This is a genomic window from Chromobacterium sp. Rain0013 (genome assembly GCF_015291765.1).
GTDB classification, from domain to species: domain Bacteria; phylum Pseudomonadota; class Gammaproteobacteria; order Burkholderiales; family Chromobacteriaceae; genus Chromobacterium; species Chromobacterium haemolyticum.
Map to the genome: position 1 here is coordinate 3,057,389 of NZ_CP031514.1, position 55,848 is coordinate 3,113,236.

Consider the following 55,848-nt stretch of genomic DNA (forward strand, 5'->3'; position numbering starts at 1 on the left):
TCGGCGCCGATGGGCGTGCTGGGCCTGGCTTTTGGTTCCACGCCCACCGATGGCCTGGTCAGCGCTTGCTCGGCGCGGCTGGGGCAGGTGATCCGCGACAATTACCGGATGAACCATATGAATGAGATCAACCAGAGTTTCGGCCTGGTCAGCTTGTTCGAGGTCAGTCCGGTGAGTTTGTATCGGCAACAGGCCAACCGCTTGAAGAATACGGGGCTATGATGCGGCGCGCCTGGGTGGGCTGGGCTTGCGCGCTGCTGTTGGGCGGGCTGGTCTGGCTGGGGCGGCCTGGCGCTGATGAGGCGGCGGCCCAGGCCGGAGGCTCCGCGCCGCAGGCGGCGCCGTCGTTGCGCGGCACTCAGGTCGACGGCCGGGCGAGCGCGGAGGCGAGCGGGGCGCTGAGGGTGGACGCGGAACTGAGACGCTTGTTCGATTACCAATTGGCGGCGTTGGGGGAGCGAGATCTGCCCGCGGTCCGCAAGGCGGTGCAACAGGTCTTGCAGTCGCAATTGAACGGAGCGGCCCTTAAGCAGGCGCTGGAGTTGTTCGACCGCTATGTCGCCTATCGTCGTGCTTTGAGCGATGGCAAGGCGGCGGCGGGCGGCGTGGCCGAGCGTTTGCAGCAGATGAGGGCGCTGCGTTTGCAGTTCCTGTCGGAGAGCGAAGTGGCCGGCTTGTTTGGAGAGGAAGACGTTTACGACGACTTCACCGTCAAGCGGTTGCGCATTGCCGCCGACGTCAGCCTGAGCGCCGAGCAGAAAGCCGCGCGGCTCAAGGCCTTGGAGGCGGGCTTGCCGGCTGATCTGCGCGCGGCGCGCTTGGAACCGGTCAAGCACTTGACCTTGGCGGAGGCGGAGGAGGCTTTGCGGAAGAAGGGCGGAGGCGAACAGGAGCTGTACGCCTTGCGCGCCGGCATGGTGGGCCAGGCCGCCGCCGATCGTTTGTCGCAGTTGGATCGCGAGCAAGCGCAGTGGAAGACCAGGGTGGAGGCTTACCGCTTAGAGGCGCAGCGCTTGCAAACGGTTGCCGGTTTGGACGCCGCGCAGAGGCGGCAGGCCTTGGCCGGCTGGCGCGCCCAGCGTTTCAATCCGCAGGAGCAATTGCGGCTGGACGCTATCGTCCCGCCGCAATAGTCGGCCGCTTAGCGGTTTTCTTCGTTCTGAAACAGCCGGGAGAGACCTTCTCCCGGCTCTTTTTCCCGCATGAAGGCTTCGCCCACCAGGAAGGTGTGGACCTGGTGGCTGCGCATCAGCCGCACGTCGTCGATGGTGGCGATGCCGCTTTCCGTGATGGCGATACGGCCGTTCTCAATTTGAGGCAGCAGTTTCAGCGTGGTGGCCAGGCTGACTTCGAAGCTGCGCAGATTGCGGTTGTTGACGCCGATCAGTTCTGTTCTCAATTGCAGAGCCTGTTCCAGTTCGTCTGCGTCGTGTACTTCGGCCAGAACCGCCATGCCCAGTTCCATCGCCAGGACTTCCAACTCGCGCATCAGCGGCAACTCCAGCGCGGCGGCAATCAGCAAAATGCAGTCGGCGCCCATCGCGCGGGCTTCGTACACCTGATAGGGGTCGACGATGAAGTCCTTGCGCAGCACCGGCAGGCGGCAGGCGGCGCGGGCTGCCTGCAAATAGGCGGCGTCGCCTTGGAAATACTGGCGGTCGGTCAGCACCGACAGGCAGGCAGCGCCGTGTTCGGCGTAGCTGGCGGCGATGTCGGCCGGACGGAAGTCTTCGCGGATCACGCCTTTGCTCGGGCTGGCTTTCTTGATCTCGGCGATGACCGCGGCTTGGCCCAGCGCGTGTTTGGCGCGCAGCGCGGCGACAAAATCGCGACGATCGCCGCTGAGCGCTTCCGCGGCGGCGCGCACCGCGCTCAGAGGCCGCTGCGGCAAGGCTGCGGCGATTTCTTCGCGTTTGGTGGCAATGATGGTGTTGAGTATGTCTGACATGCTTGAGTCTGCAATCCGGGCAAGTCGAAAGAAACGACCATCATGCAGGAACAGCCGTGGCGTTGACAAGCCGTGTCGTTCAGTCCTGCTCTGCTGGGTTTTGTCTGCGGGGCACGTCGACGATGCGCGGCGGGTGGCCGGTCAGGTCCAGAAAGCGCATCAGTTCGTCCATGGGCAGCGCCAGCGTGCTGGTATTGACCAGCGGATGGCAAAGGATGGCGTCCCGGCGGCTCAGCGCCTGATCGATGACGACGGAGACCTGACGGTCGCGGTCATTGAAGGCGGCCAAAAGCGTCACCGAGCCCGGCGTCAGGCCCAAGCAACGTTGCAGGCGGTCAGGCGAGGCGAAGCGCAGGCCCTTGAGTTCCAGCAATTCGCCCAGGGCCTTGATGTCGACCCCAGCGTCGGCAGGCACCGCCAACAGCACATGTTGGCGGCCCTTGGCGTCGCATAGAAACAGGTTTTTGCATTCCGCGCCGGGCAGGCCGGGCGCTAGGCGCGCGGCCTCTTCGCAGGTGTAGACCGGGGGGTGGTCGAAGCGCTGGCGGCGGATCTGGTGTTGGTCGAGAAAATCGTACAGAGCATGTTCCATGCTCCGCAGGCTAGCATGACGGCGGCGCGTGCTTCAATGGTCGCGCCGCCAGCTTTGGCTCAGTCGCGCCAGCGGTCTTCAAACACCAATTGCTCCAGAGGCTGGCGGCTGGCCCACTTTTCTTGTTCCAGCATGGGTTGGGCGTAGAACTCGGCGACATGGCCAAGACACAGCACGGCAATGGGTTTTGCGCCCTCCGGCATGCCCAGCAGCGCGGAGAGCGCGGCCGGGTCGAACAAGGACACCCAGCCCATGCCCAGGCCTTCGGCGCGGGCCGCCAGCCACAGGTTCTGGATGGCGCAGGCCACCGAGGCCAAGTCCATTTCCGGCAGAGTGCGGCGGCCGAACACATGGCGTTCGCGGCCGTCCATCAGCGCGGCTACCAGCACTTCGCCGCAGTCGCGGATGCCTTCCACTTTCAGGCGCAGGAATTCTGCTTGGCGCTCGCCCAATTGATCCGCGGTGCGCAGGCGCTCGGCGTCCACCAGTTTGCCTATTTCCTCGCGCAGGCTGCGGTTAGCGATACGGATGAAGCGCCACGGCTGCATATAGCCGACGCTGGGCGCGTGGTGGGCGGCTTCGAGCAGCCGTCGCAGCAGGGCCGGGTCTACCGGGTCCGGCAGAAAATGGCGCATGTCGCGCCGTTGTTCTATCACCCGGTAGATGGCGGCGATGTCTTGATCGGGATAGCGGTGCATGGGGAGGCCTTTCTAAAGAACCTGTTCGAGATCTGCTGCGCTTCAGCAATACGGCGTGGAACACAAGCTCAAATGTTCATGCATCGCATGGCCATTTCTTTTTATTAAGAGTGGCTAACAAACTCCTGATGCTGCGTTGCGCCGACTTGCCGTACTCAAGTACGGCCTGCGTCGGCGCGCCTTGCCTCAGCCGTAATACTGAGTTTTGTTAGCTGCTCTAAGCGGTTTCACCCTGTCTTGCTCCAGATTGCGAGACTTTGAACAGGCTTTGGCAAACGGACGAGAGGGATTTTCAGTGTCGGAGGATAGCGGCTTTGTCACAGCTGGCAAATAGCATGGCCTTGCTTGCAGGAGGACTCATGACTTCGGTCAAGCGATTCAGCGGATTAGACGCTTTTGGCATGAGTTTCCCACATGACGCCGCGCATGCGGGCGTGATAAAGTGGACAGTCTGAATTCCAACGTTGCCGCGCCGGGCGCGGCGCGTTCGGCCATAGCCCGAACCGCTATCGCATCTTGATGATTTAGAGGACTTTCCGTGACCCGAATTGCAGAACTAGAACCCAAAGTCGTCTGGGAGCATTTCCAGACCTTGTGTGAAATCCCGCGTCCGTCCAAGCATGAGCAGCAATTGCGCGATTACCTGAAGGGGTGGGCGGAACTGCGCGGCCTGGACACCGTGGTAGACGAGGTCGGCAACCTGATCATTCGCAAACCGGCGACCCCAGGCTACGAAAACCGCATCGGCGTGGTGTTGCAAGGCCATCTGGACATGGTGTGCCAGGCCAACACCGGCACCGAGCACGACTTCTTCAAGGATCCGATTCGTCCGGTGCTGCAAGACGGCTGGCTGGTGGCGGAAAACACCACGCTGGGCGCCGACAACGGCATCGGCGTGGCGCTGGGCATGGCGGTGCTGAATAGCGAGGACGTGCCGCACGGGCCGATCGAGGTGTTGCTGACACTGGATGAGGAAGCCGGCATGGGCGGCGCGCTGGGCTTGGGTACCGGCCTTTTGCAAGGCCAGTACCTGATCAATATCGATACCGAAGAGTGGGGCGAGTTCTACATGGGCTGCGCCGGCGGCGTCGATGTCAACGTCAGCCGCGGCTATGCGAGCGAGGCCGTGCCCGCTGGCTATCAAGCCGCCAGCCTGGTGATCAAAGGCCTGCGCGGCGGCCATTCCGGCGCCGATATTCATCTGGGCCGCGGCAACGCCAACAAGATTCTGATTCGTCTGATCCGCGAGCTGGAAGCGGAAACCGATCTGCGCGTGTCTTCGTTCAAGGGCGGTACCGCGCGCAACGCCTTGTCGCGCGAGGCTTTCGCCGCAGTGGCTTTCCCGGCCGCGGATGCGGACAAGGTGGCGGCCAAGCTGGATGCGTTCCAGAGCCTGCTGCGTTTTGAACTGGCTGGCGTCGACGAGGGCGTCACCGTGGTGCAGGAGCGGATCGAGCTGGACAAGGTGATGTCGCGCGCGGATCAAGGCGCGATCTTCGCTGCCTTGCACGCGGCGCCGCATGGCGTCAAGCGCATGAGCCAGCGCGTCCAGGGCGTGGTGGAAACCTCCAACAACCTGGGCGTGGTGGTGGTGGAAGAGGGCAAGTTGTTCGCCAACCTGATGGTGCGCTCCTTGCTGGATTCCGGTACCTGGATGCTGGCGCGCGAGGTGGAAAGCCTGTTCCTGTTGGCTGGTTGCAACGTCGAGATGGAAGGCGGCTACCCGGGCTGGGCGCCTAACCCGCAATCCAAGCTGCTGGCCTTGTTCCAGCAAGTCTATGCGCGCGAGTTCGGCGACGAGGCTCAGGTGCAAGTGATCCATGCCGGCCTAGAGTGCGGCATCTTGGGTTCCAAGTATCCGGATATGGACATGGTGTCCTTCGGGCCCAACATCCGCGGCGCGCATGCGCCGGGCGAGCGGGTGGAGGTGGAGTCGGTGGGCAAGGCCTGGCATTTGCTGAAGGCAGTGTTGGCTGCGGTGCCGGCGCGCTGAATCTCTGTTAGCTAAGTTTTGAAGCGAATACCGGCCAGCGTCAGCTGGCCGGTTTTGTATTGGTCGAGCCGGTTTTGCCCTATGATCACAACAGCCGCGCCGCTGTTATTTCGCATGGAGACTAGCGATGAACGATTCCATAAAGCGATTGCTGCTGACCGGCGGCCTGATTGTGTCGCTGGCCATGGGCATACGCCATGGCTTTGGTTTCTTCATGCCGCCGATGACCCAGGCCTTCGGCTGGAGCCGGGAAGCCTTCGCCTTCGCGCTGGGCCTGCAAAACCTGGTATGGGGCCTGGCTCAACCCTTCGCCGGCGCGCTGGCGGACAGGCATGGTTCCGGCAAGGTGCTGCTGGGCGGCGCCTTGCTTTATGTCGCCGGCCTGGCTTTGATGACGGTGTCCGGCACACCCTTGCTGTTTTCCCTGTCGGCCGGCGTCTTGCTCGGTCTGGCCTTGTCCTGTGTCACTTATAGCGTGATTTTTGGCGTGGTGGCGCGCAGCGTGTCGCCGGCCTACCGTTCGCGCGCGATGGGCATCGTCGCGGCGGCGGGGTCTTTCGGCCAGTTTGCGATGATCCCGGTGGAGCAAGGCTTGATCGACGGCCTGGGCTGGCTGCCGGCGTTGCTGATCCTGGCCGGCTGCGCCGCACTGATGCTGCCCTTGTCCGGCTGGCTGGCGCGCGAGGACCGGCCGGCGCAAACCGCCGCGGCCCAGCATTTGTTGCGCGGGATGGCGGACACCTTCGCCGCCGCCTGGGCGGAACGCGGCTTCCGTCTGCTGATGGCCGGCTATTTCGTCTGCGGCTTTCAGGTAGTGTTCATCGGCGTGCATCTGCCGGCCTATCTGCGCGACCACGGCTTGGGCGGCGGCACCGCCAGTCTGGCGCTGGCCTTGATCGGCCTGTTCAATATATTCGGCACCATGGCCTTTGGCGAGCTGGGCAGCCGTTGGTCAAAGCCCAGCCTGCTCAGTTTCATTTACCTGATGCGCAGCGTGGTGATCGCGGTTTTTCTATTGCTGCCGCTCAGCGGCGTTTCTGTGGCGGTGTTCGCCGCCACGATGGGTTTTTTGTGGCTGTCCACGGTGCCGTTGACCAATGGGGTGATCGCCGGCATGTTCGGCGTACGTCACCTGGGTCTGCTGTCCGGCGCGGTGTTTTTCTCGCACCAGGTGGGCAGTTTCCTGGGGGTGTGGCTGGGCGGGGCGCTCTATGACTTGCTCGGCAATTACGATCTGGTATGGATGCTGGCGATAGCCCTGGGCCTGCTGGCCGCCGCGGCCAATCTGCCGGTGCGCGAAACGCCGTCGGCCGGTTTTTCCAAGGAGGACGCATGAGGGCTGTGCTGTTGTCCGTCGGCGCGGCGCTGCTGCTGGCCTGGCTGACCGGGATGTATTTGCGCGCCGATTTCGTGGTGGACCTGGCCAACCGGGTATGGACTTGTTTTGGTTAAGAACCTGTTCACGAGTTGCTGCGCGTCGGCCGGGGAGTTAGACAGAGGCGTTGAAACCCGCTTCGAAATACCCATGGGTCGCGTATGCATTCCACTTGCCCAGCTCTTTTCGTTTTGCTTCGACGTAAGTCGCGCGGCTTTGAAGAGATTCTAAGAGTTGGTTGGTCTCTTGCGTTTTATCGCGACAAAGGCTTGCGAGCGTGGCTCATCTCGCGGAAACTGGGTGTTTCGGGAGCCGCGTGTTCAAACCCGGACGCGCGCGTCTCTACAGGATGCATGCAATAGAGAAAGACTGGAAGCCGTGTCGGAACATTTACTTAAACAGCACCGCGATGCCATCGACAACATCGATGTGGAAATCCTCAATCTGCTGAACCAGCGCGCCACTCACGCGCGTGAGATCGGCGAGATCAAGGGCGGCGGCATCATCTATCGGCCCGAGCGCGAGGCGCAGGTGTTGCGCCGCGTCAAAGAACTCAATCCCGGACCTTTGCCGGGCGAGTCGGTGGCGCGCTTGTTCCGCGAGGTGATGTCCGAATGCCTGGCGCTGGAAAAGCCGCTGTCCATCGCCTATCTGGGGCCGGAAGGTACTTTCAGCCAGTTGGCCACGCTCAAGCATTTCGGCCACGCCGCGCGCACGGTGGCCTGTAGTTCGATCGACGAGGCTTTTCGTCTGGTGGAGTCGCGTGGTCTGGATTACGTGGTGGCGCCGGTGGAGAATTCCACTGAAGGCGCGGTGGGCCGCACGCTGGACCTGATGGTCACCAGTCCGTTGAAGATTTGCGGCGAAGTGGTGCTGCGCATCCACCACCATTTGCTGCGGAAGGTGGAGGGCCTGGACGGCATCCGTCGCGTCTACGCGCATGCTCAGGCGCTGGCGCAGTGTCATGAGTGGCTGAACAAGAACCTGCCGGAAGCGGTGGAGCGGGTGTCGGTGGCCAGCAACGCCGAAGCGGCGCGGCTGGCGGCCGAAGACGAGGGCGCTGCGGCGATCGCCGGTCAGGCCGCGGCCGAGCGCTACGCGCTGTTGAAGCTGGCGTCCAATATCGAGGACGAGCCCAACAACACCACCCGTTTCCTGGTATTGGGGCTGCAAGACGTGGGCGTGACAGGCCAGGACAAGACCTCGGTGGTGGTGTCCGCGCCCAACCGCCCTGGGGCGGTGCACCAGTTGCTGGCGCCCATAGCCGGCAATGGGGTGTCGATGAGCAAATTCGAGTCCAGGCCGTCGCGCGCGGGCCTGTGGGACTATGTGTTTTTCATTGATATGGAAGGGCATCGAGACGACGCCAATGTGCAGCAGGCGCTGGCGGGGCTCGCCGAGTGCACTTCCTTTGTCAAAGTGCTGGGCTCTTATCCGCTCGCGGTGCTTTGAATTTTAGGATGAGGATGCAAGCGGGCCGCGCAGCGGCCCGTTGTGTTTTTGACGTTAATGTTTGATAGGGGAAAAATAAGAATGAAAGCTATCTGCCTGTTTTGCGGCTCCAACAAGGGCGTCAAGCCCGAATACGAAGCGGCCGCCCGGGACTTTGGCCGCACCTTGGCCGAACAGGGCATCACTCTGGTCTACGGCGCCGGTAAAGTGGGTTTGATGGGCGTGGCCGCGGATGCCGCGCTGGCGGCCGGCGGCAAAGTCATCGGCGTGATTCCGGAGTTTCTCAAGGCCAAAGAAGTGGCGCATACCGGCTTGACGGAAATTCATGTCACCGAAACCATGCACCAGCGCAAGGCGCTGATGGCGGAGTTATCCGACGGCTTCATCGCGCTGCCGGGCGGCTTCGGCACCTTCGACGAATTGTTCGAGATCTTGACCTGGGGTCAGTTGTCCTTGCACGGCAAGCCGGTGGGGCTGCTGGACGCCGCCGGCTATTATCAGCCCTTGCATCGGATGATGGAGCACGCGGTGGCGGAGGGCTTCGCCCGTCCCGGCAATATGGACTTGTTCCGCATCAACGAAGACTTGTCTGCGCTGTTGTCGGATATGCGCGCTTACCAGCCGCGGGAGGTCGTCAAGTGGCTGGACCTGGCCAAGGCTTGAGTCGGCGCTGAAGCCAAGATGCGGGCGAGAGAAACGGCGGCGCAGGGCTGGCGCCGGCTGAAACGGGTGTTGACCTGGCCGCTGGCCTTGCTGGCGGCCTTGATCATCCTGTTCGAAGAGTACGCCTGGGACGAGCTGTCCGCCGCGCTGGGGCGCTTGGCGGCCTGGCCGCCGCTGGCTGCGCTGGAGCGGCGCATCGCCGTCTTGCCGCCGTGGGCTGCCCTGGCGATATTCGCGCTGCCGGCGGCCTTGTTGCTGCCGGTGAAACTGGCGGCGCTGTTCCTGATCGGGCGGGGGCACGCGCTGCTGGGCGTGCTGATTATTCTGCTGGCCAAGGTGGGAGGCACCGCCCTGGCGGCGCGGTTGTTTACGCTGACCCGGCCGACGCTGATGCGAGTGTCCTGGTTTGTGCGGCTGTATAATGGCTTCGTTTACTGGCGCGAGCGAATCTTCGAGCGCTTGCGGGCCTCGGCTCCGTGGCGGCTGGCGCATGCGCTGGCCGGGTTTGTCCGGCGCGGCGCGCAGCGGCCGTCGTTCTGGTCGCGGCTGGGGCGTCGTTTGGCTGGGCGTTGGCGCAGGCGGCCATGAAGGGTTTTGAACGGGATAGCGGATGATCATCATCATGAACCGGCTGGCGCCGGAAAGCGAAGTGGCGGCCGTGGTGGCCAAGATACGAGGCGCGGGGCTCAGCGAGCATGTGTCGCGCGGCGCGGAGCGCACCATCATCGGCGCGGTGGGGGACGAACGCAGCTTGTCGCCGGAAATGTTCGAGTCGATGCCGGGGGTGGAGCGGGCGATGCGGGTGGTGCGCGAGTACCGCATCGTCTCCCGGGAGACTCACCCGCAGAACAGCGTGGTGCAGGCGCGAGGTCTGGCCTTCGGCGGCGAAGCCTTGCAGGTGATTGCCGGACCGTCCGCGGTGGAGTCGGCACAGCAGATCGCACAGGCCGCGACAGCGACGCGGGCCGCCGGTTGCCGGTTGCTGCACGGCGGCGTGTTCAAGCAGCATCCCAGCCCTTACGGCTTCCAAGGCCTGGGGGTTGAGGGCATTGAGCAGTTGATCGCCGCCGGCCGCGCCGAGGGGCTGCCGGTGGTGTCCGAGTTGGCCGATGTGCGCATGCTGGACGTGTTTTTGGAGCAGGGCGTGGACATCATCCAGATTGGTTCGCGCAGCATGCAAAACGTCGAGCTGTTGAAGGAGGTGGGGCGCTTGAACAAGCCGGTTATCCTCAAGCGCGGCGTTGCCGCGACCTTGGGCGACTGGTTGATGGCCGCCGAATACATCGCAGCCGGCGGCAACCACAACATCGTGTTCTGCGAGCGCGGGATTCGGAGTTTCGAGCCAGCCTATCGCGCCACGCTGGATGTCAGCGCGATTCCCTTGCTCAAGCGCGAAACTCATTTGCCGGTGATTGTCGACCCCAGTCACGCCGCCGGCAAAGCCTGGCTGGTGCCGGCGCTGGCCAAGGCGGCTTTGGCCGCCGGTGCGGACGGCCTGCTGCTGGACATGCACCCGCAGCCGGAGGCCGCCTTGTGCGAAGCCGATCAGGCCTTGACGCCTGAGGGGCTGGCCGCGCTGATGGCGGAGCTGCGGCCCTTGGCGGCGGCCTTGGGGCGCAGTCTGTAATCGGATTCCAAGCGTCGATGCATGAAAAAAGCCGCGTTTACGCGGCTTTGCTTTTTCCGGCGCCGGCGATCAAACCTTGTGGCGTTCGCACAGCGCGCGGAAGGCGCCCATATACTGATCCTGCACATAGGGTTTGAGCAGGGCCAGTACCTGCAGCACGCCTCGGTGACCGGATTCCTCGGTGATCGGCGCTTTGGGGCGCGCGGTTTGTTCGAAAGCGAACCAGAACTTCACCACCAGCCAGATATTGATGCTGACCGGTTCGATGTCTTCCTCGTCCATTTCCAGCAAGCCCAAGCGGATGAATTCGCGGAAGTGTTCGGCCAGGATGTTTTTCAGTTCGGTGTTGACGAACTGATGGTACTCCGACTGCATTTGCGGGTTGCGCGCCAGCATGCCCGGCAGGTCGTAGAACATGAAGCGGAACTGCCACATCGCCAGGAAGGCGGTATCCAGGTAGTTAACCAGATCGTCCACCGTCATTTCTCGGTTTTCCGGCACCGCCAGGCGCTGGTTGATGAACTCGCGGTACATCAGGAAAATTTGATAGACGATCTCTTCCTTGTTGCGGAAGTGGTAGTACAGGTTGCCCGGGCTGATGCCCAGATGCGCGGCAATGTGATTGGTGGTGATGCTGCGCTCGCCCTGCTCGTTGAACAGCTTGAGGCTCTCCTGGATGATGCGGTCGTAGGTTTTGATTCTGTTTTTGCTCATGATGCGCTTGGGCTGTTCAATGACATTCGGGATGCGCCATTCTAACGCAAATTTGGAGTTCTTGCTCTAATTATTTGCGCGCGCGCTTCCCGCTGTCTTAGGCCGGGGCTGTATCGCCCTGTTCGGGAAAACATTGCGCCAGAAAGTGGTGCAAGATGGTCTGTTCGATACGATGCCGGTCGCGGGCCGGTATCGCGATGCGCAAGATCAACTGATAGCGTTTTTCGTCGATGGGCTGTAGCGCGATGCGCGGTTCCACTGACGGAATGTCCACCAGATTGCGCTTGGCCATGTCCTCCATGTGCTGGCGCGCCACTTCCAGATGAGGCTGGCAGGATTCTTCCGCCGCCGCCATCAGCAGGCGCTCTGCGCGAATGGGCGGCACGGAGTAGGCCATGGGGACGTTGACGATGTGCATCACATAGTCGCCCATGTAGTTTTCGCGAATCACCGGCGTGGATAGCAGCAGGCTGTTGGGAAAGGTCAGCGCCCGCCCGGTCATCTGGTGCGAGCTGTGATTGGGTCCGATCTCCATCACCGTGGTGGACAGCAGGCCGATGTCCACCACCCGCCCGCGCACCGTGCCCACTTCGATATGATCGCCCAGGCTGTAGCTGTTGGAGGTCTGGCGCACCAGGCCGCCGGACAGGCACATGATCAGTTCCTTGGTGGCCAGGATCAGCGCGGCGGCGAAGGCCAGCATGGATACCGCGATGGTTTGCAGCTCGCTGGCCCAGATCAGGCCGATGCCGGCCAGTCCGGAGACGAAGAGGATGTTGCGAGTGTTCACCGACCAACGCCGCTTCGACTCGATCGCTATGCTGTTGTTGGCCGCCAGCAGCCGGTCCACCACCAGGCGGATGATAAGCAGGGCGGCGATCAGGATCAGCGAACGCGCTATTTCGTGCGAGTAGTTGTCGCGCAGATAGCCTATCAAGTCGAACAAGGTGGCCTTGGGCTCCATGGGGTCGTCGGTTTCAGCTTCAGTCGTTGAGTTTGACCGCGTGTTCGCGGGTTTCGTGGAATACGATGTCCGGCCAGCGTTCCTGAGTCAGTTGCAGGTTGACGCGGTTGGGGGCCAGGTAGGCGAGGTTGCCGCCTGCGTCGGTGGCGATGTTGATCTGCAGCGCTTTGACGAATTCGTCCAGCTTCTTGCGATCGTCGCAGCTGAACCAGCGCGCGGACCAGATGCTGGCGGATTCGAACATCGCGTCCACGCCGTATTCGGCCGCCAGGCGCGAGGCCACCACTTCAAACTGCAGCACGCCCACCGCGCCCAGAATCAGGTCGCCGCCGCTGTGCGGCTTGAATACTTGCACCGCGCCTTCTTCGCCCAGTTGCTGCAGGCCCTTTTGCAGTTGTTTCAGCTTCAAAGGGTTTTTGATGCGAACGCTGCGGAACAGTTCCGGCGCAAAGAAGGGAATGCCGGTAAAGGTCAGGTCTTCGCCTTCGGAGAAACTGTCGCCGATCTGGATATTGCCGTGGTTGGGAATGCCGATAATGTCGCCGGCAAACGCCTCTTCCACGATTTCGCGGTCGTGGGACATGAAGGTCACTACGCTGGAGGCCGCGATGTCGCGGTTCAGGCGCAGGTGTTTCATCTTCATGCCGCGCTCGAACTTGCCGGAGCACACGCGCAGGAAGGCGATGCGGTCACGGTGCTTGGGGTCCATATTGGCCTGGATCTTGAACACGAAACCGGAGAACTTGCCTTCGGTGGGGGCGACTTCGCGCACGGTGGCGTCGCGCAGCTGCGGCGCGGGCGCCCAGTTGATCAGCGCGTCCAGGATTTCGCGCACGCCGAAGTTGTTGATGGCGGAGCCGAAGAATACCGGGGTCAGTTCGCCTGCCAGGAATTCATCCAGATTCCACTCGTTGGATGCGCCCTTGACCAGTTCGATCTCCATGCGCAGTTGTTCCATTTCCAGCGGGAACAGCTGGTCCAGACGCGGGTTGTCTATGCCCTTGATTACTTCCACGTCGGTGATCAGCTTTTCCGCGCCCGGTTCAAACAGGATGACCTCGTCGTTCAGCAGGCTGTAGACGCCGCGGAAGGCCTTGCCCATGCCGATGGGCCAGGTGATGGGCGCGCAGCGGATCTTCAGCACGTTCTCCACTTCGTCCAGCAGCTCCAGGCTGTCGCGCACCTCGCGGTCGTACTTGTTCATGAAGGTGACGATGGGCGTGCTGCGCAGGCGGCAGACGTTCAGCAGCTTGATGGTCTGCTCCTCCACGCCCTTGGCGGCGTCGATCACCATCAGGGCGCTGTCCACCGCGGTCAGCACGCGGTAGGTGTCTTCGGAGAAATCCTGGTGGCCGGGGGTGTCCAGCAGGTTGACGGTGTGGTCGCGGTATTCGAACTGCATCACCGAGGACGCCACCGAGATGCCGCGCTGCTTCTCGATTTCCATCCAGTCGGAGGTGGCGAACTTGCCGCCTTTCTTGCCCTTGACGGTGCCGGCCATCTGAATGGCGCCGGAGAACAGCAACAGCTTTTCGGTGAGCGTGGTCTTACCGGCGTCAGGGTGGGAGATGATGGCGAAGGTGCGGCGGTGGGACACTTCTTCGGCGATGCGGGCGAGTTCGGCGGACATGGGATTGCTTGTATTGGAATTCGATAAAGCCGGGTATTTTACCGGACTTGCCTTACGGTGGAAGTTTTATGTTAGTATTGATAATGATTATCATTAACAAAATAAAACCGTGATGCCTTGCTCTCGTCTTTCTCCGCCTTGCCCCGATTCTATTTTCCGTGCCCCCAATCCGCCGCGCTTCCGTCCCAAAGCTCTGGTTCTGAGCCTGGCTTGCCTGGCTGCGCCAAGCGTCTGGGCCGCCGAAGCGCCGGCGCGCCTGGATACCGTTCACGTCACCGCCGACGGCCCGCAGGCGCGGGTGGGCAGCAATAAGCTGGACCGCGAGGAAATCGAGCGGCCGCAAGCCCGTTCCCTGGCAGAAGTGCTGGACGCGTTGCCCGGTGTCAATGCCGGCGGCTCGCCGCGTCCTGGCGGTCAGACCATCAATGTTTGGGGTTTTGAGTCGGTCGAGCATGTGCAGGTGTCCCTGGACGGCGCGCCGCAGGGCTTCGACAAGTATCAGCAGGGGACGTCTTTTATCGATCCGGAGTTGCTGGGTTCGGTGGAGGTCCTCAAGGGCGGACATTCTCCGTTCTACGGCAACGGCGCGTTCGGCGCTGTGGTCAAGGCGGAAACCAAGACCGTGGCCGAGCTGCTGCGGCCGGGCAAGTCAGTGGGCGGCTTCGCCAAGCTGATGTATCAGGACAACGGCAATCAGTTCGGCCAGTCTCTGGCCGCCTATGCGGGCGGCCCTGGCAGCAAGGCCGACATCCTGGCCTATATGACCCGATCGCGCGCCGGCGACGGCAAGAAGGGCGATGGCACTGGCATGATGTTTTCCGGCAATGATCTGGAGGGCGGCATGCTGAAGCTGGCCTGGCGTCCAGCGCCCGGCCATCGACTGCGCTTGGGTTGGGTGAGCCAGGAGGAGGAGCGGCGCACGCCGTGGGCGGCCAAGCGCGGGGATATCCCGGCGCCAAACGCCGCCGACATCAAGAAGTACGGCTGGGAAGGCGCTTGGCTCCGCCAAAGTGTGTGGCGCGAGCAGCAAAATGAGACGGTGAGCGCGGATTGGACCTTCGTCAGCGATTCGCCCTGGCTGGATTTGCAGCTTAGCTATGCGCAGTCGCGGCGTTATCAGCACGATACCCGGCCGCCAACGGCAAGTATCTACGCCTTCTCATCCTTGTTCGGGAACGAGAGTTGGGTGACTCAGCGCGACCGGCGCCTTGAACTGCGCAATATCGCCCGCTTCGGTTCCGGCTGGGCGCGTCAGGAAGTCACTATGGGCGTGAGCTGGGCGCACAAGACGCTGGATGCGTTGTTTTACCGCCCGGATAAGCGTAAGGATCCGGCTTACAACTATGGTTATCTGAATCCGCGCTACCAGCCTCCGGGCGAGGAAACTGTGCGATCCGCCTATTGGGTGCATCAGTGGCAGCCCTTGGAAAGCCTGACGCTGACGCCTTCTCTGCGCTACGACCATGTATGGATACAGGGGCGGGAAAACCTGGCTTCCGCGTATAACGATCCAGCCAAGGGACACGATTACAGCGGGTTGGCGTATTCCGGCTGGTCGCCGCGCTTGGCCGCGCGTTGGAACTTCCGTCCGGGCTGGACGCTGGACGCCGGCTATGCCCGCACCTGGCGCGCGCCGGGCGTGGACGAGGTATACGATACCCAGACTTTGGGCCGCACGACGGCGACTAGCCGCCAGTTACAGCCGGAAACGTTGAACGCGGTCAAGCTGGGGTTAGAGTACGAGCGCGGCAATGTGCTCACGTCCGGGGACAATCTGTCCGCAGCGTTGACTTGGTATCGCCAAACCGTCAAAAACGATATCGCGCAGCGCCTGGGGCCAAACCGGGGAGATGCGCCGGGAGCGCCGCTGCCGCCAGTGATTGGTTTCTATCGCAATATGCCTGGCTATGTGATTCAGGGCTTTGAGCTGGAAGGGCGTTATCAGGCCGGCGGCTGGTTCGGCAGCTTGTCCTTGTCGTCGACCAAAGGCGAACGCAATCATAGCCTGATGGACCCGTGGGGCAGGGACGAGCCCATCACCAATATCCCGCCGCGCAAGGCGGTGGCCAATCTTGGCTATCGCTGGAACAAAATCGGCCTGTCCTTGAGCGGGCAGGGCAAGTTCGTGCGCAAGCAGGACCGGGTATTGGTCAATTCGCCTTATGCTTATCCCGCGCAGCACGGCTATTCGTTGTTCGGCCTGTCACTGGGCTGGCAGCCCAAGGACCGGTTCAAGGGGCTGGAGGCGCGATTGGCGGTGGACAATCTGTTCAACACTCAATACATCCCTTATCTGACCGAGGGCGCGGAAGGCATGGGGCGGGCGATCCGCACCAGCGTGTCCTGGCGTTTCTGAGGGAACGCGGCTTGCGTTTGATTTGAGACTAGGAGGGGCCGCGCGCCCCTCCTTGCGTTACAATGGCGCTCCAAATCCCTCGCAAAGGAGCGTCTTCGTGTTTACCGGTATCGTCCAAGGGGTGGCGGAAGTGATCGCCATCACGGAGAAGCAGGACTTCCGCACCCATACGCTGCGTTTGCCGGCGGCCTTGCTGCCCGGCCTGGAGTTGGGCGCCTCGGTGGCTCACAACGGCTGCTGCCTCACTGTCACCGCCATCAACGGCGATCAAGTTTCCTTCGATCTAATGCGCGAAACCCTGCGCGTCACCAACCTCGGCCTGTTGCAAACCGGCAGTCTGGTCAATATCGAGCGCGCCGCGCGCTTTGGCGACGAGATCGGCGGCCATGCGATGTCCGGTCATATTCTGTGCATGGCCAAGGTGGCCCGGGTGATCGATCTGCCCAATAACCGAACCGTATGGTTCGAATTGCCGGCGGAACACATCAAATATGTGTTCGCCAAGGGCTATATCGGTATTGACGGCATCAGCCTGACCATAGGCGAGGTGACGGACAACCGCTTCTGCGTGCACCTGATTCCGGAAACCCTGGAGCGCACCATCATCAAGTCGCGCAAAGTGGGCGACTTGATCAATATCGAAGTTGATCCGCAGACTCAGGCCATCGTTGAGACGGTGGAGCGGGTGCTGGCCCAGCGAGGAGCCGCGGCGTGAACATGGTTGGCCGGCGCGTGCTGGCCTCCTGGAGCGGCGGCAAGGATTCCTGCCTGGCGCTATGGCGCGCGGTGCGAGCTGGCGCCCATCCGCAAGCCTTGCTGACGATGGCGGACGAGCGCGGCGAGCGTTCGCGCTCGCACGGCTTGCGCCCGGAGGTGCTGGAGTTGCAGGCGGCGGCGCTGGGTTTGCCCTTGCGAGTGGGGCGCGCAAGTTGGGACGGCTATGAGGCCGAGTTCATCGCCCGGTTGGTAGAGGCCCGCGCCGACGGTTGCGAGGCCGCGGTGTTCGGCGACATCGATCTGGACGCCCACCGCGAGTGGGAGGAAAAGGTTTGCGCCGCCGCCGGCCTGCAAGCGTGGCTGCCGCTGTGGCAGCAAGCGCGCGCCGCTTTGGTGCGAGAATTCATCGATGCCGGCTTCCGCGCCCGCATCGTGGTGGTGAATACCCGGCTGGCCGGCGAAGAGTGGTTGGGACGGGAGCTGAGCCACGAGTGGGTGGACCGGATGTTGGCGGAAGGCATGGATCCTTGCGCCGAGGCCGGCGAGTTTCACACCCTGGCAATGGCCGGGCCTTTGTTCGCCCAGCCCTTGCGCTTGCGCGACGGCGACATCCATCGCCATGGAGATTATGTCAGCCTGGACCTATTGCCTGGCTGAGAGCCTGTTCAGAGTCTCGCGAGCAAGTGCGAGCCTTTGAACAGGCTTTGAAAATGAATTCAGGCGGGCGGCGGCCCGCGCCAAAAACAAGTGCTTACGAAGGAAGATGGTATGACTATTTCCCCGATTCAGGACATTATCGCCGACATCAAGGCCGGCAAGATGGTGGTGCTGGTGGACGCCGAGGACCGCGAGAACGAAGGCGATCTGGTCATGGCGGCGGAGTTCGTCACCCCGGAGGCGATCAACTTCATGGCCAAGTTCGGCCGGGGTCTGATCTGTCTGACCCTGACGGAGGAGCGTTGCCAGCAGTTGAACCTGCCGCTGATGGTCAGCAATAACGGCACTCCGTACAGCACCAACTTCACCGTGTCCATCGAGGCCGCCGAAGGCGTGACCACCGGCATTTCCGCGGCGGACCGAGCCCGCACCGTGCAAGCCGCGGTGGCGCGGCTGGCCAAGCCGGCGGACCTGGTGCAGCCGGGTCACATCTTCCCGCTGAAAGCGCAAAAAGGCGGCGTGCTGATCCGCGCCGGCCACACCGAAGCCGGCTGCGATCTGGCGATGCTGGCGGGTTTGGAGCCGGCCGGCGTGATCTGCGAAATCATGAATGACGACGGCACCATGGCCCGCCTGCCCGAACTGGTGGAGTTCGCGCGCGAGCATGGCTTGAAAGTGGGCACCATCGCTGACTTGATCCAATACCGCAGCCGCACAGAATCGCTGGTGGAGAAGGTGGGGCAACGACCGGTGGACACCCCGTTCGGCGCCTTCGACTTGCATGTGTTCCGCGACATCACCACCCGCGCCACTCACTTGGCCCTGGTCAAGGGCGAGATTGAGGCGCAGCGCGAAACCCTGGTGCGCGTGCACGAACCCTTGTCCGTGATCGACGTATTGGCGCCCTTGTGCAGCCAGCATTCCTGGACAGTGCCGAATGCGCTGGAAATGATAGAGGAAGCCGGCCACGGCGTCGTGGTATTGCTGTACCGCGATGAAACCGGCGAGGACTTGGCGCAGCGCGCGCTGGGCCTGGAGCAGCAGAAGCAGCGTTGGGACAGCAAGACCTTCGGCATCGGCGCGCAAATGCTCAAGGCGCTGGGCGTGGGCAAGATGAAGCTGATGACCGCCCCGGTGAGCTTGTCGTCCATGACCGGCTTCGACCTGGAAGTGACCGGCTTTTGTCAGCCGCGGGCCTTCCACGTGGACGAGGAATGAGCGGCGGCGCAATGGCTAAGGTCCGGGGATTGAGGTAGAATCTCCGGTTTTCCGTAGTGATTCCGCCGCGAGGAACAAGATGCTTCAAGCTATCCAGCGTATAGAACCCGATCTGATGGGCAAGGGCCTGAAAATCGGCGTTGTGATGTCGCGTTTCAACACCCCGGTTTGCGAAGGCTTGCGCGATGCCTGCCTGGGCGAGCTGGCCCGGCTGGGCGTGGCCGCCGAGGACGTGACCCTGGCCACGGTGCCGGGCGCGCTGGAAGCGCCGCTGGTGTTGCAAACCATGGCCAAGAGCGGCCGCTTCGACGCGCTGGTGGCGCTGGGAGCGGTGATCCGCGGCGAAACCTACCATTTCGAACTGGTGTCGAACGAATCCGGCGCGGGCGTGACCCGCGTGGGGCTGGACTTCGACATCCCGATCGCCAACGCGATTCTGACCACCGAAACCGACGAGCAGGCCGAAGTGCGCATGGAAGTCAAAGGCCGCGAGGCCGCTGCCGTGGCGGTGGAGATGGCGAATCTGCGGAAGCGCATCCTGCGCGGCTGATCGGCTCCCGCCAAGATACCGGAGCCGGGCGTGCCCGGCTCACCGCTCTTTACAAGGAACACCTCTATGAAAACCGCTCGCCGCCGCGCCCGCGAATTTGCCATCCAAGGCATTTACGAATGGGAGTTGAACCCGGATCGTCCGGCCTCCCTGATCGAAAAGCATCTGCGCGAGAATGAATACTTCGCCAAGGCCGATGAGGCCCTGTTCCGCGAAATCCTGTACGGTGTGCTCAGAGACGTCGGCACGCTGTCCAACCAGATTGGCCGCTACTACGAGCGCGCCGAAGACGAAGTCAGCCCGGTAGAACGCGCCGTGCTGTTGATGGCTGCGCTGGAACTGACCCAGCATCCGGAAACCCCGTATCCGGTGATCATCAACGAAGCCATTGAAATCACCAAGACCTTCGGCGGCACCGATGGTCATAAATTCGTCAACGGCGTGCTGGACAAGCTGGCCGCCGAAGTGCGCGCCGACGAAGTGGCGTCGCAGAAGGCGCGTCGCCAAAACTGAGGCCTTGTCGCCGGCGCCGTCAGATTGGAACACACCCGCGACCGCGGGTGTTTTTGCATCGGCCGAGCAGAAAGATCGTGATGAATGAATTTGAATTGATCCGCCGCTATTTCACGCGTCCGGCCGGCGGCGCGGTCCTGGGCGTTGGAGACGACGCCGCCATTCTGCGGCCGACGCCGGGTTGCGATCTGCACGTATCGGTGGACATGCTGGTGGAAGGGCGTCATTTCTTCGCCGACGTCGAGCCGGAGGCGCTGGGTCATAAAACGCTGGCGGTGAATTTGTCCGATATGGCGGCGATGGGCGCCGCGCCGCGCTGGGTGGTGTTGTCGCTGGCTCTGCCGGCGATGGACGAGGCCTGGGCCGCCGGCTTCTCCCGGGGGTTTTTCGCCTTGGCGGAGCGTTACGGGGTCGATGTGATCGGCGGCGATACCACGCGCGGCCCGCTGACGCTTTCGGTCACCGTGGGAGGGGAGACTCCGCGAGGCCAGGCGCTGCGCCGCGCCGCCGCCCGCGTGGGCGACGATGTTTGGGTTAGTGGCGAGCTGGGTTTGGGGGCGATAGCGGTGCGCAGCCGGCTGGGCAAGATCGCGCCGCTGCCGGACGGTTTGCGCGAGGCGGCCTGGCGCAAGCTGGAATACCCGGAGCCGCGCATCGCCCTGGGCCTGGCTTTGCTGCCGCTGGCGCATGCCGCCGCCGATGTGTCCGACGGCCTGCTGTCGGACCTCGGCCATATCGCCGCCGCTTCTCAGACGGCGGTGGAAGTATGGGCGGACGCCTTGCCGTCGCACCCGCTGGCGGAGGCCGCGCGTGAGCAATGGCTGGATTGCCTGGCTGCGGGCGGCGACGATTACGAACTGGCATTCACCGCCCCGGCCGGGCGCCGGGCTCAGATCGAAGCCTGCGCCGAGACGGCGGGCTGCCGCTTGAGCCGCATCGGCCGCATCGCGGCGGGCCAGGGCGTCAGCCTGCTGGACGGTGCCGGCAACATCATTCAACTGGAAAGCACCGGCTATGACCATTTCAAATGAGACGGAAACCCTGAAGCTGCAGCCGAACTGGCGCTTTGTTCTGAGCCATCCCGCCCATTTCCTGGCTTTCGGTTTCGGCAGCGGCCTGGCGCGCAAGGCGCCTGGGACCTGGGGCACGGTGGCCGCCTATCCCTTGTTTTTTGTCCTGCACGCGCTGGGCGTGCAAGGTCTGGTGCTGGCGGCGTTGTGTCTGCCGCTGTTCATCGCCGGGGTCTGGATCTGCGGCTACAGCGGCCGGGCGCTGGGCGTGCACGACTACGGCGGCATCGTCTGGGACGAGATCGTCGCCATGCTGCTGGTGCTGGCCTTCGCGCCGGCCACGCCCTTGGCCTGGCTGCTGGCTTTTGTCTTGTTTCGCTTTTTCGACATTCTCAAGCCCTGGCCTATCCGTTGGCTGGACCGTCACGTGGGCGGCGGTTTCGGCGTGATGGTGGACGATCTGCTGGCCGCCTTGTTCGCGCTGGCGGTGCAGTGGGGAGTTTGGCGTTTGCTGTAAGAAGCTGTTCAAAGTCTGCTGCGCTTCAGCGATACGGCGTTGAAAACGTCTTCGAAATGCTCATGTACCCCTCGTACATTCCGCTTTCTCAGTTGTTTTCGCCTTGTCTCGCTCTTGCTCGCGAGACTTTGAACAGGCTCTAAGAGCCTGTTCAGGCGCATTGCCGAAGCATGAAAGCATTGAGCCCGTTCGCCCAAGGCGGCTAGCGGGTTTCAATTCAAACGCGTACCATGCATCGTTTTTTGATGTCGATGTTCTTTTTGCCCGTGCGATAAGCTTGGGCGAAGGATGATTGAGCCAGGGGAGGCGAGGCATGCGTTGGGATGGCAACCGGGAAAGCGATAATGTGGAAGACCGCCGAGGCGAAGGCGGTAACGGCGGCGGGGTGATCGGCATTGGCGCCGTCCTGATCGGCCTGGTGGCCTGGTTGGTTTTCGATGTTAATCCGATAACGGTGATCAATCTGATCAGCGAAATGGAGCCGGCGGCCGAGCAACAGGCGCCGGCTCGGGCGAGCGCGGCGGACGACCGCGACGCCAAGTTCATCCGCGTGATGCTGGCCGATACCGAGGATGTGTGGCAGCCCTTGTTCGAAGCTCAGGGCCAGCGTTACCGGCCGCCCAAGCTGGTGATGTTCAGCGGGGCGACACCCACGGCCTGCGGCCGAGGCGACGCGGCCATCGGTCCGTTTTACTGTCCCGGGGATGAGAAAATCTACATCGACTTGTCGTTTTTCCAAATGCTGGGCCGTGAATTGGGCGCGCCAGGCGAGTTTGCCCAAGCTTATGTGATTGCGCATGAGGTCGGACATCATGTCCAGCATCAGCTTGGCATTTCCGCCAAGGTGGACGAAGAGATGGCGCGTAGCGACGAGCGGCGCGCCAATGCTTTGTCGGTGCGTCAGGAGCTGCAGGCGGACTGCCTCGCAGGGGTGTGGGGACGCCACGCCGATCAGGCGAGGCAAATTCTGGAGCAGGGCGACCTGGAGGCGGCGCTGAACGCCGCGGCCAGGATAGGCGACGACGCCTTGCAGCGTTCGGCTGGCCGTGAGGTGATGCCGGACTCCTTCACTCACGGCAGCGGCGAGCAGCGCGTGCGCTGGTTCCGCCGTGGTTTCGACAGCGGGGATATGGCGCAGTGCGATACCTTCCGAGCGCGGCGGCTGTAAGAACTGGTTCAAAGTCCGCTGCGCTTCGTGAAGCGTTGTGCGGTGAGTACAAGCTCAAAATGCTCATATACCCCTCGACCATTCCGATTTCTCAGCCGTTCTCGCCGTGTCTCGCTCTTGCTCGCGAGACTTTGAACAGGCTGTAAGAGTCTGTTCAGCGTGGACATGAAAAGGGGCCGACGGCCCTTTTTTTCATCGCCGCCGCGAACTCAACGCACTACCACGGTGCAGGTGGTGCCCGCCACCAGAACCTGTCCAGCCGGCAGCGTGTCCAGCTCAATGCGCACCGGCACCCGCTGCGCCAGCCGCACCCAGTTGAAGGTGGGGTTGACGTCGGCCAGAAGTTCGCGGCCGGTGCCCGCGTCGCGGTCGGTGATGCCGCGGGCGATGCTGGCGACGTGGCCGCGCAATGTCGGGCCGCCGCTGAGCAGGGTGATCTCCACCTTGGCGCCGGGCTTGAGCAAGGGCAGCTTGGTTTCCTCGAAATAGCCTTCCACGCGATAAGAATTACGGTCTATCAGCGCCAGTTTGGGCGCGCCGACGGCGGCGAAGTCCCCGACGTGGACATTGAGGTTGGTCACGTAGCCATCCGCCGGGGCGCGCACCACGGTGCGCTCCAGATTAAGGCGGGCCAGATCGCGGGCGGCCAGCGCCGCCTGGTATTGGGAGCCGGCGGCGGCGGCGGCGAAGCTCGCGGTTTCCCGGTTTTCGGCGGAAACCACGGCGCTGTCCAGGCTGTCGCGTCGCGCCGCCTCCTTGCCGCGGCGGTTTTTCTCGGTGCGCTGGCCGTCCAGCGCGGCTTCAGCCTGGGCCAACGCCGCCGCGTAGCGGGCGCGGTCCACGACGAAGAGCACGTCGCCTTTATGCACGGGTTGATTGTCCTTGACGGCCACCTGGGTCACCAGGCCGGCCACGTCGGCGGAGAGGGTGATCACGTCGGCGCGCACGCGGCCGTCGCGGGTCCATGGGGAGTGCATGTAGTGGTCCCACAGCGCCTTGCCCAGCCAGACGGCGAGCGCCAGCAGCAGCAAGGTGGTCAGATAGCGGATGAGGGTGTTGGTTTGCATTTTGATTGTCCGAAATAGGGTTTCAGCGCTTGTTCAAAGCCCTGCGGGCCAGGCCTGGGCGAGCGGCGCGTTCAATAGAGCAATAGCGCCAGGCCGCTGAACACGCAGATCAGCAGGCTGAGGCGGAACAAGGCCGGGTGCCATACCCGGCGGTAGACGCCGGCTCGGCCCAGCAGCCAGTCCAGTCCGGCCTGACACAGCAGGCTGAACAGGAATAAGGGCAGCAGGGTGGGAATCAGAATGCCGAACACGGCGATTTCACGAGTCATGGTCAGTTCCTTGCGCTGCGCTTGCGGCGGCTTCGGCCACATCCAGCAATGAGGTGTGGATCAGGTGCAGATCGGCCAGCGCGCGTTGAATCCGCGCGGCGCGTTCGGGCTCCGCCAGCGCCAGATGGGCGCGCAGAACCGGACCGGCCGCCCGCATGGTGGCGATGGCCTGTTGCAGCCGCTCCGGCGACGGCGAGGCGAAATAGCGCGCCAGCTGCGCCACGGTATGTTCCAGGTCGGCGCGCAACTGCGGCGACGGCGATTCCGCGGTCAGGGTGCGCAGATTGATGACCGCCAAGCCCAGTTCCAACAGGGTGATGGCCTGCGCGGTGATCGCCTGCTTGAGTTCCGCCTGGGCGGGGCTTAGCGTGTTCAGCAGATTGAGCAGATCGCGGATACGGTTCTCGTAGCGCTGCTTCAAGTGCGGCAGCTTGGCGTCGCAGGCGCGGCGCGCCTCCCGCCACAAGGCGGCGGCGATGTGACGCGGCGAACCCATGGTGTGTTCGGGCAGCACCAGTTGGAAGAAGGCCGCCGCCAGCGCCAATCCCAGAATGCGGGCGATGCCGTTGTTGAGAAAGGCGACGATGTCGTAATTCATCTGGTTTTGCGGGTTGATCGCATTGGCCAGCACGATGGTCATGCCGGCGCCGACGCCGGCGTACTTGGGCAGGCATTTCAGATAGCTGCCCAGCGCCAGAAAGGGCAGCAGGCCCAGCATCAGCATTGGAAAGCCGTTGCCCTGGCTCAGCAGCCAGAACAAGCTGATATAGGCCAGTGGGGTGCCCAGCGCGAAGCCGGTCAGGAACTGTTTCACCATCAGCACCGGCCGCGGCGAGGAGGCCGCCAGGCCGCAGAGCACGGTAGCCAGCAGCACGGCTTCCAGCGCGCTGGGCCAGGCCAGCCAGTACCAGGCGATGGACAGGGTGCCCAGGGTCAGCGCCGCGCGCACGCCGCCGGCTACGGCCACCGGCAACGGGGTGCCCGGCACATAGGCCGCCAGCGAGCTGATTTGCTGCGGCGTCTTGCTGGCGAAGCCGTGGTAGACGCCGACGAAGGCATGCATTTCCTCAATGAAGCGGGTCAGAAGCTCGGTGGCGGTGTCAAAGTCTATGCGCCAGTGCTCGGCTTGCTCGCCGCCTGGCAAGTGAGCGCGCGCGGCCTCGATGCGGCGCGGCCAGCCGGCGCGGAGGCGCCCTAACTGCTTCTCCGTGTCCTGGGCTTCCGAGGCGTTGCGCGCAGGGCCATCGGGACCGCTGAGCACGACGGCTACTTCGGAGAACAAGGGCAGCAGCAGGCCAGGCAGCGGCGAATCGGCGTCGCGGCGCAGCCGCTCCATTTGCCGGTGCAGAGTGTGAAAAGTGGTCAGCGCGGCCATGAAGGTGGCGTTGAAGGCGTGCAGCTGGTTGCTGCGCGAACGCACGTTGCCGGCTTCGAAGAAAGCGGTGGCGCGGCCGGCCTCCAGCGCGGCGATGTCGGCGGCGAATTTGAGCTGGGCCTGTTCCAGGTCGCGGGCGTGCAGTTTTTGCGCCAGTGCGTCTTGGCACAGCAGAATGAATCGCAGATAGCGGCCGCGCACATTGCTGACCACCTGTTCGGCCTGGTAGCGCGGAAACACGATGTCGTAGACCACCGCGCTGCAGATCAGGCCCAGCGAGATTTCCGAGACTCGGGTCACCGCCAGATCAAACACCGTCAGAGGATGGCCTATGGCCGGCAGCGCGATGATGCAGGCGGTATAGCCGGCCAGCACGAAGCCGTAGGAGCGCGAGTTGCGATACAAGGTGGCGCAGCCGGCGCACAGTCCTATCCATAGCGACAGGGCCGCCAGCAGCAAGATCGGCTGCGAGGCCAGCATGCCGACCAGAATCAAGGCCGCGGCGCAGCCGGCCAGGGTGCCCAGCAACCGGTAAAAGCCTTTTTCCAGTACCAGGCCGCTTTGCGGCGAACCGACGATGAGCACGGTGATCAGCGCGGTGCCCGGCGAGTCGAAGCCCAGGCGGAAGGCGAGCCACAAGGCGGCGAAACCGGCGAGCAGCGTTTTGAGGATGAAGATCCAGCGCTCGCCCTCCAGGCGCAGCCAGTCTTGACCTGCGCTGCGTAGCGCTCGGCCCAGCAAACGACCCCGGGCGGCGAGGCTAGCCGTGGTCATCATTGGATACCGCACGGTTCAGATTGCCGAGCTGGCGCAGATAGAACTGCTCCTGCTGTTGCATCTCCTCGGCGCTGAAGCCGTCGAAGGTATTGCCCAGATTGCCCCATACATCGGGCAGCAGTTTGCGGATGCGATCGCGGCCGGCCTCGCTGAGGGTGACAGTGACCGCGCGGCGGTCGTCGCTGAGCCCGCCGCGACGGATCAGGCCCTGCTTTTCCAGATCGTTGCAGATGCGGGTCATATTGGCCGGTTTTTGCGAGCAGGTTTCCGCCAGCGAGCTGGGCGTCATCGTTTCTTGTTCGGAGCCGTAGAGCACCGCCAGCACCAAGTAGCTGCTTTCGGTCAGCCCATGTTTGCGCAGGGCGGCGTTGGTCAGGTCCTGGATGCGCTTTTGCACGTGATAGTTCAGCCGCGTCAGTGTGAGCAGCGATAGCGGGAACTCCGGAATCCTGGTCTTGACGCGTAGCAGGCGCTTGCGGGTTTCTTCGAAGTGACTCATTTGACTTCTCCGTCGGCGATGGGGGTTTGGGGTTCAATGCCGCCGCCCAGCGCGGCCATCAACGCGGCGTAGCTGTCCAGGCGCTGGGTTTGGGCCTGCGCGCGCTTTTGCCGGGCGGATAGTTCGCTCAGCCGCAGCTGTCGCACCGCGCTCTGATCGTTGAGTCCGGCGCGGTAAGCCTGCTCGGCCAGTGCCCGCTCGCGGCTGGCGGCGTCTAGCGCCTGATCGGCCTGCCGGCTTTGCTGGTCCGCGGAGCGGGCGCGGACGATGGCGCTGGCGGTTTCGCTCAAGGCGTTGATCAAGACGGCGTTGTAGCTTTCCACCGCCTGGTCGTAGGTGGCGGTTTGGGCGCGCAATTGGCCGCGCAGGCGGCCGCCTTCGAATATCGGCAGGCTGATCGCCGGCGCGAAGCCGCGCAAAGCCGCGGCAGGAGACAACAGATCGGCAAAACCTATTGCCTGATAGCCGACGAAGGCGCTGATGTTGATGTTGGGGTAGAAGGCGGCGCGCGCGACCTTGATGCGCGCGGCCTCGGCCTCTACTCGCCAGCGTTGCGCGCTCAGGTCCGGCCGGCGGCCCAGCAATTGGGCCGGCACCGCGGCGAGCGGGTCCAGCGGCTGATCCAGGCGCAGCGTTGGGCGTCGCGGACGGTTTTGGGTGTCGGGCGTTTGGCCGCTGAGCGCGGCCAGCTGGTTGCCCAATGTGGCGATGCGTTCGTCGATCTGTTCCAGCTGGGCGCGGGCGGCCGGCAGCTTGCCGCGTTGCTGCTCCACTTCCGGTTGCGCGGTCAGCCCGGCGGCCTTGCGGCGCAGGCTGAGATCCAGCAGCGCCTGCTGTTGTTGCAGCGCGGCTACGGCCAAGTCTTTTTGCTGGTATTGCTCGGCCAGTTGCAGATAAGCGCGGATAACCGCGGTTTCCAGGTTCAGCGCGCTCAGCCGGGCGTCGGCCGCGGCCATCTGCGCGTCGCTCAGCGACGCCGACAAGGCTTGGCGTTCCCGTCCCCACGCGTCCAGATCGTAACTGAGATTGACGGCGGCGCGGGTTTGCCAGTCGTAATTGCCGTGGCCCGCCGGCGGGACAAGATTTTTTTCAGCATGCAACTGCCGGGTGCTTTGCCATTGCGCGTTGATTTGCGGTTGGACGGCCGCGGCGCTGACCTCGCTTAGCGCCTGGGCCTGACGCAGCCGCGCTTCGGCGGCGCGCAGGCCTGGATTGTCTTGCAAGGCCAGGCGGATCAGTTGTTCCAGCTGAGGATCCCGCCATTGCCGCCACCAGTCCGCGGAGGGCATCCCGGCCCAGGGCGCGTTCAATGCGGGCGGCGTTTTAAGCTGAGATGCAGGTTTGACGGCGTCCATTTGGGCGCAGGCGCTAAGCGTGAGCGCGCCGGCAAGGGCGAGGGTGGCGGGAAACGGCTTCATCTGTTCATCCATGTTTTACATCTGTGTATATTTTATTTGTTGATATTACATTTGTAAAACAAAATTTGATGGGCGCGGCAAAGCCATGCTCCCCATATTCCTGGCCATGCCATCTCCGACTGACGCAAATCAAGCGCATGGCATTAAATATGGTCGGCAGAGTAATGACGAGTGTATTATTTGGGTTTGCTTAATAAATACGGCGGATAAACCGGGCCGCGCGGCGAGCTTGCGCCCGGTTTGCCGCATCGTCGGCGATTTTTGGAGACACCATGCGAGCGGGCCTTTCCTTGAAGCAGCGTTTGTTGTTATTGATTTTTAGCGTGATTGCGTTGACTTGTCTGCTGGGCGGCCTGGTGCTGCGCAGCATGCACCAGCAAATGATGGCCGATCGGCAGGATTTGATTCGCGGGCAGGTGGAAAACGCCTTGAGCCTGGTGGCCAATTACGAGGAGCAGGCAGCCGCCGGCGTTTTGCCGGAGGCAGAGGCGCAGCGGCAGGCTCTGCTGGCGCTGACCCGGCTGCGTTTTGCCGGCAAGGAGTATTTCTTCACCTTGGACAAGGGGCTGATCTGGCTGGCGCACGGGGTCAATCCCAAGTTGGTGGGCAAGGACATGCACGCGGTCAAGGATTCCAGCGGCAGCAGCCTGGGCGACAAGTTCGACCTGACCCTGCGTCAGGGGCAGGGCAAGGGCTTTGCGGAATTTGTCTGGGACAAACCCGGCTCGGCGGAGCCGCAACCCAAACTGGCGTATTTGCAGTCCAGCCCGCGCTGGGGCTGGGTGGTGGGCACCGGCTTGTATATGGACGACGTATGGGCGGCTTTGCGTGTGCAACTGCTGGGCGTGGCGGTCCAGGTGCTGTTGATCGCCGCGGTGTGTGGCGGTTTGGGCTGGTGGCTGTTCCGCAGCGTGACGCGGCAGCTGGGCGCGGAACCGGCGCAGACCGCGGCCGTGGTGCGAGAAATCGCCGGCGGACGGCTGGATGTGCCCGTGCCGGTCCGGGCGGGCGACAAGGACAGTTTGATGGCCAATATCGCTCATATGCAGCAGGCTTTGCGGCAGATGGTGGCGGACATCGTGGCCAGCGCCGGTGAGCTGGGGCGTTTGAGCGAGGAGGTGGTGTCCGGCGCGCAGGCGGTGGCGGACAACTCCCAGCAGCAAAGCGAAAGCGCCACCTCGATGGCGGCTTCGATCGAAGAGCTGACAGTCAGCATCAATCACATCTCGCAATACGCTCAGGATGCGCGCCAGGTATCGCAGCAGTCCGGCAGTTTGTCGGACGAAGGGGGCGAGGTGATCGCCAAGGCGGTGGCGGAGATGAAGGGCATCAGCGAGACGGTGGACCTGACCGCCGGCGCGATTTCTGCGCTGGCGGACAAGACCGCCACCATCTCCAGCATCATGCAGGTGATCAAGGATATCGCGGACCAGACCAATCTCCTGGCCTTGAACGCGGCCATCGAGGCGGCGCGCGCGGGTGAAACCGGCCGCGGCTTCGCGGTGGTGGCGGATGAGGTGCGCAAGCTGTCCGAACGCACCGCGCAGGCCACGGAAGAGATCGCCGGAATGATAGACGAGATCCAGCTCAGCTCCGACCAGTCGCGCGCCAATATGAGCCAGACCGTGGAGCGGGTGCGCGCCGGGCTGGCGCTGGCCGAGCAGGGCGGAGAGATGATTCAGCAGATACGGGGCAGCGCCGGTCAAGTGGTTCAGGTGGTGCGCGATATTTCCCATGCCCTGCAGGAGCAAGGCATTGCCAGCCAGGACATCGCCCGCCATGTGGAGCAGATCGCCCAAGTGGCCGCGGGCAACGCCGCCGCCGCCACCCAGGCGTCCAGCGGCATCCAGAGCATGGACGAGGTGACCGGCGGCTTGCGCCAGACGGTGGCCGGTTTCCAGGTGTAGCGCCGGAAGGGAACGTGGATTTTTAGAGCCTGTTCAAAGTCTCGCGAGCCAGGGCGAGGCAAGGCGAAAACACGCGAAAAAGCGAAATGGTGGAGAGGTAAATGAACATTTCGAGCTTGTAGTCGCCGTGCAATGCTTCACGAAGCGTAGTAGATGCTGAACAGGCTTTTACGGGAAGTTTGCGTCTAGGTGATAGGGACGGGAGCGGTTTGCAGCTACAATACCGCCTCGTTGAATAGACACCAACCCGTACTGGAATTCAAGATGTTGCGCATTACCGAATTGAAACTGCCGCTGGACCACGCCCCGGAAGAACTTAACGTCGCGATCGCGGCTTATCTGGGCGTGCCGGAGCAGGATATCCGCCAGGTCATCGTCTTCAAGCGCAGTTACGATGCGCGCAAGGGCATGATGAACCTGGCCTACATCGTCGACATCGACGTGGCCAACGAAGCGCGCCTGCTGGCCCGCTTCAAGTCCGACAAGCATGTGATGCCGACGCCGGACACCCAATACCACTATGTGGGACAAGCGCCGGAAAACCTGGAACGCCGCCCGGTAGTGGTGGGGTTCGGGCCCTGTGGCATCTTCGCCGCGCTGCTGTTGGCGCAGATGGGCTTCAAGCCCATCGTGCTGGAGCGCGGCAAGAAGGTGCGCGAGCGTACCAAGGATACCTGGGGCCTGTGGCGCAAGAACGTGTTGAACCCCGAATCCAATGTGCAGTTCGGCGAAGGCGGAGCCGGCACCTTTTCCGATGGCAAGCTGTACAGCCAGATCAAGGATCCGCGTCATCTGGGCCGCAAAGTCCTGACCGAGTTCGTCAAAGCCGGCGCGCCGGAGGAAATCCTCTACGTGGCCAAGCCGCATATCGGCACCTTCCGCTTGGTGAGCATGGTGGAAAAAATGCGCGCCGATATCGAGGCGCTGGGAGGCGAAATCCGTTTCCAGCAGCGTGTCGTCGACATCCATATGGAAGACGGCCCGGACGGGCGCAAAGTGGCGCGCGGCCTGACCCTGGCCAGCGGCGAGCAGATCCGCGCCGATCACATCGTGCTGGCGTTGGGCCACAGCGCGCGCGACAGCTTCGAGATGCTGCACGGTCACGGCGTGTACATGGAGGCCAAACCGTTCTCGGTGGGCTTCCGCATCGAGCATCCGCAGACCTTGATCGACAAGGCGCGCTGGGGCAAATACGCCGGGCATCCGCTCCTGGGCGCGGCGGATTACAAACTGGTGCATCACGCCAGCAACGGCCGCGCGGTGTACAGCTTCTGCATGTGTCCGGGCGGTCAGGTGGTGGCCGCCACCTCGGAAGAGGGCCGGGTGGTGACCAATGGCATGAGCCAATACTCGCGCGCCGAACGCAATGCCAATTCCGGTTTGGTGGTCAGCATCAGCCCGGACGACTACCCGGGCGATCCGCTGGCCGGTATCGCCTTCCAGCGCGAACTGGAGAGCCGCGCCTATGTGCTGGGCGGCGGCACTTACGAAGCCCCGGCGCAGCTGGTGGGCGATTTTCTGGCTGGCCGGCCGTCCACTCAGGTGGGCTCGGTGCCGCCATCCTATCAGCCCGGCGTGCATTGGACGGACCTGGCCGGGGCCTTGCCGGATTATTGCATCGAGGCGATGCGCGAGGCGCTGCCGGAGTTCGGCAAGAAGATCCGCGGCTACGATATGCACGACGCGGTGCTGACCGGGGTGGAAACCCGCACCAGCTCGCCGCTGCGCATCACCCGCGGAGATGACTGCCAGAGCTTGAACGTGCGCGGCTTATACCCGGCCGGCGAGGGCGCAGGCTACGCCGGGGGGATTCTGTCCGCAGGGGTGGACGGCATCAAGGTGGCGGAGGCGGTGGCGCAGGCCATTTTGGACGAACGTCGATAAAACCGGTTTTCAAGTTTCTGAGCCGGCTGCGCCGGCTTTACGCCCTGACGGCCCGCTTATGCGGGCCGTTGGCTTATGAGTTGAATTTGGCGCCGGAGCTTAGATCGCAGGCAGGCGTTTACGCCCTGCGGGCCGTAATGGCTTTGGAATGAACGGGGTGGTTGGAGCGCTGTCCGGCCGGCGTCGCTCCAGCAACAGCCAAAGGCCGACGGTCGCCATCATCGGCAGGTGTCCTGGCCCCGCGAGCAGCGGCGGCAGCATCCATACGCCGCAGGAGGCAACGCACCAGCCGCCGCTGGACAGGCCGTAGCGCAAGGCCGCCGCCGCCGCAGGCCAGCCGAAGGCGGGTAGTTGGGGCTGACGGTGGCAGGCTTGAAGGCAATGTCGGCGCGGCGGAGACGCTTGCCACAGCCAGGCCGTGCCGCAGGCGACGGCGAAGGCCAGCCAGGGCGAGGGGCTGAAAGTCAACAGCGCTAGACCGAACAGATGCAGCGGCAGCCCCGCCGCCAGCCAGACCAGCGCATAGCCGCCGAGAAACAGCGCCAAGGTCTGCGCCCGTTTGCGCGCCAGGCTGCGCAGCCACAGCAGCCGCAGCGGATCGGCCAGCAACGGCGACATCATCGCCAGCAGCATCAGCGACCAGGACGGCAGCAGCAGCGCCGGCGGATTCAACCACAGCGCGCTCAACACCGCCTCCCAGCCGCCTCCGGGGCGGCTGGGCGTCCAGACGCCGCAATAGCCGGGCGCGGCCAGTTGCCGCTCCAGGCCGATCAGACCGAGCCAGCCCAGGACGCTGGCGCAGCACAGCGGCCAGGGCAAGTCCCTGAACGCCGCGACAAGGGTTTTGACGGGCATGAGGCCCCCGGTGGCGGAAGGAGGAGGCCCGGCCGCGAGGGCGGCCGGGAATGAGCGCTTACTGGCCGTGGCGGTAGACGCTGATGCGGCCTATCGTCACCTCGTCGTCGTCCTCTATGTCGGACACCGGCACCAGTTGCACCCCCATCGGCGCCGTGTCCAGCGTTTGGTTTTGGCACATGCGGTCCACGATGTCGGTGATTTCCAGCGTCTGGCTGACGCCGTTGCCGCCGTGCTCGGCCAAAGAGGCCTTGCGCGCGCCGAACAACGCTATGGTGCCGGCCAGGTTCTGAGGGTGCTGCGCCGGGTCGGCGCCCTGAGGCAGGCCGACATAGACGTTGAACGTGCCGCCGTCCACTTTGCAGCGGATGTTTTCCAGGCTGAGAAAAACACGGTCCGGCTCTTGCGGCGCGGCGCCTGGCTGGGCCTTCAATTGGCTGGCGGCGGCTTGGCTGGCCTGGAAGCTGCTCAGCACCTTATTCTTCGCGTCGTTGTCCAGTTGCATCTGCGCGTGAACAGTGCTGTTGCCCAGTTTGATCGCCGCCGCGTTGGCGCCCAGCAGTTCGGTTTTCGGATTATTAGCCATGGTGCTTGCCGCTGCGATGTCGGGATGGATGGCCGCCAGCGTCTGCATGCGCTGCGCGACACGGCTGGCGCCGCCGAGAGGATCCGAAACGTCTTGGTAGACATAGTTCAGATTGGGCGCCTGAGTGTTGAGCACATCCTTGGCGACGAAGGTGTAACCGCTGCCGTTGGGGCGCGGCATCGCGAACTTGCGGTTGACCGGGCCCTCCAGCCAATTGTCGCTGCTGGGGTTCTGGTGGGCGGGGTTGCGGTTGAGCCATACCTGCCATAGCCGGTCGATATTGGAATGGTGAATCCAGAACACCGGGTCCAGGCCGGCCAGGTCCGGGTCCGACATCAAGCCGTTGCGGCCGCCGATATTGGTGTGCACCGGGTTGTGCGGCAGGTTTTCCAGCCCGCCGCTATTGCCGCCGCCGTGCCAGAACGGCGTTTGCGGCCCGCCGTAGCCCGGCGGGATGCCGCTGGCAGTGCCGACGAACTGCGCGTCTTTCAAAGCGGTGAGCTGTACGGTTTCCGGGCGCAGCGTGATGTGATTGGGTTGATTGTTCCAGCCGTAGCGTTGGGCCAGCCACAGCGGGTTGGCGCTGCCATTCGGCAAGGTCTTGGACTGGAAACAGGTGGGCAGGTCGCGCGCCTTGGCATTGGCGCTGTCGCTGTAGTTCCAGTAGGGCAAGGCCCAGTCGGCGGGGCCGCCTAGCTTGACGATCTCCGCCAGCACAATGGCTTCGAAGGCGGCCAGATAGCCGCGGTGCCAGGGCATGAAGTACCAGCTCTGGTGCTGGCATTGCCGCCAGTAGGTGTTCTGGTCGGCGGCGCTGGGCAGCGCTTCACCGGCTTGCAGGTAGCCGTGTTGCTGCCATAGCTGGGGGTCGAAGCCGTGAATGGCGGCCAGATAGCGCCAGCTGGTGGGATCCTTGATCGGCCGTTTCTGCATTTCCCCCACTGCGCGTGCGTACCACAGCACGATGGGGTCCCAGGGGTTGCTCATCTTCAAGATGTCTTTGCGGACGCGAGCCATGTCGTTCTCCTTGATGCGAACGCCGCTCCGGCGCGGCCGTGGCGGGAGGAGCTAAGGCTGGCGGTGAGGCGGTGTATTCGGATTAGCAAACCGCGACGGCTTCGAACTGTCCTAAAGAATGGTTTTTGTCTCGGGGCAACTACTTATTTGAAGCGGCGCTTGCAAGTGGCGGTCTGTATGCGCGGGAAGGACTTGAAAACGGGAGGAGCCGGCGCGTCGAACTGGTATCCTTGAGCGGTTTTGATTCGGATGGCAGACATGAAACGATGGCATTTCCTGTGGGGCGGCGGCTTGGCGCTCTGCTTCCTCTTGTCGGCGGCGCTGGCCGCGGCGGAGCCGGCCTACGGCCCTTTGTTCACCTTCAGCAAACAAGGCCGCACCCATTATCTGTACGGCACCATGCATGTGGGCCGTCCCGGCTCCGACGCGCCGGACTGGGGCTTGAAACAGGCGATGACGCAGAGCGAGGCCTTGGTATTGGAGCTGGATGTGGACGCGCCGGGCGCGTCGACCGAGGTGCTGGCGCTGGCGCAGCGAGCCGCCGCCCGGCAGTGGCGGCAACTGGGCCCCGACAGCCGGCGCTTGTTGCTGGCACAGTTGAGGCGGATCGGCGTTGAGCGCGCGCAGGCGCAGAGCCTGGCCCCTGCGATGTGGCTGATGCAGTTGACGCTGAACGATTATCAGCGGCTGGGTCAGGCGGCGCAAGAGGGCAGCGAGACGATGTTGCTGCAGATGGCGCGGCGGGCGTTGCGCCCGGTGTTGGCGTTGGAGACGACGGGCGAGCAGGGGCGCATGCTGTTTGAGATGTCGGCGGCGGCCTTGCGCGAATGGGTGCGCCAGACCGCGGATTGGGAGGACAAGCCTGAAGCGGAGCGTTACTATCGCGAGCTGATCGCCGCCTGGGAGCGCGGCGATCTGGACGCCCTGCAGGCCATGGTGGCGCTGCCGGGCTATCCGCGGCTCAGCGCCTGGACTCAGCATGAGATGCTGGACCGCCGCAACCTGACGATGGCGCGCCGCATTGATGAGCTGGCGTCTTCACGGCGGCTGTTGGTGGCGGTGGGGGCCTTGCATCTGGCCGGACCGCAGGGGCTGGTCAAGCTTCTGCGGCAGCGCGGCTACCAGGTAAGTTCGGCGCCGCGCGCGCCGTGAGCGGGCTTTAGCTCGCGTTTTTGAGGTTCTTGGGCCCGAAGGCGCCCGGCAGCAGCACTTCCAGCGTGGTGTCTATCAGGTCCTCGCCGTCGCAGATGGCGCGCACGCGCATGGCCGGGCCAAACTCGTTCAGTACCTGACGGCAGGCGCCGCAGGGCGGCGTGGGTGTGGGGGTGGGCGTGTAGATGCAGACCGCCAGCACATCCTGGATGCCGTGGTTGGCGCGCGCGGCGTAGACCGCGGTGCGCTCGGCGCAATTGGTCAGGCCGTAAGAGGCGTTCTCCACGTTGCAGCCGATATGGATCTTGCCGGCGCCGTCCAGGATGGCGGCGCCGACGGCGAACTTGCTGTAAGGGACATAAGCCTGGCGAGCGGCCAGGCGGGCGGCCATTTCCAACTCGGCCCATTGCTCGTTGTTGGGTGCGTTGCCAGTCATATTGCCTCCGTTGCTATTGGCGTGGCATGTTGCGCCGGGCGCGGCCGGGCTGTCAATATCCGGCCTGGCGCAAGCGGCCTCGACTGATCATTGGCGCAGGTGCGCTTGGCAATGCCGCGCCATCGCGTCGGCCAGCGCCTGAGACAATTCCGACTCCACCCTCCAGTGGTGCCAATACAAGGGAATGTCCAGATGCTGTTGCGGAAACAGATCGATCAGCCGGCCGGCGGCGATGTCGTCGTCCAGCATCAGCTCGGGCAGCAGGCTGTAAGCCAGGCCCTGGCGGGTGATCTCGACGAAGCCCTGCGGCGTGGGCACGGTCAGATAGGGAAAGCCGCCGTGATAGGACACGGTGTGCAAGAGAAACTCTCGATGCACATCGTCCTTGCGGCTGTACAGAATGGTGGGCGCGGCGGCCAGTCCGGACTCGGTGACGCCGTCCGGGAAATAGCGGCGGGCGAAATCGCGGGTGGAGACGCAAAGATAGCGCATGTGGCCGAGGAACAAACTGTCTCCGCCCTGAATCGGCTGCGGCCGGGTGCTGACGCAGCCGACCACATGGCCGGCGCGCATCAACTCGTGGGTATAGTCCTGATCATCCACCATGATGTCCAGCAGCACTGGCTGGCTGTCCAGCACCGGCCGCACCGCCGGCAAAAACCAGGTGGCCAGGCTGTCCGCGTTAACGGCGATGGCGAGAGTGGTGAACTCCTGCCGCGGACCGCTGGGCAACAGGGTGTTCATCAAATGGTTTTCCATCAGGCTGATCTGGCGGAAGTATTGCAGCAGCTGGCGGCCGGCCTCGGTGGGCTCGGCTGGAATGGTTCGGGTCAGCACCGGCTGGCCCAGCTGTTCTTCCAACTGACGGATGCGTTGGGAAATGGCGGACTGGGTCAGGAACAGCTTTTTGGCCGCCTTGTCGAAGCCCCCGGTTTCGGCTACGGCCGATAAGGTTTCCAGTTGTTTAGGATCAAGCATGTATTGACGTCCTCGCCGTGATAATTCCACGGTGTTTCTTGCCTTATCGCCGCCACCTATGGCATGTTGTGCTGCTTCGTCCGAACACGGACGGTGCAAAGGTTTGCCTGCACGCGGTGGCGGCATAAAAATAATTAGAGCGGCTGGCGGCGACGGTTCTGATCGGCTGGCGCCGGCGGCTCATGGCCAATGACAGGCATGTTGAAGATGCAAGCAGATAATAAGGCACTATTGGATGGCATGTGCCGTTTTATCGGGGTTCGGGCGGATCATATGGCGAAGCTTACCGTCCATGCTCCGCTCTTGTTGTCGCGCAAGGAGGCTTTGGGCAAGGAGTTTTACTGGTACGCGTTGAAATGCCCGGACACGCTGGCGCTGCTGAGCGAGCGCCTGCCGGGCGGCATCGACTCCCTGGTGGACGCCTTGTTGCAGTATTGCGAGCGGATGCTGACCCGTCCTGTGAGCGGCCGCGCCGCCTGGCGCGTGGTGGAGCAGGGGCGCTTGATGCGCCAACTGGGCGTGGGGCTGATGTGGGTGGTGGGCGCTTACGAGCGCTGTCAGGCGCATTTCCTGGCGCGGCTGGCCGAGGCCGGGCTGGATCTGGACGAGCTCGCCGCGCTGTCTAGGCTGCTGCGCAAGCGCATTTTGCTGGACCAGATGCTGCAGTTGCACGGCCACCAGCAGTCCTTGCAGGAAGCGGTGGACAGCAAGCACCGCCATTTGCAGACCATGTCCGGTTTGTACGCCACTCTCAGCGGCGTCAGCATGGCCCTGGTGCGCTGTTCCGAGCGTCGCGAGCTGTTTCAGGCGATTTGCGACGTTTGCGTCCGCGAGGGCGATTTCTCCCATGCCTGGGTTGGCCTGCTGGACGCCGAATCGCAAAGCGTGCGTCCCGCCGCGATGGCCGGCGCTCACGCCGAAGCCTTCATCCCCTGGCTGCAAGTCTCTGCGCATTCCGAAAGCCTGCATGGCCGCGGGCCCAGCGGTCGGGCCATCCGCGGCCTGGCGGTGCAGGTGGTCAACGATTGCGGCGAAGATCCGTCGATGCAGCCGTGGATGCGCGTGCTCAACGCCCGGAATGTGCGCAGCGCGCTGGTGGCGCCGTTGACCTTGCGCGAACAGGTGATCGGCACTTTATCGCTGTATTCCGGTTTGCCGGGCTTTTTCGACGATACCAAGGTGGCCTTGGTGGACACCATGGCGAGGGAGATCAGCCGCGCGCTGGAGCGCCAGGACGCGCTGGAGCGCAGCCATCGTGCCGAATCCGAACTGGCTTTCCTGTCTTTTCACGATCCGTTGACCGGCCTGCCCAACCGTCACCTGATGAAAGAGCACATCAACAAGCAGTTGCAGATCCGCCGCGCTAACGCGCAATTGGCGGTGCTGGTGCTGTCCATCGAAGGTTTTCACGAAATCAACGCCCGCCTGGGCCACGAGGGCGGCGACGCGGTGTTGTGCGAGGTGGCCAATAGGTTGCGGCGCTGCATCTATCCCTACGGCTACGTCGGCCGGGTGGGCGCCTCGCGCTTCGTCGCTTGCAGCGACCGTCACGAGCGCTTGGACCAACTGGTGGACAGCCTGATGGGCAGCCTGCAGCAGCCGGTGGATTGCATGGGCGTGGTGATTCACACTCGATGCAGCATGGGTATTGTGGTGGAGCCGGTGAGCGACCGCAGCGACGCCTCCGCGCTGCTGCGGCGCGGCGAGCTGGCGTTGAGCCGGGCCAAGGAGGCGGGCGGCGGCCATTGTCGTTATTACCATGTGACCATGGACGAAGAGATCCAGCACATGCACGCGGTGCGCAACGCTTTCGCGCAGGCCATCGCCCGCGATGAACTGGCGCTGTTTTATCAGCCCAAGATCAATCTGCGCAACAACCGCATCGAAGGCGTGGAGGCGCTGGTGCGCTGGCGCCGTGATGGCCGCTTGGAAATGCCGGGGGCCTTCTTCCCCGCGATAGAGAACACCGACTTGATGCGGGAACTGGATTGGTGGGTGCTGCGCGAGGCGCTGCGTCAGTCAGGCGAATGGCTGGCGGACGGCCGTCACATTCCGGTCAGCGTCAATCTTTCCGCCATCACTTTGAAGCACGAGGGCTTTGTGCCTGGCATCCAGGCTTTGTTGCAGGCTTATCCGCTGCCGGCCGGCTACCTGGAGCTGGAAGTGCTGGAGAGCGTGACCCAGCAGGAGGCGGAGCAGATCACCGCCAAGTTGGAGCATTGCCGCGATCTCGGCCTGTCCATCGCCTTGGACGATTTCGGTACCGGGGCATCCTCGCTGGTGCATTTGCAGCAACTGCCCTTCGACACCATCAAGATAGACCAGCGCTTTGTCCGGCTGCTGCTGGATACGCCGGGTAACGAGGCCATCATCCGCAGCATGGTGTCCTTTGCCCACTACACTGGCCGCAAATTGGTGGTGGAGGGGGTGGAAAGCCGGGCGATCTGGGACCGTCTGCTGGAAATAGGTTGCCTGGACGGGCAGGGCTACGAGATTTCGCCGCCGGTGGACCCTAAGCAGTTACCGGAGTGGATGGCGGATTGGGAGCGGCGAGCAAGTATTAATTCCACTTATATATAATAATTTTTATTAGTTTTACTTTGTTATGCCGCTCCTTTAGTCTGTGTTGAAAATTTCCGGGAGCGGCTTTTGTTCAATTTTAGCGTTTATCTGTCTGCCCTTGGGCTATCCATCGGGCAGATTGTCGGCATTGGGCCGCAGAATGCCTTCGTATTGCGGCAGGGCATAGGCCGCAGCCACATCCTGCCCATTGTGGCGATCTGCATTGTCGCGGACGTGTTTCTGATTGCCTGCGGGGTAATGGGCGTGGGCAAACTGCTCAATGCGATTCCCGGCTTCATTGTCACGGTGACCTGGCTGGGCGCGGGCTTCATCCTGTGGCTGGGCTATAAAGCCTTTCGTTCCGCCTTGACGCCTGGGGCGATGTCGCTGGCGGGCGGCGTGGAGAAAGATCGCAAGCGCGCCATTCGCACCGTGCTGGCGGTGACTTTGCTCAATCCCTATACCTGGCTGGACACCGTGGTGCTGATCGGCGGCGTGTCCGCCATTTATGGAGAGAGTGCCGCGCCATCCTTTCTGTTGGGCAGCCTCAGCGCCTCCGTGCTGTGGTTCGGCGCGATCGGCTGCTTCGCCGGTAAACTGGCGCCCCTGTTTCAGCGTCCGCAAAGCTGGCGGGTGCTGGACTGCGTCATCGGCCTGGTGATGCTGTTCACCGCGTTCATGTTGTTGCGCAATTACGGTTTCGAGGGGATGGCCTGAGCGGCTGGGATGGGAGTTGGCGCCTTATTTTGAAAGTGATGGCTTGCTTTTAAGCAACCCATCACTTTTTCATATGCCGTTAGTCGTGACAAGGTAATTTTTCACCGCTTATTTATGCATATGGAATTGCAAAATAATTTTGTAAATACCAAATCATTTACCATAACTAAATCTCCGTTGTGAACAACATAAGGAGAGTTAGTCATGAGAAGTCTGATCCAAGCCGGTTTGATTGGGGTTTCTGTATTGGCCGGCGCATCCGTCCAGGTTGCGGCCGCTCCGGTGAACAACAGTTACATCCAGTCCAGCGCCAACGAGATTCGCGGTTTTCTTGGCGGCTACGCGCGGCCGACGGTCTACGTCAACCAGTACGCTTGCCGCGAGTCTCAGCTGAGCGCGATGGCATGCGGGCCTTACACCATTAGTGTGGGCACAGGCTTCCTGCAGCAGCAGGAAAACAGCTATGGCAATTACGTGGCCAAGTTCATCCTGGCGCATGAATGGGGCCATTCCATCCAGTTCACCCACAATATCTACCGCCAGGCGCCGATGCAGGAGTTGCAGGCCGATTGCGTGGGAGGGACGTTCGCCAAGTACGCCGAAACCAATCTGCGTTATCCGAGCTTTATCGAGAACGCGGTGGCTTCGGCGCGCAACGCAGCCGATTACGGCGAACATGGCACACCGTCTCAGCGCGATTACTATTCGCGCTACGGCCACGCCAATGGCCTCAACGCTTGCCTGAACTCGATCTGATCGACGATGGGCAAGCGAGCGTGGGGGCTGGCCGGCGGGCTGGCTCTACTGGGCCTGGCCTGGGTCAGCCTGCCTGAGCCGGTTCGCGCGCGCTTGGGCCTGAGCGCTCCGGCCCCGGCGGCTTTGGTCGCCGGGGCGGCGGGGACAACCGCTCAGCCGGTCAAGAGGGAGGCGCCGGCGCGGGCTTACCAGGGGCTGAGCTTCGCGGTGGGCGACGGGCCGGCTCCGGCCGCCGCTCCGGCGGAGCCCTTGCCGGAGAGCCCGGCCGAACGCCAGCGCAAACAGGCTTTGCGCCAGCTGGGCTACGCCATCGACGAGCGCTTCTACCGGATGTCGCTGGCCGAGCTGCGCAAGCTGGCGGCCGCCGGCAATGTCCAGGCCTTGACTCACCTGGCTGAGCGCTATCTGTTCGAGCTGGACGGCAAGCCGCGGCGGCCGGACTTTGAGCCCGAAATGCGTTACCGCGAGGAGGCGCGCGCCGCTTTGCAGCAGGCGTACCGCTTGGGCAACCGTCATGCGGCGGCGATGATCTCGGAGAGCTATCTGCTGGAGCGGCAGCCCTTGGAGGCCGCGGCCTGGAACCTGGTGGCGCGGCGGGCCGGAGACACGTTGAGTGCGGACTGGTTTCTGACCACCAAGGACTACCGGCAGTTGAACGCCGGGCAGAAAGCGGCGGCGACGGAACGCGCGGAGCAAATCTGGCGCGAACTGCATCCGGGAGCGGCTGAGTCCAAAGGCTAGCGGTCGCAAAAAACCGGCGACCCCCGCAAGGGGGCCGCCGGTTTTTCGTTTGGCGAAGCTTGGCGTTTTAAATGCGCTCATCCACTATGCGCTGAAACGCAGTGGACTTTGAACTGGCTTTACTGAGCGTCAGCGGCCAGGCCGGCCACCAGATCCTCGCGGGTGATCAGGAATACGAAGCCGTCGCCGCTCTCGGTTTCCATCCACATGAAAGGCAAGGTGGGGAAGCATTCTTCCAGCATGTCGCGGTTATGGCCGATCTCCACCAGCAGCACGCCCTTGTCGTTCAGGAAGTCCGGCGCGCGGCGCAGGATTTCGCGGGTGGCATCCAGACCGTCTTCGCCAGAGCCCAAAGCCAGTTCCGGCTCGTGCAGATATTCCGGTGGCAGCGCGTCCACCGATTCGGCGTCGACGTAGGGCGGATTGGAGATGATCAGGTCGTACTTTTCCTCTAGGCCCTCGAACATATCGGTGTGGATCAGCTGCACGCGCTCGTCCAGGCCATAGTTCTGCACATTGATGGCCGCCACTTCTAGCGCGTCCAGGGAAATATCCACCGCGTCGATTTCCGCGTCCGGATAGTGGTGCGCCAGTTGGATGGCCAGGCAGCCGGAGCCGGTGCACAGGTCCAGCGCGCGCTGGACCAATTCCGGGTGTTCGATCCACGGTTGCAGCGGCTCGCCCAGCAGCTCGTAGATGAAGGAGCGCGGCACCAGCACGCGCTCATCCACGTAGAAGTTGAAATCGCCTTGCCAGGCTTCGTGGGTCAGATAGGCCACCGGCACGCGCTGCTCGGCGCGGCGCTCGATCATGTCGACCACGTCCTGGACCTCGGTGGGCAGCAGCTTGGCGTCGAGGAAGGGCTCGAGCTGATCCATCGGCAGCTTTAGCGCGGACAGCGTCAGGTAGGCGGCTTCGTCGTAGGCGTTCTGAGTGCCGTGGCCGTAGAACAGACCGGCGTCGTTGAAACGCGACACGGCGAAGCGCAGCAGGTCGCGCAAGGTGTTGAAGCTGGATGCAGCCTGGGCGTACATGGTTTTCCTTTCAATACAACAGGGACATGGCTGCGGCCATGTCCCCGGCGGTGTTGATTCGCGCTCGCGAGGAGCGCGGGCAATGCCTTTGAACGGCGGGCGTCAGAACGGCAGCTTGGCGTCGGTGGCGGTGCCCAGCACACGGCGGAAGTCGCCCTTGATGCGCTCCAGCGCCGCGTCGTTGTCGGCCTCGAAGCGCAGAACGATCACCGGCGTGGTGTTGGAGGCGCGCGCCAGGCCGAAGCCGTCCTTATACTCCACGCGCAGGCCATCCAGGGTGTTGACCTCCTCTGCGCCGTCGAAGCGGGCGGAAGCCTGCAGCTTGGCGATCAAGGCGTGGTTTTCGCCTTCCTTGGCCATCTTCAGGTTCAGCTCCGGCGTGGACACCGCATTGGGCAGCGCATTGAGCAGCTCGCTTGGGTTTTCCACGCGAGACAACACTTCCAGCAGGCGGGCGCCGGCGTACATGCCGTCGTCAAAGCCGTACCAGCGTTCCTTGAAGAATACGTGGCCGCTCATCTCGCCGGCCAGCAAGGCGCCGGTTTCCTTGATCTTGGCTTTAATGAAGCTGTGGCCGGTGCGAGCCATCACCGGCACGCCGCCGTTTTGCTTGATCCACGGCTTGAGCAGGCGGGTGGACTTCACGTCGTAGATGATCTTGGCCTTGGGGTTGCGCTCCAGCACATCGGCGGCGAACAGCATCAACTGACGATCCGGCCAGATGATGGTGCCGTCCTTGGTCACCACGCCCAGGCGGTCGCCGTCGCCGTCGAAGGCCAGGCCGATTTCAGCGTCGGTTTTCTGCAGCGCGTCGATCACGTCCTGCAGGTTTTCCGGCTTGGCCGGATCCGGGTGGTGATTGGGGAAGTTCCCGTCCACATCGCAAAACAGTTCGCGCACACGGCAGCCCAGGCGGCGGAACAGCACCGGGGCGAAAGCGCCGGGCACGCCGTTGCCGCAGTCCACCACGATGTTGAGCGGGCGTTCCAGCTTGATGTCGGAGGTGATGCGGTCCAGATAGGCTTCGGCGATGTCGTGGGTGCCGTAAGCGCCTTCGCCGCTGGCGAGATCGCCGTCGACGATGCGCTGGTACAGTTTTTGGATGTCGTCGCCAGCCAGGGTGTTGCCGGCCAGCATCATCTTGAAGCCGTTGTAGTCCGGCGGGTTGTGGCTGCCGGTGACCATCACGCCGGACACCGAGCCCAACTCATGGGCGGCGAAGTACAGCATTGGGGTGGCGACGCGGCCGACGTCGATCACGTCGACGCCGGCGGCCTGGATGCCTTCGGCCAGCGCTTGGCACAGGTCCGGGCCGGACAGGCGGCCGTCGCGGCCTACCACGATGGTTTTCACTTTGCGGGACTTGGCTTCGGAACCGATGGCCTGGCCGATCTGGCGGGCTACGTCGTTGGTCAGGGTCTTGCCGACGATGCCGCGGATGTCATAGGCCTTGAAGATATCTTTGGACAATTTGCTCATGGCGTTCTTATGCAATCGAAATGAAGGATGGGCGCGGAGCGACAGCGCTCCGCGTCGGAAATCGGGGGCTCAGGCGGCCAGCGCGGCGCTCAGGCTGATCAATTGGTCCAGCTTGGCGCGGGCTTGTCCGGAGTCGAGCGCTTCGCGCGCCATGGTAACACCGTCGGCCAGGGTAGGGGAAACGTCGGCCGTGTAGATGGCGGCGGCGGCATTGAGGCAGACAATGTCGCGCGCGGGGCCGGTTTCGCCGTCCAGCACCGCCAGCAGGATGTCGCGAGAGGCGGCTGCGGTGTCTGCCCGCAGTTGCTTGAGTTCGGCGAAATCCAGGCCCAGTTCGCGCGGATCCAGCTGGTATTCCTCGATCTGCCCGTTCTTTAGTTCAGCCACCATGCTGGGGCCGGACAAGGTCAGCTCGTCCAGGCCGTCCAGGCCGTGCACGATCAGCGCGTGGCGGCTGCCCAATTGTTTCAGCACCCGAGCCTGAATGCCCACCAAGTCCGGGTGGAACACGCCCATCAACTGATTCTCGGCGTCGGCCGGATTGGTCAGCGGCCCAAGGATGTTGAAGATGGTGCGGGCGCCCAGCTCTTTGCGGATGGGCGCCACATGGCGCATCGCAGTGTGATGGTTGGGCGCGAACATGAATCCGATGCCGATTTCGTCGACGCAACGGCCCACTTGTTCGGCGCTCAAGCTCAGTTTGACGCCCAGCGACTCCAGTACGTCGGCGCTGCCGGAGCTGGAGGAGACTGAACGGCCGCCGTGCTTGGCCACGCGCGCGCCTGCCGCCGCGGCTACGAAGGCGGAGGTGGTGGAGATATTGAAGGTGTGGGATTTGTCCCCGCCGGTGCCGCAGGTGTCTACCAAGTGGTCGCGCTGGCTGATGGGCACCGGGGTGGCGAACTCGCGCATCACGGTGGCGGCGGCGGCGATTTCCAGCACCGACTCCACCTTGACGCGCAGGCCGATCAGGATGGCCGCGGTTTGCGCCGGCGTCAGTTCGCCGCGCATGATCTGGCGCATCAAGTCCAGCATTTCGTCATAAAACAGTTCGTTGCCGTCGATCAGCCGGTTCAGCGCGGCCTGCGGGGTAATCATCGGGAAGTCCTTTTGCTTGCGTGGGCGGCGCCGCGTGGAGGCGCGCCGTCCGGAGATTCAATGGCCGGCGTGCGCCGCCAGCTGGGAGAGGCGCTGCTCGATCAGGTCGGCGCGGCAGGCGGCTTGCGCCTGGTCCGCGCCGTTGCCGCTGGCGTAGCTGCTCGCCACCCAGCGGCATTGCTTGTCCAGATAGGTCTTGAAGGCGCGCTTTGATTGGCTGAGCGCCAGCCGGGCGCGGTAGCGGTTGCTGGTGATATGGTCTAGCTCGCGCATCGCGGCGGAGGCGCGGTTTTCACTTTGAGTCAGTTCGGCTTCGGCTTTGCTCAGCCGCTGTTGCAGGCAGGCGGATACCGCCGGAGTCTGCGCCTCGGTCCGCATGCAGTCGTCCAGCGCGCCGGCCTGCGCCGCGCTGGACAGCGCCAGGGCGGCGCTTAGCATCAACACCCTCTTCATCAGGCGAACTCTTTCAGGAAGTTGTCCAGCATCGCGTGGCCGTGATCGGTGAGGATGGATTCCGGGTGGAACTGCACGCCCTCGATCGGCAGCGTTTTATGGCGCACGCCCATGATCTCTCCGTCGTCGGTCCAGGCGGTGACGTCCAGACAGTCCGGCAGCGTCTCGCGTTCGATCACCAACGAATGGTAGCGAGTGCAGGTCACTGGGTTGGGCAGGCCGCGGAACATGCCGATATCGCGGTGTTTAACCGGCGACACCTTGCCATGCATCAGTTGTTTGGCGTGGACGATGCGGCCGCCGAAAGCCTGGCCTATGCCCTGATGCCCCAGGCACACGCCCATGATGGGCAGCTTGCCGGCGAAGTGCTGGATGGCCGGCACGGACACACCCGCCTCGTTGGGCGTGCAGGGGCCGGGCGAGATCACCAGGTATTTAGGCTGCAGCGCTTCGATTTGCTGCAAGGAAATTTCATCATTGCGGTACACCTTGACCTCTTGACCCAGCTCGCCGAAGTATTGCACCAGGTTGTAGGTGAAGGAGTCGTAGTTGTCGATCATCAACAGCATGATTGGCTTAAGTCCTTGATTTTGCTGTGGGCAAGTGACTTGCCGTGTGTTTGATACCCCCGTTTGTACCCCCAAATGGTTTTGCTGGGCTTTTAAGACTGCTGCTGGGGGTTGGGATGAAAAACACTATACCGGATGATCGGGCTGTTCGCAGCACCTCATCAAAACGGTTTGGCCGGCCTGCCGCCCAGCACCGTCTTATACCTCTCTTTAATATCGCAACCCGCAGCAATGCCACCTCCGCCATAGCATCCACGTTGTCGACTCAAACTGCCGCCCGTCTATCAGGCAATCGGGTCCAGGTCCGTCGCCGCGGCCAGGCGGCGCTCCGCGCGGGCCAGATCGACAACGGCCTGGATGGCGGCCCTGGCTTGCGGGCTGTTGTGCCAGCAGCTGGAGCCCATCATGTCGGCGATCTGGCGCGTCAGCAAGGCCGGGTCCTGGTCCGCCAACTGCGCCAAGGAAGAAAAGCCGATTTGCTCCAGTCTGGACACAACGGTGGCGCCCACGCCTTTCAAAGCCACCATCTTGTTTTTTTCATCTGAGCTGAAACCCATGCGTCCTCCCTGTCTTGATTGCGATCCACGCCACAGGATACACGCGCCGCGCGGTTTGAATGATAGGGCGCGGATATATTTCGCATCAGGGGATTTGCCGTTCTTACTCCCAACTCATCGCCCAGGCGTATAGCGCAATCATCATCATGACCTCCATCATCAGGCTGCCCAGTATGAACAGCAGGGGCATGAACAGCAGCGAGCCGTAGTGCAGCACCAGGGCGGCGGCGAAGTAATGCAGCGGAGCCTCAAGCAGCAAATAGGCCAGGGAGACCCCGGTGAGGGCAAACTTGTGCCAGAGCGGTTTTTCCAGCACGTGAAAGGTCAGCGCGTGCACCCAGGGCATCAAAAACAGCAAGGTGAGCACAAATGTCAGGCAGGAGCTGTGATATTCGGGAAGGGAGTGGTTGAAGGCCGCCGGCAATAGGGCAAAGTAAACGCAGGAACAGCCATGGATGATGACGAACAAGCGCAGCAAGTAGCGCATCGGCATGTTTTCCGGGCTGACCAAAAACGACAGCAACAGCAGCAGCAGGCCGGCGAGACCGTTGCCCCACCATTGCCAGAACGAGGGCACCGAGGCCGGCAGATCCAGCCACGGCAACAATAAGCCCGGTATTTGTCCGTTCAGTATCTCCAGGCTGGAGAGCTGGGCCGGCACGCCGGTAACCGCTATGCTCCATTGCGTGACGAGCCGCCATAGCGCAAGCGTTTGCGGCAGGAAGGCGAGCAGCAACAGGTTGAACAGCAGCGGAATGCCGAGGATCTCCAGCCAGCGAAGACGTTGGAAGGATTCTGTGCGCATGGCCCGGTGCAGGGAGATGAGTTCGCCCCCATGGCCGGTGTGGCGCAGCGCCTTGAAATGTTTCAGACGTTCTTGAAGGCTCATGGCAGGTTCCAGAACACGGCGGTAGTGATGCCGGTACGCTCGTAATAGGGGCTGTGGTAGCGTTCAACGGCGGCATGGATGCCCCAATGCGTGCCTATCCACTCCCTCCAGCTCAGTTGATAGAGCTGGCTGTCGAAGCTCTGCTTGGGCTGATTGACCCCGATTGGCATATAACCCTCGCCGCCAGCGTTGATGGCCAGAGTGATCAGGCGCCAGCGGTCGCGCCCATAAGTCACCGCGCCGTAACCCTGCATGGAGCTTACGCTGCCGGGGTTGCTCAAGGTGCGGTGCACGCCGCCTTCCACGACCCAGGGCGCGTCGAAGTAATAGGCCATGCCCAAGGTCAGAATGCGGTCGCTATAGCCTTGGCGATTGTCGTTGTAGGCCAGGCCGAAGGTGGTGACCAGATTGCGGTTGGGCAGCCATTTCCGGTTGATGGCCGCGCCGTAGTGGGTGCCGGGCCAGAAGGTGCCGCTGCTGCTGCGCCCCAACTCCAGCCTGCCGTACCAGTCCGGGTTGATGTCGTGGTTCCAGCCGCCGTTCAAGGCCATGCCCCGTTCGCCAAAGCGGCTGTCCTGCTCTGCGGTCCAATCGAAGACGTTGCCGGCGTCGGTTTGCCAGACGCCGGACAGATAAACGCCATCCCAGGCAGGGTTGTTTCCGGTGAGACGGGAGTGTTGCGCGCCGATCTCGATGCTGCGCGCCCATGAGTACGGCTCCGGCGCTGACGGCGGGGACTCTGTCTCGACATCTGCGGGAGCGGGCGCCGTTTCCGGCGCATCAGGGGCCGCCATCTCGTCGGCGTGCGCTTGGCCGGTAAGACACAGTGCCCAAAGGCAGATTTGCGCTAGTCGTTTACTGAGCATGGCGGCTCTCCAAAGTGTTGCTCGCTGTTTGCACGTATTCAAATCTAAGGTCCTGCCCGGATCGGGCGGTGATTCGCCAAGCGTCCGGCAGCGCTTCGATATCGGCCTGGCCGGACCGCAGCACGGGCGGCGTTGGGGTTTTGGGCAGCAGCCAGCTTTGCCGCGCCAAGGTCTTTGGGTTGTGCGCGCTTACGCTGATCCAGGACGCGTCCCGGCCTTCCGCCGGCGCGGCTTGCCATTGGGTCAGTTCTCGTTGGGACAGGAAACGGGACAGCTCGGTCATCGTGTACCAATGAAACACGCCCTGTTTGCCCAAAGTCCGGGTTTGGGCCAGCCATTCGCGGACGGTTTGCTGATAGAAATAGACACCCGGAGGGTGAAAATAAACCAGGCGCGCCACACGCTGTTGCACCGCGAAGCGTGTCATGTCCTGCAGCCAAAGCGTCATCTGGGCGCTGGGCAGTTTATTGCGCACGGCTTCTTCGAAGGAGGCGATGCCGCCGTTGGCCGATACCGGGAAGGCCCAGGGCCGGCCATGCATGTTGGCCGGATCGATATAGGCTCGAGTGGGCCCCATGGACAGGTCGCCCACGTAGTAATAAGCCAGCACGCCGTGCTGGCGCAGCCAAGCGGTTACCCAGTCCGGATGGTGGCCGTTGGGCGCGGAATACTCGGTGAGAGGTTGTTGGGTGAGCTTTTCAAGATCTTTCTTGTTGTTGGCGAGATAGGGTTCCCATCGTTTGCCGTTATGTTCATTGATGTTGAAGGCGAAGTAGTTGTGCGCCCAGCCGCCGTGCGCGCCGATTTCGTAACCCCGCTCGCTCAAGCGACGAACCCAGTCCTGAGCCTTCGGGTTATGGGCGAGGTCCATGCCTCGGTGGTCTCCGGGCTGATTGGTGTCCGGCCCGGTGGTGAAATGGACGGAATAAGGGCCTTGCTCAAGAAAACCCAGTTTTTTGAGCAAGTCCAGATAGGGAATGGCGTTGGCGTCGTCGACGTGCCAGTTCATTACCAGCCCGCCCACGCCGTCCGGCACGGAGGCTAATTGGGGCAGATGTAGAACTTGGCTATTGAAGAAGTGCAGGTAGGATTGCAGCCACAAACCGTCGGTGCGTATTTTGAGAAAAGTGACCGGCAGGTTGACGAACAAGACCTTGCCGCGGCCGTAATCGCGCACGCCGGCAATCAAGGTGCCGTCCGGCCCTTGAGCCAGCACGCGTCCCGGGAAGCTGCCGCGGGTCGCCAGGTAGCTGAACGCCGCCTGGTCGTAACCGTAGGTCGAGGCTTGCAGCAAGGCGGATTTGCCGTCCGGATAGGGCTGGAAGCGGCCGGGCGTGATGCCCAGCTCGGCAACGGCGGAGGGCGGCATCAACATCAAATCTCTGCGCACCATCTGCTTGCCCAGCTCCCGGTACAGCAGATAGTCCACGCCCACCAGGCGCGAGAGCGCCGGTTTGTCCAAAAAGCGGCCGCCGGCGTTTTCGCTGGCGGCGTCGTAATTGATCCATAGAGCGCCGCCGGCCTGCACGTACTCCTCCAGCACTCCGGTCAGCGCCGCATCGACATAGCGGTGTATCGTGTCCGGCAAGATGATGCCGCGGAGACGAGCGCGTTGCTCCGGTTCCATGTCCACCAGTTGACTGGCGGTGATTTGCATCATCGCCACGCCGCCTTCGCTGGCGGCGTCTTGCCATGCCAGCGAGTATTTGCCGCTGGCCGGTTTGTCCGGCAGCAGCAAGGCGATGAAGGCTTGAGGCGGTGGCGTTTGTTTTGCGCGCAAGCTGTGCCAGATCGCGCTTGCCGCCAGTATTAGCCCCAGCAGCAGGATGATGAACACCCAGCGGGGGCATGATCGAATCTTATTCATTTTTCCAACCTTTGTTCTTGCTCCGCCGTTGTGGCCAGACGGCGCTCTAATCCTTGAAAAACCGCCTCCTCCAGCACATTCCAGCGCGGCGTTCCTCGCGCGGGCGCCGCCTTCTGCAACCAGGCGCGCGCGGCGTCCTCCCGGCCGTCTCTTAACGCGGCCAGGGCCAGCACGCCCCATGGGAAGTCCAGATGCGCCTTGTCCTGAGCAAGCCAGGGCCGGCCTTCGCCCTGCAGCCAGGCGTCGAAGGAGGCTTGCCCCGGCATCGCCGGCATGCCCTCCATTTTGGGGAACAGTTGCGCGGCGGCTTCCGGGTAGAAGGCGACAGGGGGAAGGTCGCGGCTGGCTACGCGCCAGCGTCGGGTTTTCGTCTCCCAAAACGCTTTGGGAAGCGCTGCGGCCAACTGCCGCATCCTCCGGCAACTGGCGCCTGTTCTGGCGCAGTCGTCGCGCAGCGCGGCGTAAACTTCGACGTTGTCCATCAGGTAGCCCAGCTTGACGCCCGCGGCATAGTCATAAATGCCGCTGCGGGTTTGCCTCAGCCGCCACAGCGCCCGCCTGGCGCGCGCCAGCGATGCCTGAAGCGGCGGGGGCATCTCCTGTTGTCCATACCGCCGGCTCAGCAGGGAAATCCACATGGCCAGCGTGGAGTCGTCGGCGTCGGCGTCGGCCGTTCGGCGCCAGGCACCGTCCGTTTGGCGCTCGAAGCGGGGAAAGCTGCCGTTGCGCTCCTGCCTGGGCGCCAGCCACGCCACCCAAGCGTCCGTGGCCGGAGCGATGGACAGCCCCAGCTCCTCGGCCGTCAGCAAGGCTTTCATGGCGAAATAGGGGTCGACATGGCGTCCATGCGCTTGCAGCAGAATGGCGCCGTCCTCGTCCTGGTAGCCAGGCAGCTTGAATGCGCTGTCCGCGGCTTGACTTGTTCCGCAACACAGGGCCAGCAGTAAACATAGATGCTTCATCGGCCGCGTACCTTGCCGCGGATGCGAGCCCAGATAGTGCCGTGAGCGATCAGGGGCGGCGTGAGCAGCACCAAGCGCGAGGAAACGGTATTGGGCGAGTCCGGCGCGCCCAATACGGAGTGGGCGCCAATGACGACAATCCGGTCGGCCACAACCGGGCCCAGCAAAAGACAGTTCTCGCGGCAGATGATGGAGTCATCGGAAACAACGGCGCCGTCCACGACCACTCCTCTGGCCAGGCGGACGGGTCCGCTGGCTTTGACGCTGCCCTCGATCCGGCAGCCGGGGCCGATGCTCAAGCCGCCGCGCACCACCAAGTGTCCGCGTAGCAAGCTGTTTTCCGGCAGCAGGAAATCGCCGTCCATTACCGCGCGGCGCATTTCCGCGTTAAAGGGGTGGGGCGTTTCCAAACTTTCGATATCCACCTCTCGCAGCGGCGTGGCCGGGGGCTGATGGCGCGGGGTTTCTCCCATGCGGATGGTTGCCGCCTGGAGGCGTTGGAAGCGGACAGGTCCCGAAATATCCAGCGTGTCCTCCGCTACGGTGCGCCCGAACAACAGGCTGTCCGGCTCGATGCGGACGTTCCGGGCGCCGGCCCAACGCAGAATCGAACTGCTCCGTCCCAGGTTCAGATCGCCGTCGGCCAAGACGCTGCGCAGGATCACGCCAGGACCGGTGACGACATTGTCGTCGCAATGGATTTCTTTCAGGAAACTGAAGCGCGCCGGAATGCGCAACTCGCCGGCGGCCAAGACCTCCTCGTCCACGACCGGGCGGTTTTCCGGCCCGATGGCGTCCAGGCGAGCGTTCCAGTCCTGCCGCCGCTCGCCCAAGTCCAGCGTTTCCAGCCGTTGCCGGTAGTTGCGGGCGAAGACGTCGGCGGTGCCGGTGTGCAGCCGGTTGATGCCCAGCGCGGAGGCGTCGGTCTTGCGCAGCAACTCCAATAGACCGGGCAAGAGCGGCAGCGCGATCAGCGGCGCCACGCCAAGCACGTAAAGTATGGCCATCATCCCGGCTGTCTCCGATACCGCTTGGTTTTATCCCAATGCAGCGTTCTGTTTTTCTTGAAGGGCTCGACCAGCGACTGCTGCAGCGTGGCGCGGGAAATGGTGACCAGGCTGACCAAAAAGCCAAGAATGGCGAAAGGCAAAATACGCAGTCTTTTGCCGTTGCCGTCCAGATAGCAGGCGGCGCCGATCTCGAAAAAGGCGGCGAAATTGCCCATCGCGCTGTAGCAGACCAGGGCCAGGATCAGCAGGAGGCCAGGGGATGGCAGCATGCTGTCGAAAAAGAACAGCACCAAGGTGATGGCCCAGCCGAGCAGCAGCAGCGGAGACATGGCGTAAGTGCCCAACAGCAGGAGCCCGTCCAGTTTTTCCCGCCGCTGCACTCCTCGGGTGCTCAGCAGACGGCCGACATGCCGCGCCAGCGCCTGATTATGGCCGCGCGTCCAGCGCATCAATTGCCGGATGCGAACCGGCCAGCTCTCCGGCACCTCCTCGTAGCACTCGGAGCGATTGGTGTAGACCGTGAGCCAGCCGCCGATCAGCAGGCGGTAGGTCAAATCGGTGTCTTCCGCCAGCACGTCGTCGTGCCAGCCGCCGACGCTGTTGAGCGCGGCGACGCGTATGCCGCCGACCGTGCCGCCGTACTGCGGCACCAGCTTCATATTCATCCTGGCCTGCTGGTCCACCTGATAACCGCCCGCGCGTTCCATGTCCAGCATGCGGGTCAATAGGTTGGCGCCCGGGTTCAAGGGCACCACGCGGCCCATCACGGCGCCGACTTCCGGATCGAAAAACGGCGCGATCAATTGTTTGAGCAGGCCGCGGCTTGGCAGGTAGTCGGCGTCGAAGACGATGAAAATCTCGGTGTCGATCAAGGCCGTCGCATCCTTCAGCGCCGCGGCTTTGCCGGGTTTGCCCTGGGTGCGGTGAAACGGCTTGATCGCGTCCGGTCTGCGCGCCGCGATGCGGTCTATGATGGCGCGAGTGCCGTCCGTGGAGCGGTCGTTGACGGGCATGATGATCATTTGCCCAGGCGGATAGTCGGACTCAAGCAGCGCCTCCATCGCATCGGCAATCACGGCCTCTTCGTTGTGCGCGGCGATGAAGACTGTGACCTTGGGCCATTGCGCGGTTTCAATGTCCAGATAAGGATGGCGCTGGTGGCCGAACAGCCGGTTCAAAGTGAACGCCATATGCCGCGCCGCGTACACCACGACCAAGAGCACCACGCCGTAGAGCATGAAGCTCAGCGCGCGCAAAGGCCAGATGAACGGCGTTGCGGTTTCGCGCCGCAGCAGGGGGTCGTCCTCCTGGCTGACGGTACGGTGACGGGCTTCTTCGATCTGATCCAGAATCAACTGCTGGGTATGGCGCAGATCGGCGTTGTCCGAGGCCCCCTTGATGCTCACGGTGGGGCTGACAGAGGAGGGGCGTTCGTCTGGGTCTATGGGCAGAGCCGCCATGGCGGCCTGGCTCTCCTTAGACGTGGCCGCGCCGTGGCGATGCGGGTGGCTGGCGGCCGGTTTGGACGGATCCACGGCGGACCAGGCGGGGTAGCAGCACATCAGCAGGATCAGCCAGAGTAGGAATCGCGGGGGCATGCTTATCTCCCCGGTACGGGAGCGAGCGCATCGACGGTCCGACTGGCTGTGTTCGCCGCCTGCCGCCGACGCGGCAGCGACGAGAGAATGCCGGCGATGCGTCTGCCGGCGTCGCCGTCGCCATAGGGGTTATGGGCTTGAGACATGCGTTGATAAGCCGCCTCGTCATCCAGCAAGGCGCTGGCGTGTTGGACGATGAGCGCGGTCTCCGTGCCCACCAGCATGGCGGTGCCGGCCGCAAGCGCCTCCGGTCTTTCCGTTGTGTCCCGGGTGACCAGCACCGGTTTGCCCAGCGCCGGCGCCTCTTCCTGTATGCCGCCGGAGTCGGTGATGATGAGGTGGCAGCGGGCCATCAGATAGACGAAGGGCAGGTATTGTTGCGGGTCGATCAAATGAATGTTGTTCACCTTGGACAGCAGCGCGTACACCGGCTTGCGCACATTGGGATTGAGGTGCACCGGGTAGACGATGTCCACGTCGGGGTAGCGCTCGGCCAGCTGCACCAGCGCGCGACAGAAGCTTTCAAACCTCTCCCCCAAATTTTCCCGGCGGTGGCCGGTGACCAGTATCACTCTGGCCTCCGGGCGCAGGAAGGTAAACTGGGAGGCGATGTCGGCCTTGAGATCCGGCTGTTGTTCCAGCCTCTTTACCGCCAACAGCAAGGTGTCGACAACGGTGTTGCCAGTGATGAAGATCCTATCCGGGTCAACCTTTTCATTCCGCAGGTTGAGCTGGGACTCCTCCGTTGGAGCGAAATGCCAGGACGCCAGAATGCCGGTGACGCGGCGGTTCATTTCCTCAGGCCAAGGCGAATACAGGTCTCCGGTGCGCAATCCCGCTTCAACATGCCCAATCGGAATCCGGCGGTAAAACGCGGCCAGGCTTGCGCCAAGCGTGGTGGCCGTATCGCCATGCACCAGCACGACATCGGGTTGGGCTTCCTCCAAGACTTTGTCGACAGCGTCCACCAGCCTGGCGGTCAAAGACGCCAGGCTCTGTCCCTGTTGCATCAGCTTCAGGTCGAAGTCCGGGTGAATTCCGAAAAAATCCAATACCTGATCCAACATCTCGCGGTGTTGGCCGGTCACGCATACCTTGGACACCACGCCCTGGCAGTCTTGCAGCGCGTGGATGACAGGCACCATCTTGATGGCTTCCGGACGGGTGCCAAAAATTGTTAGTACGGTAAACATATTATCTCCATCACAGCGATTCACGAGCACACAGCAGGGCTTGGTTTTGTTTGTTTTGTTAAAACCACTATAGTACGGTAGCCATATTATATCTATCACGGCTATTCACAAGCACTTAGCGGAGCTTAACTTTGTTTGTTTTGTTAAAACTACTATTTCACATTATTTAAATTAAAGTAGCACACCTCCTATAAGAAATAAAGTTAAATATTTGTTTTAATTAAACGGTTTAATATTGGCGTGCGTTGGAGCACCATTCACAAGCCTGCTGGAGCGCCATTGCGCCCCGGCCAGGCGAGTGCGCGCCGGCAGGCAATTCCATTGGATTGCACCTGGCCAAAGCGCTAGTGCAAGAGTCGCGACGGCGATGTGAAACTGCAATGGCATTTCTTTGTTAGCATGTCAGGACGTACGCATGGGGAGCGTCAATCATTTGGGAAGCAGCTCTAAAAGCGCCGGCGAGCGTGGCTGACCTCCACCTGGGGAGAAGTGCCAATGGAAAAGAAACAGTGCCTACACTGCGGATACTTGCGCGGGGATTCGCCGCGCGACCAGCGGGCGCCGGACTACGCATGTCCGCTGTGCCAGACGCCGTATCTGGAAATGTATCCGCAGCCGCTGCCGCGGAAGGAGCCGGAGCCCGCTTCCCCTTTGCAATGGACGCATGTGGGCGTGGTGCTGGGCGTTTTGCTGACCGGTACGGCGGGGCTGGCGTACACGGTTTGGCCCAATCAGCAGATGGCAGCCGCCAGGCATGAGGCGGAGCTCGAGGACATTGCCGGCGTGGTGTTGCCGGGCGCCGAGCAAGCGGCAGGAGAGCTTTGCGGCGCCGAGTCTTTCTCGGGCGGCGCTTTCTGCCGCTGGGCGCCAGCGTTGGCAGAGGTAGGGCGCAAAGCGACACTGGTGCGCGACTGC

At 63.2% G+C, this 55,848-nt stretch carries 53 protein-coding genes (2 of these 53 only partly in view); 25 read left to right on the plus strand and 28 right to left on the minus strand.

From position 1 onward, the window contains the following. Both DXT74_RS14135 and DXT74_RS14140 read left to right on the plus strand, forming a co-directional pair. A protein-coding gene (locus DXT74_RS14135) for a triacylglycerol lipase (RefSeq protein WP_194426265.1) crosses the window boundary here: on the plus strand, positions 1-222 show its final stretch. Its footprint begins 708 nt before the window's first position; only the last 222 of its 930 coding nucleotides appear in the window; the start codon falls outside the window, past its left edge; its stop codon occupies positions 220-222. Next, entirely contained in the window at positions 219-1,133 is a 915-nt protein-coding gene (locus DXT74_RS14140; RefSeq protein ID WP_194426266.1) for a lipase secretion chaperone, read from the plus strand. The genes DXT74_RS14135 and DXT74_RS14140 overlap by 4 nt, the downstream gene beginning before the upstream one ends. Before the next feature lie 8 nt (positions 1,134-1,141). Here the strand turns inward: DXT74_RS14140 and trpC are convergent, their stop codons facing one another. From trpC to bluB, 3 genes are all read right to left on the minus strand, one after another. Beyond that, entirely contained in the window at positions 1,142-1,948 is an 807-nt protein-coding gene (gene trpC / locus DXT74_RS14145; RefSeq protein WP_194426267.1) for an indole-3-glycerol phosphate synthase TrpC, read from the minus strand. A 79-nt stretch (positions 1,949-2,027) separates the two neighbouring features. Continuing rightward, positions 2,028-2,540, minus strand: a complete 513-nt coding sequence (locus tag DXT74_RS14150; protein WP_114153996.1) for a prolyl-tRNA synthetase associated domain-containing protein — start codon at positions 2,538-2,540, stop codon at positions 2,028-2,030. A gap of 59 nt (positions 2,541-2,599) precedes the next feature. Continuing rightward, positions 2,600-3,238, minus strand: coding sequence for a 5,6-dimethylbenzimidazole synthase (gene bluB / locus DXT74_RS14155; RefSeq protein WP_019102227.1), 639 nt, complete (start codon positions 3,236-3,238; stop codon positions 2,600-2,602). Positions 3,239-3,776: 538 nt separating this feature from the next. Here bluB and DXT74_RS14160 point away from each other — a divergent pair. From DXT74_RS14160 to aroF, 6 genes are all read left to right on the plus strand, one after another. Continuing rightward, positions 3,777-5,231 carry an aminoacyl-histidine dipeptidase gene (locus DXT74_RS14160; RefSeq protein ID WP_114153998.1) on the plus strand — a complete coding sequence of 485 codons (1,455 nt, stop codon included), beginning with the start codon at positions 3,777-3,779 and terminating at the stop codon, positions 5,229-5,231. 127 nt (positions 5,232-5,358) lie between these two features. Further along, positions 5,359-6,567 carry an MFS transporter gene (locus tag DXT74_RS14165; RefSeq protein ID WP_194426268.1) on the plus strand — a complete coding sequence of 403 codons (1,209 nt, stop codon included), beginning with the start codon at positions 5,359-5,361 and terminating at the stop codon, positions 6,565-6,567. A 417-nt stretch (positions 6,568-6,984) separates the two neighbouring features. Beyond that, complete coding sequence (gene pheA / locus DXT74_RS14170) at positions 6,985-8,058, plus strand: prephenate dehydratase (RefSeq protein ID WP_043590587.1); 1,074 nt, start codon at positions 6,985-6,987, stop codon at positions 8,056-8,058. 81 nt (positions 8,059-8,139) lie between these two features. Beyond that, the gene (locus tag DXT74_RS14175; protein ID WP_194426269.1) at positions 8,140-8,721 is read left to right on the plus strand and encodes a TIGR00730 family Rossman fold protein; all 582 of its coding nucleotides are present in this window, start codon (positions 8,140-8,142) and stop codon (positions 8,719-8,721) included. Positions 8,722-8,739: 18 nt separating this feature from the next. Beyond that, a complete protein-coding gene (locus tag DXT74_RS14180; protein WP_194426270.1) occupies positions 8,740-9,309 on the plus strand; it encodes a hypothetical protein in 570 nt (189 codons plus the stop codon). Between the two features lie 22 nt (positions 9,310-9,331). After that, positions 9,332-10,348 carry a 3-deoxy-7-phosphoheptulonate synthase gene (gene aroF / locus DXT74_RS14185; RefSeq protein ID WP_043631606.1) on the plus strand — a complete coding sequence of 339 codons (1,017 nt, stop codon included), beginning with the start codon at positions 9,332-9,334 and terminating at the stop codon, positions 10,346-10,348. 69 nt (positions 10,349-10,417) lie between these two features. Here the strand turns inward: aroF and DXT74_RS14190 are convergent, their stop codons facing one another. The 3 genes from DXT74_RS14190 to DXT74_RS14200 form a co-directional block, all read right to left on the minus strand. Then, on the minus strand, positions 10,418-11,062 hold the full coding sequence (locus DXT74_RS14190) for a TetR/AcrR family transcriptional regulator (protein WP_019102235.1): 645 nt from the start codon (positions 11,060-11,062) through the stop codon (positions 10,418-10,420). A 97-nt stretch (positions 11,063-11,159) separates the two neighbouring features. Beyond that, entirely contained in the window at positions 11,160-12,026 is an 867-nt protein-coding gene (locus tag DXT74_RS14195) for a mechanosensitive ion channel domain-containing protein (RefSeq protein ID WP_081557086.1), read from the minus strand. Positions 12,027-12,045: 19 nt separating this feature from the next. Next, positions 12,046-13,656, minus strand: a complete 1,611-nt coding sequence (locus DXT74_RS14200; protein WP_081557087.1) for a peptide chain release factor 3 — start codon at positions 13,654-13,656, stop codon at positions 12,046-12,048. A 112-nt stretch (positions 13,657-13,768) separates the two neighbouring features. Here DXT74_RS14200 and DXT74_RS14205 point away from each other — a divergent pair, with 112 nt between their 5' ends. From DXT74_RS14205 to DXT74_RS14245, 9 genes are all read left to right on the plus strand, one after another. Continuing rightward, complete coding sequence (locus DXT74_RS14205) at positions 13,769-16,012, plus strand: TonB-dependent receptor domain-containing protein (protein WP_194426271.1); 2,244 nt, start codon at positions 13,769-13,771, stop codon at positions 16,010-16,012. Between the two features lie 97 nt (positions 16,013-16,109). Next, positions 16,110-16,727 (plus strand): riboflavin synthase, encoded by a 618-nt coding sequence (locus DXT74_RS14210; protein ID WP_043631612.1) that lies wholly within the window; start codon positions 16,110-16,112, stop codon positions 16,725-16,727. Positions 16,728-16,729: 2 nt separating this feature from the next. Further along, on the plus strand, positions 16,730-17,386 hold the full coding sequence (locus DXT74_RS14215; RefSeq protein WP_194428099.1) for a diphthine--ammonia ligase: 657 nt from the start codon (positions 16,730-16,732) through the stop codon (positions 17,384-17,386). A 111-nt stretch (positions 17,387-17,497) separates the two neighbouring features. Further along, positions 17,498-18,604 (plus strand): bifunctional 3,4-dihydroxy-2-butanone-4-phosphate synthase/GTP cyclohydrolase II, encoded by a 1,107-nt coding sequence (ribBA, locus tag DXT74_RS14220; protein ID WP_019102388.1) that lies wholly within the window; start codon positions 17,498-17,500, stop codon positions 18,602-18,604. Positions 18,605-18,683: 79 nt separating this feature from the next. Continuing rightward, positions 18,684-19,154 carry a 6,7-dimethyl-8-ribityllumazine synthase gene (ribH, locus tag DXT74_RS14225; RefSeq protein ID WP_043590598.1) on the plus strand — a complete coding sequence of 157 codons (471 nt, stop codon included), beginning with the start codon at positions 18,684-18,686 and terminating at the stop codon, positions 19,152-19,154. A gap of 66 nt (positions 19,155-19,220) precedes the next feature. Beyond that, on the plus strand, positions 19,221-19,667 hold the full coding sequence (gene nusB, locus DXT74_RS14230; RefSeq protein ID WP_019102386.1) for a transcription antitermination factor NusB: 447 nt from the start codon (positions 19,221-19,223) through the stop codon (positions 19,665-19,667). 80 nt (positions 19,668-19,747) lie between these two features. Next, positions 19,748-20,698, plus strand: coding sequence for a thiamine-phosphate kinase (gene thiL / locus DXT74_RS14235; RefSeq protein WP_194426272.1), 951 nt, complete (start codon positions 19,748-19,750; stop codon positions 20,696-20,698). Then, positions 20,682-21,194 (plus strand): phosphatidylglycerophosphatase A, encoded by a 513-nt coding sequence (locus DXT74_RS14240; protein WP_194426273.1) that lies wholly within the window; start codon positions 20,682-20,684, stop codon positions 21,192-21,194. The genes thiL and DXT74_RS14240 overlap by 17 nt, the downstream gene beginning before the upstream one ends. A 313-nt stretch (positions 21,195-21,507) precedes the next feature. Beyond that, positions 21,508-22,362 carry a neutral zinc metallopeptidase gene (locus tag DXT74_RS14245; RefSeq protein WP_114155359.1) on the plus strand — a complete coding sequence of 285 codons (855 nt, stop codon included), beginning with the start codon at positions 21,508-21,510 and terminating at the stop codon, positions 22,360-22,362. Positions 22,363-22,571: 209 nt separating this feature from the next. Here the strand turns inward: DXT74_RS14245 and DXT74_RS14250 are convergent, their stop codons facing one another. The 5 genes from DXT74_RS14250 to DXT74_RS14270 all read right to left on the minus strand — a co-directional run bounded on the left by DXT74_RS14250 (position 22,572) and on the right by DXT74_RS14270 (position 27,767). Beyond that, positions 22,572-23,429 (minus strand): efflux RND transporter periplasmic adaptor subunit, encoded by an 858-nt coding sequence (locus DXT74_RS14250; protein ID WP_043631625.1) that lies wholly within the window; start codon positions 23,427-23,429, stop codon positions 22,572-22,574. A gap of 71 nt (positions 23,430-23,500) precedes the next feature. After that, entirely contained in the window at positions 23,501-23,698 is a 198-nt protein-coding gene (locus DXT74_RS14255; protein ID WP_019100681.1) for a DUF1656 domain-containing protein, read from the minus strand. Further along, entirely contained in the window at positions 23,688-25,850 is a 2,163-nt protein-coding gene (locus tag DXT74_RS14260) for an FUSC family protein (RefSeq protein ID WP_196783763.1), read from the minus strand. Before DXT74_RS14260 ends, DXT74_RS14255 begins: the two co-directional genes overlap by 11 nt. After that, positions 25,834-26,349 carry a MarR family winged helix-turn-helix transcriptional regulator gene (locus DXT74_RS14265; protein WP_194426275.1) on the minus strand — a complete coding sequence of 172 codons (516 nt, stop codon included), beginning with the start codon at positions 26,347-26,349 and terminating at the stop codon, positions 25,834-25,836. Before DXT74_RS14265 ends, DXT74_RS14260 begins: the two co-directional genes overlap by 17 nt. Continuing rightward, positions 26,346-27,767 carry an efflux transporter outer membrane subunit gene (locus tag DXT74_RS14270; RefSeq protein ID WP_194426276.1) on the minus strand — a complete coding sequence of 474 codons (1,422 nt, stop codon included), beginning with the start codon at positions 27,765-27,767 and terminating at the stop codon, positions 26,346-26,348. Before DXT74_RS14270 ends, DXT74_RS14265 begins: the two co-directional genes overlap by 4 nt. 272 nt (positions 27,768-28,039) lie before the next feature. On the opposite strand from DXT74_RS14270, the gene DXT74_RS14275 reads away from it, so the two are divergent. Both DXT74_RS14275 and DXT74_RS14280 read left to right on the plus strand, forming a co-directional pair. Beyond that, positions 28,040-29,674: a methyl-accepting chemotaxis protein gene (locus tag DXT74_RS14275; RefSeq protein ID WP_194426277.1), complete on the plus strand. Its 1,635-nt coding sequence runs from the start codon at positions 28,040-28,042 to the stop codon at positions 29,672-29,674. A gap of 264 nt (positions 29,675-29,938) precedes the next feature. Then, positions 29,939-31,558, plus strand: coding sequence for an NAD(P)/FAD-dependent oxidoreductase (locus DXT74_RS14280; protein WP_019100676.1), 1,620 nt, complete (start codon positions 29,939-29,941; stop codon positions 31,556-31,558). Between the two features lie 99 nt (positions 31,559-31,657). Here DXT74_RS14280 and DXT74_RS14285 read toward each other — a convergent pair whose 3' ends face one another. After that, positions 31,658-32,413, minus strand: a complete 756-nt coding sequence (locus DXT74_RS14285) for a DUF2182 domain-containing protein (RefSeq protein WP_194426278.1) — start codon at positions 32,411-32,413, stop codon at positions 31,658-31,660. Positions 32,414-32,471: 58 nt separating this feature from the next. Then, a complete protein-coding gene (locus DXT74_RS14290; RefSeq protein ID WP_194426280.1) occupies positions 32,472-34,016 on the minus strand; it encodes a tyrosinase family protein in 1,545 nt (514 codons plus the stop codon). A gap of 258 nt (positions 34,017-34,274) precedes the next feature. Here DXT74_RS14290 and DXT74_RS14295 point away from each other — a divergent pair, with 258 nt between their 5' ends. After that, positions 34,275-35,168, plus strand: a complete 894-nt coding sequence (locus DXT74_RS14295; protein WP_194426282.1) for a TraB/GumN family protein — start codon at positions 34,275-34,277, stop codon at positions 35,166-35,168. 7 nt (positions 35,169-35,175) lie between these two features. On the opposite strand, the gene DXT74_RS14300 is transcribed toward DXT74_RS14295, so the two are convergent. Together DXT74_RS14300 and DXT74_RS14305 are read right to left on the minus strand one after the other, a co-directional pair. After that, positions 35,176-35,604, minus strand: coding sequence for a cytidine deaminase (locus DXT74_RS14300; protein ID WP_019100671.1), 429 nt, complete (start codon positions 35,602-35,604; stop codon positions 35,176-35,178). A gap of 87 nt (positions 35,605-35,691) precedes the next feature. Beyond that, positions 35,692-36,582 carry a LysR family transcriptional regulator ArgP gene (locus DXT74_RS14305; protein WP_043631641.1) on the minus strand — a complete coding sequence of 297 codons (891 nt, stop codon included), beginning with the start codon at positions 36,580-36,582 and terminating at the stop codon, positions 35,692-35,694. A gap of 207 nt (positions 36,583-36,789) precedes the next feature. On the opposite strand from DXT74_RS14305, the gene DXT74_RS14310 reads away from it, so the two are divergent. From DXT74_RS14310 to DXT74_RS14325, 4 genes are all read left to right on the plus strand, one after another. Next, positions 36,790-39,162, plus strand: a complete 2,373-nt coding sequence (locus tag DXT74_RS14310) for an EAL domain-containing protein (protein WP_043631986.1) — start codon at positions 36,790-36,792, stop codon at positions 39,160-39,162. A 69-nt stretch (positions 39,163-39,231) separates the two neighbouring features. Then, positions 39,232-39,861, plus strand: a complete 630-nt coding sequence (locus DXT74_RS14315) for a LysE/ArgO family amino acid transporter (RefSeq protein ID WP_019100668.1) — start codon at positions 39,232-39,234, stop codon at positions 39,859-39,861. A gap of 204 nt (positions 39,862-40,065) precedes the next feature. After that, a complete protein-coding gene (locus tag DXT74_RS14320) occupies positions 40,066-40,617 on the plus strand; it encodes a hypothetical protein (protein ID WP_081556980.1) in 552 nt (183 codons plus the stop codon). A gap of 6 nt (positions 40,618-40,623) precedes the next feature. After that, positions 40,624-41,358, plus strand: coding sequence for a hypothetical protein (locus DXT74_RS14325; RefSeq protein WP_114153420.1), 735 nt, complete (start codon positions 40,624-40,626; stop codon positions 41,356-41,358). A 119-nt stretch (positions 41,359-41,477) separates the two neighbouring features. Here the strand turns inward: DXT74_RS14325 and prmB are convergent, their stop codons facing one another. The 13 genes from prmB to wecB all read right to left on the minus strand — a co-directional run bounded on the left by prmB (position 41,478) and on the right by wecB (position 54,933). Then, positions 41,478-42,392, minus strand: a complete 915-nt coding sequence (gene prmB, locus DXT74_RS14330; protein ID WP_114153421.1) for a 50S ribosomal protein L3 N(5)-glutamine methyltransferase — start codon at positions 42,390-42,392, stop codon at positions 41,478-41,480. A gap of 102 nt (positions 42,393-42,494) precedes the next feature. Beyond that, positions 42,495-43,871: a phosphomannomutase/phosphoglucomutase gene (locus tag DXT74_RS14335; protein WP_194426284.1), complete on the minus strand. Its 1,377-nt coding sequence runs from the start codon at positions 43,869-43,871 to the stop codon at positions 42,495-42,497. A 69-nt stretch (positions 43,872-43,940) separates the two neighbouring features. After that, positions 43,941-44,969: an anthranilate phosphoribosyltransferase gene (gene trpD, locus DXT74_RS14340; protein ID WP_043631657.1), complete on the minus strand. Its 1,029-nt coding sequence runs from the start codon at positions 44,967-44,969 to the stop codon at positions 43,941-43,943. 57 nt (positions 44,970-45,026) lie between these two features. Continuing rightward, positions 45,027-45,422, minus strand: a complete 396-nt coding sequence (locus tag DXT74_RS14345; RefSeq protein ID WP_194426286.1) for a lysozyme inhibitor LprI family protein — start codon at positions 45,420-45,422, stop codon at positions 45,027-45,029. Next, positions 45,422-45,991, minus strand: coding sequence for an aminodeoxychorismate/anthranilate synthase component II (locus DXT74_RS14350; protein ID WP_043631660.1), 570 nt, complete (start codon positions 45,989-45,991; stop codon positions 45,422-45,424). The genes DXT74_RS14345 and DXT74_RS14350 overlap by 1 nt, the downstream gene beginning before the upstream one ends. Positions 45,992-46,275: 284 nt before the next feature. Beyond that, entirely contained in the window at positions 46,276-46,548 is a 273-nt protein-coding gene (locus DXT74_RS14355; RefSeq protein ID WP_081574533.1) for a hypothetical protein, read from the minus strand. Positions 46,549-46,651: 103 nt separating this feature from the next. Next, the gene (locus tag DXT74_RS14360) at positions 46,652-47,437 is read right to left on the minus strand and encodes a hypothetical protein (RefSeq protein ID WP_194426287.1); all 786 of its coding nucleotides are present in this window, start codon (positions 47,435-47,437) and stop codon (positions 46,652-46,654) included. Further along, positions 47,434-48,303, minus strand: coding sequence for a YaiO family outer membrane beta-barrel protein (locus DXT74_RS14365; protein WP_194426289.1), 870 nt, complete (start codon positions 48,301-48,303; stop codon positions 47,434-47,436). The genes DXT74_RS14360 and DXT74_RS14365 overlap by 4 nt, the downstream gene beginning before the upstream one ends. Then, positions 48,293-50,170, minus strand: a complete 1,878-nt coding sequence (locus tag DXT74_RS14370; RefSeq protein ID WP_194426290.1) for a polysaccharide deacetylase family protein — start codon at positions 50,168-50,170, stop codon at positions 48,293-48,295. Before DXT74_RS14370 ends, DXT74_RS14365 begins: the two co-directional genes overlap by 11 nt. Then, positions 50,167-51,132, minus strand: a complete 966-nt coding sequence (locus DXT74_RS14375; RefSeq protein ID WP_194426291.1) for a hypothetical protein — start codon at positions 51,130-51,132, stop codon at positions 50,167-50,169. The genes DXT74_RS14370 and DXT74_RS14375 overlap by 4 nt, the downstream gene beginning before the upstream one ends. Then, complete coding sequence (locus DXT74_RS14380; protein WP_081555810.1) at positions 51,129-52,142, minus strand: hypothetical protein; 1,014 nt, start codon at positions 52,140-52,142, stop codon at positions 51,129-51,131. The genes DXT74_RS14375 and DXT74_RS14380 overlap by 4 nt, the downstream gene beginning before the upstream one ends. Next, positions 52,139-53,740, minus strand: coding sequence for a glycosyltransferase family 2 protein (locus tag DXT74_RS14385; RefSeq protein WP_196783764.1), 1,602 nt, complete (start codon positions 53,738-53,740; stop codon positions 52,139-52,141). The genes DXT74_RS14380 and DXT74_RS14385 overlap by 4 nt, the downstream gene beginning before the upstream one ends. A gap of 2 nt (positions 53,741-53,742) precedes the next feature. Continuing rightward, on the minus strand, positions 53,743-54,933 hold the full coding sequence (gene wecB, locus DXT74_RS14390) for a non-hydrolyzing UDP-N-acetylglucosamine 2-epimerase (protein WP_194426292.1): 1,191 nt from the start codon (positions 54,931-54,933) through the stop codon (positions 53,743-53,745). A gap of 495 nt (positions 54,934-55,428) precedes the next feature. Between wecB and DXT74_RS14395 the strand changes: the two genes are divergently transcribed. After that, positions 55,429-55,848: the 5' portion of a hypothetical protein gene (locus DXT74_RS14395; protein ID WP_194426293.1), read on the plus strand. The gene runs 159 nt beyond the window's last position; only the first 420 of its 579 coding nucleotides appear in the window; its start codon is at positions 55,429-55,431; its stop codon lies off the right edge, out of view.

Coding starts and splice junctions, on each gene's coding strand:
- DXT74_RS14140 (WP_194426266.1), top strand. CDS start 219: ATGATGCGGCGCGCCTGGGTGGGCTGGGCTTGCGCGCTGCTGTTGGGC.
- trpC (WP_194426267.1), bottom strand. CDS start 1,948: ATGTCAGACATACTCAACACCATCATTGCCACCAAACGCGAAGAAATC.
- DXT74_RS14150 (WP_114153996.1), bottom strand. CDS start 2,540: ATGGAACATGCTCTGTACGATTTTCTCGACCAACACCAGATCCGCCGC.
- bluB (WP_019102227.1), bottom strand. CDS start 3,238: ATGCACCGCTATCCCGATCAAGACATCGCCGCCATCTACCGGGTGATA.
- DXT74_RS14165 (WP_194426268.1), top strand. CDS start 5,359: ATGAACGATTCCATAAAGCGATTGCTGCTGACCGGCGGCCTGATTGTG.
- DXT74_RS14175 (WP_194426269.1), top strand. CDS start 8,140: ATGAAAGCTATCTGCCTGTTTTGCGGCTCCAACAAGGGCGTCAAGCCC.
- DXT74_RS14180 (WP_194426270.1), top strand. CDS start 8,740: ATGCGGGCGAGAGAAACGGCGGCGCAGGGCTGGCGCCGGCTGAAACGG.
- aroF (WP_043631606.1), top strand. CDS start 9,332: ATGATCATCATCATGAACCGGCTGGCGCCGGAAAGCGAAGTGGCGGCC.
- DXT74_RS14190 (WP_019102235.1), bottom strand. CDS start 11,062: ATGAGCAAAAACAGAATCAAAACCTACGACCGCATCATCCAGGAGAGC.
- DXT74_RS14195 (WP_081557086.1), bottom strand. CDS start 12,026: ATGGAGCCCAAGGCCACCTTGTTCGACTTGATAGGCTATCTGCGCGAC.
- DXT74_RS14200 (WP_081557087.1), bottom strand. CDS start 13,656: ATGTCCGCCGAACTCGCCCGCATCGCCGAAGAAGTGTCCCACCGCCGC.
- DXT74_RS14205 (WP_194426271.1), top strand. CDS start 13,769: ATGCCTTGCTCTCGTCTTTCTCCGCCTTGCCCCGATTCTATTTTCCGT.
- DXT74_RS14215 (WP_194428099.1), top strand. CDS start 16,730: ATGGTTGGCCGGCGCGTGCTGGCCTCCTGGAGCGGCGGCAAGGATTCC.
- ribBA (WP_019102388.1), top strand. CDS start 17,498: ATGACTATTTCCCCGATTCAGGACATTATCGCCGACATCAAGGCCGGC.
- ribH (WP_043590598.1), top strand. CDS start 18,684: ATGCTTCAAGCTATCCAGCGTATAGAACCCGATCTGATGGGCAAGGGC.
- nusB (WP_019102386.1), top strand. CDS start 19,221: ATGAAAACCGCTCGCCGCCGCGCCCGCGAATTTGCCATCCAAGGCATT.
- thiL (WP_194426272.1), top strand. CDS start 19,748: ATGAATGAATTTGAATTGATCCGCCGCTATTTCACGCGTCCGGCCGGC.
- DXT74_RS14240 (WP_194426273.1), top strand. CDS start 20,682: ATGACCATTTCAAATGAGACGGAAACCCTGAAGCTGCAGCCGAACTGG.
- DXT74_RS14245 (WP_114155359.1), top strand. CDS start 21,508: ATGCGTTGGGATGGCAACCGGGAAAGCGATAATGTGGAAGACCGCCGA.
- DXT74_RS14250 (WP_043631625.1), bottom strand. CDS start 23,429: ATGCAAACCAACACCCTCATCCGCTATCTGACCACCTTGCTGCTGCTG.
- DXT74_RS14255 (WP_019100681.1), bottom strand. CDS start 23,698: ATGACTCGTGAAATCGCCGTGTTCGGCATTCTGATTCCCACCCTGCTG.
- DXT74_RS14260 (WP_196783763.1), bottom strand. CDS start 25,850: ATGATGACCACGGCTAGCCTCGCCGCCCGGGGTCGTTTGCTGGGCCGA.
- DXT74_RS14265 (WP_194426275.1), bottom strand. CDS start 26,349: ATGAGTCACTTCGAAGAAACCCGCAAGCGCCTGCTACGCGTCAAGACC.
- DXT74_RS14270 (WP_194426276.1), bottom strand. CDS start 27,767: ATGAAGCCGTTTCCCGCCACCCTCGCCCTTGCCGGCGCGCTCACGCTT.
- DXT74_RS14275 (WP_194426277.1), top strand. CDS start 28,040: ATGCGAGCGGGCCTTTCCTTGAAGCAGCGTTTGTTGTTATTGATTTTT.
- DXT74_RS14280 (WP_019100676.1), top strand. CDS start 29,939: ATGTTGCGCATTACCGAATTGAAACTGCCGCTGGACCACGCCCCGGAA.
- DXT74_RS14285 (WP_194426278.1), bottom strand. CDS start 32,413: ATGCCCGTCAAAACCCTTGTCGCGGCGTTCAGGGACTTGCCCTGGCCG.
- DXT74_RS14290 (WP_194426280.1), bottom strand. CDS start 34,016: ATGGCTCGCGTCCGCAAAGACATCTTGAAGATGAGCAACCCCTGGGAC.
- DXT74_RS14295 (WP_194426282.1), top strand. CDS start 34,275: ATGAAACGATGGCATTTCCTGTGGGGCGGCGGCTTGGCGCTCTGCTTC.
- DXT74_RS14300 (WP_019100671.1), bottom strand. CDS start 35,604: ATGACTGGCAACGCACCCAACAACGAGCAATGGGCCGAGTTGGAAATG.
- DXT74_RS14305 (WP_043631641.1), bottom strand. CDS start 36,582: ATGCTTGATCCTAAACAACTGGAAACCTTATCGGCCGTAGCCGAAACC.
- DXT74_RS14310 (WP_043631986.1), top strand. CDS start 36,790: ATGCAAGCAGATAATAAGGCACTATTGGATGGCATGTGCCGTTTTATC.
- DXT74_RS14320 (WP_081556980.1), top strand. CDS start 40,066: ATGAGAAGTCTGATCCAAGCCGGTTTGATTGGGGTTTCTGTATTGGCC.
- DXT74_RS14325 (WP_114153420.1), top strand. CDS start 40,624: ATGGGCAAGCGAGCGTGGGGGCTGGCCGGCGGGCTGGCTCTACTGGGC.
- prmB (WP_114153421.1), bottom strand. CDS start 42,392: ATGTACGCCCAGGCTGCATCCAGCTTCAACACCTTGCGCGACCTGCTG.
- DXT74_RS14335 (WP_194426284.1), bottom strand. CDS start 43,871: ATGAGCAAATTGTCCAAAGATATCTTCAAGGCCTATGACATCCGCGGC.
- trpD (WP_043631657.1), bottom strand. CDS start 44,969: ATGATTACCCCGCAGGCCGCGCTGAACCGGCTGATCGACGGCAACGAA.
- DXT74_RS14345 (WP_194426286.1), bottom strand. CDS start 45,422: ATGAAGAGGGTGTTGATGCTAAGCGCCGCCCTGGCGCTGTCCAGCGCG.
- DXT74_RS14350 (WP_043631660.1), bottom strand. CDS start 45,991: ATGCTGTTGATGATCGACAACTACGACTCCTTCACCTACAACCTGGTG.
- DXT74_RS14355 (WP_081574533.1), bottom strand. CDS start 46,548: ATGGGTTTCAGCTCAGATGAAAAAAACAAGATGGTGGCTTTGAAAGGC.
- DXT74_RS14360 (WP_194426287.1), bottom strand. CDS start 47,437: ATGAGCCTTCAAGAACGTCTGAAACATTTCAAGGCGCTGCGCCACACC.
- DXT74_RS14365 (WP_194426289.1), bottom strand. CDS start 48,303: ATGCTCAGTAAACGACTAGCGCAAATCTGCCTTTGGGCACTGTGTCTT.
- DXT74_RS14370 (WP_194426290.1), bottom strand. CDS start 50,170: ATGAATAAGATTCGATCATGCCCCCGCTGGGTGTTCATCATCCTGCTG.
- DXT74_RS14375 (WP_194426291.1), bottom strand. CDS start 51,132: ATGAAGCATCTATGTTTACTGCTGGCCCTGTGTTGCGGAACAAGTCAA.
- DXT74_RS14380 (WP_081555810.1), bottom strand. CDS start 52,142: ATGATGGCCATACTTTACGTGCTTGGCGTGGCGCCGCTGATCGCGCTG.
- DXT74_RS14385 (WP_196783764.1), bottom strand. CDS start 53,740: ATGCCCCCGCGATTCCTACTCTGGCTGATCCTGCTGATGTGCTGCTAC.
- wecB (WP_194426292.1), bottom strand. CDS start 54,933: ATGTTTACCGTACTAACAATTTTTGGCACCCGTCCGGAAGCCATCAAG.